This window comes from Effusibacillus consociatus, assembly GCF_042652925.1.
Classification (GTDB): Bacteria; Bacillota; Bacilli; order Tumebacillales; family Effusibacillaceae; genus Effusibacillus; species Effusibacillus consociatus.
In genome coordinates this window covers 283,747-340,177 of sequence record NZ_JBHSHC010000112.1, presented here as the reverse complement: position 1 = coordinate 340,177, position 56,431 = coordinate 283,747, and the positions used below count along the sequence as shown (strand labels likewise).

Here is a 56,431-nt window from a genome sequence, read left to right as displayed (position 1 = left end):
ACAATTTCACCGCCCAGTTCAGTCCATGTTTTCTTAAAGATGGCGGACCAGTCTTTTGCATACTGATGCGTTCCAGGAACCAGAGCGACCTTTTTGCCGAAGCGTTTCATCATTTCCTCCGAGAATGGTTTCGGATAGGTGTCATAACGGGGAGGAATTCGAACGGTCAATGGGTTTTTCGCTTCTGTAACTTTCGGTTCACTCGTATAGGCGGCAATCAAAAACTTTTCTTGTGCGTTAAACGTCTGCATGGCGAACACGCCACCGGAATGGGGTGTAAAGATAATGGTCGCTTTATGTTCGGTTTTTAAACGACGTGCGTTTGTTGCAGTTTCATTTGGCGCATATTTATCATCTAGGGGCACAAGTTTGAGAGTGACCTTATCTTTGCCGACCTGAATGCCTCCAGCGGCATTGATATCATCGACTGCCATCTGCAGCCCATCCAACGTATTCTTCCCGTAGAGAGCAGCCCCGCCGCTTTGCGGACCCGACCAGCCAATGTTGACAACTTTTGTTTGTCCTCCGCCTCCAGACGTCGGTTGATTGCCGCACGCTGTCAAAACCAAAAGAGAAGCAGCAGTTGACAGAGTGAGAAGAGATTTCATCATTCGTTTCATTTAACCCTCTCCTTTTCTGTATCATTTGTACCCCCTCGTTTTAAGCACCAATATACGCGCGTCTCACCTCCTCATTATCCCGTAATGTTTCACTTGTTCCTTCCAATACGAGATGACCGTTTTCGATAATATAGCCACGGTGGGCAATTTGCAGAGCGGCAAACGCATTTTGCTCTGCCAACAGAACGCCCGTGCCGTCGCGGTTGATTTTTTCAATCGTTAAAAACATCTGTTCAACGACAAGCGGGGCGAGTCCCACCGAAGGCTCATCCAGTAATAACAGTTTAGGTCTGGCCATGAGAGCGCGTGCTATCGCAACCATTTGCTGCTGGCCGCCGCTTAACGAGCCTGCCGGTTGTTCCTTTTTGTCATACAGAACGGGAAACAAATCAAAAACATGTTCCAAAGAACGGGCGATGGCCGATTTGTCCTTTCGGTGAATGTATCCGCCTAAAACAAGATTTTTGAGAACAGACATTTCGGGGAACAGCTTTCTTCCTTCCGGACACTGAGCTATTCCGGATTTGACAATCCGATTCGGAGACCATCCTCCGATCGATTGCCCCATGAACTGGACTTGCCCGTTCGTTGGCTTCAACAGGCCGCTGATTGTACGAAAAATGGTACTCTTCCCGGCACCGTTTGCCCCCAACAGCACAACAAGCTCGCCTGCATGAATTTCCAAATTGATGGAGTGGAGTGCCTTGAAGCTTCCATACTTGACTGAAACATCAATGAGCTTGAGCATGGTGAGCCCCTCCTAAGTAAGCCTCAATCACCGTTTCATTCTGACTGATTTCAGCCGGTGTTCCTTCGGCAATCTTCGTCCCTTGATTTAAGACCATAATCCGGTCGGCCAAATTCATAATCATTTGCATCTTGTGCTCGATGATGCAAACTGTGAGACCTGCTTGTTTCATTTTTTTAATCAGATCTGCCAGACCGCTCGTTTCATCGGCATTAATACCGGCTGCAGGTTCATCAAGCAGAACAAGCTTCGGATTTGTAGCTAAGGCAAGTGCAATGGCCACTCTTTTTTGGGCTTCCTGCGATATGCTTGCCACCGGTCGATAGGCCAGGTCAGAAGCGCCGACAAAATCAAGAACCTGTAAAGCTTTTTCGATGCAAGCGCTTTCATCCCGTTTATACCGTTTGCTCTGAATTACCGCTCCCATAAGCCCGCTTTTCGTTCTCAAACGATGTCCGACGATCAGATTATCAATCACTGTTGCCTCGGCGAATAGTTTTGTAGTTTGAAACGTTCGGGCGACCCCCATCTTCGCCATCCGGTAGGAAGGCTTCTTGGTGACATCCACACCTTCAAGCAGCAATCTGCCGGAGGTAGGCTGGTGAAAACCGCTGATCAGATTGAAAAAAGTCGTTTTTCCTGCCCCGTTTGGACCAATAATCGCCGTAATTTCACCTTTTCTTATATGGAAATCCACCTCGTTCACCGCTTTATTCCCGCCGAAACTTTTTGTTAATTTTTCAGCTTTAAGCATCGATTTCCCCTCCTGCCAGCCTGTGATCAGGTACCCCTCTCTGGAATGGAGCATTCTCATCCGGAGTGCTCAGCAAACGAGAGTCACGTTTCGTTTTTAGCCGGTTGAGAGCTCCCATAATGCCATACGGCAGGAACATCACGATCAATACAAGCAGCGGCCCGAAAAAAATCATGCGATACTCTTGCCAGGACTGCAGCAATTGCATCAAGATCATCACAAGCGTGGTTCCCACCAAAGGACCCCAAAGAGTGCTGATTCCGCCTACCAAAAGGTACAGCAACATGTCAAACGTATGCTCAACCGAGGCGATGTCGGGCCCTAGAAATCGAATATACCCGGCGTATAATGCACCGGCCAAACCGGCCAAAACGGTGGAGTGAACGAAGGCCAGTATTTTGTTCCGCATTACGTTAATTCCCAGTGCCTCTGCCAACTCTTCACTGTTTCGGATCGAAATAAAGGTTCTTCCCACTAACGATCGGACAATCCGTTGATTGACAAACATCGCCAGCACAAGGAAGAAAAGGATCAAGTAATACTGCGAGCTCATACTGGCAAATTCAAAAGAGCCGATTTTCGGAATGGGGATGCCGAGTAACCCGCGGATCCCTTCCGTCAACGATTCCCATTTTTCAATGACCAGGAGAATGATAACTCCCACACAGAGAGAGAAGATCGCAAAGTAGTGGCCCTTCAGGCGCAGAGAAATAATTCCTACAACTGCACCGATAATTCCTGTCAAAGCAACCGCGATGGCCAAGGAAGCAAGAAAAGACATCTCCGCCTTTGTCATCAACAGACCTAAGGAATAAGCGCCAATTCCGAAGAACCCCGCCTGGGCTAATGACAATTGCCCGGTATATCCGGCAATAATATTCATCCCGCTAACCGCAATTGTCCAGATAAACGCCATAATAAGCATATTCAGATAGTAGGTATTGGAAGTGAGCAAAGGAATCGCAATTGCAGTAACCAGCAGTAGGGCCGCAACCCATTTCGAGGGAAAGAAGGATTTCATATTATCTGGCCTCCTTCGCAAACAATCCGGTTGGTTTCACCGTTAAGATTAAAACAAGGAGGACAAACGCAGCCAAGTCTTTATATTCACTATTGATATAAGTGCCTGACATGCTTTCCGCCAGTCCAAGAATGTACCCCCCGAGCACGGCACCGGGAATACTTCCCATCCCGCCCAAAACAATAATCACAAACGCTTTCAAGTTCACCATCGCACCCATCGATGGATAGACAAGGTTAATGGGTGCCGCCAATGAAGCGGCTGCAGCTGCCAGTCCGGAGGCGATCGCAAATGTCAGAAGCGATACTTTGTTGGCGTTGATCCCGACCAGGAAAGCCCCTTCCCGATTTTGGGCCATCGCTTCAATCGTTGATCCGATCACCGTTCTCTTCAAAAACAGATTCAGCCCAACCATCAGAGCAATTGCTGACACAATCACAATTAACCGTTGTTCCGTGATGGTAAGTCCAAACAAATTGATTACACCGTCGTACGGGGAATCAAGCCGTTGATAATCAGATCCCCACATCTTTCGTGCAGTTGCTTCAATAAACAGCATAACGCCGACTGCAGCAATCATCATGTTGATATGGGGAGCATTCTGCAACGGGCGGAAGACGAGTCTCTCAAGCAGCATCCCAATCACCACAAGAGCCGCCACGGAGACCAGGATCGCCGGCCAATAACTGAACCCGTAAAGAGTCATCATCAAGAATGTCAAATACGCACCCAACATATACAGATGACCATGGGCGAAGTTCGGAAGATGCATAATTCCATAGATCAGAGTGATTCCAAGTGCTACCAGACTGTAAATGCTGCCCAGCACCAAGCCGTTAACGATCTGTTGAAAAAATAGATCCAACTCCAATCACCTCCAACATTTTTGCTCCATCCGTGAAACATTTTAAAGATTCGCACCAAATCCGTGCTGTCCCCACCTCACGCTTGTTTCTTCGCTTCCTCTGCCAAGACACGCCGCAGGATTTTTCCCACCGCGGTTTTAGGGAGCTCGTCCCTGAACTCGATCAGTCGGGGTACTTTGAACGCAGCGAGGTGATCCCGGCAAAATTTTTCAATTTCTTCCGCCGTGCCAGTTTGCCCAGGCTTGAGAACAAGAAAAGCTTTCACTGTTTCTCCCCTGTAATCGTCAGGTACTCCGACGACTACAGCTTCCAGCACGCTCGGGTGTGTATAGAGTACTTCTTCAATTTCACGGGGATACACATTATACCCGCTGGCGATGATCAGATCTTTCTTGCGGTCGACGATATAGAAGTATCCATCCTCGTCCATCCGTGCAATGTCTCCCGTATAGAGCCAACCGTCACGAATCGTATGGGCAGTCTCCTCCGCCAAGTTCCAATATCCTTTCATTACCTGTGGTCCTCGAATCACAAGCTCACCGACCTCCCCGATCGGAAGGGTCTTGCCGCCTGATGCGTGATCCACGATCCGCGCTTCCGTTCCCGGAAGCGGAATGCCGATGCTTCCCGGTTTTTTAATCCCTCGCCGGGGGGTGCTGTGTGTAGTGGGCGATGCCTCTGAGAGCCCGTACCCTTCAAGCATGTTGGCCCCGGTCTTCTTTTCGAATGAATGCATGAGTTCTACTGGCAGCGGCGCAGATCCGCTGTTGCAAATCCGGATTGCATCAATCCCATACTGCTCAGCACCCGGGTAAGAGTTTAGAGCGACATACATCGTAGGAACACCCGGAAAAAAAGTAGGTTTATGCTCTTTAATCGTCTGCAGCACTTCAAGTACATCAAATCGCGGCAGAAGAATCACGTTTGTGCCCGTTAGAACCCCAAGATTCATCGCACAGCTCATGCCGTATACATGAAACAGTGGGATGACGGTTAATATTTTGTCTCCTTCCGCTAATGGCTCCTCACACGTATGCTCATTGATTTGCTGAACATTGGCTGCCAGGTTCATGTGAGTTAACATGGCCCCCTTGGAACGACCCGTAGTTCCGCCTGTATATTGAAAAACAGCCACGTCCTCCTGCGGATCTACCGGTTCATCCGGCACCGGTGTAACTGAACGAAGAAATTCATCCCATAAAATCGCATTCTCAGCCAGTTCGACATTGGTGGGCACGAAAGAAACGACAATCACTTGTTTTAGATTTTCATAGCCGGCAATATTTCGCACTCTGGGATACAAGTCGGCATAAACAAACAGAACTTCCGCTCCGGAGTCCTGCAGCACATATTCAACTTCCCGCTCCGTATATAACGGATTTACCTGAACCACCACTGCACCCCGCCGCAAGACACCATAAAAGGCTCCAACATACTGAGGACAGTTTGGCAGCATGATCCCGACCCTGTCGCCTTTCCGGACACCAAATTCATATAACGCCGCTGCGACTTGTCGGGTGTATGCTTGCAATTGAGTGTAAGTCATCTGAAGTTGATAGAAAGTAATCCCGATTTTGTCTCCATGCTGAGCTGTTGTACGATCGAGCATTTCCGGGAGTGACATCGGTTCCACTACAAAGTTCTTACCTTTTGCATGACTCAAACCGTGAACCACTGATACATTTGGCATTCAGGCAGTCCCCCTTCACAGAAGATTCAGATCATTTTCCTCTCAAGAATTACAAGGGAGCAATCTATGAATCAATGAACCCATGGTCGAAGTAGATCCATACTTAGATTCCGCCACGCACGTAAATAACTTGACCGGTGATAAAACTGGACTCATCCGATACGAGGAAGAGAACTGTATTCGCAATATCGATCGGCTTCCCTGTACGCCCCAGAAGCGAACGTTCGGCAGCTGCCTGCTTCAGTGTTTCAAAATCGATCCCCATTCTTTCTGCGGTAGCTTTCGTCATATCGGTTTCAATGAACCCGGGTGCAATTGCATTTACGTTAATATTGAATTTTCCAAGTTCGATGGCCAGGGTCTTTGTAAACCCCTGCAAACCGGCTTTTGCTGTCGCATAATTCAACTGGCCCCGATTCCCTAATGCGGAGGTGGAGCTGAAATTGACAATCTTCCCGTACCGCTGAGGCACCATGTATTTTTGAGCGGCTTGCGTTGCGTAGAAAGAGCCTTTCAGGTGGACGTTCATCACAGTGTCCCAATCCTCATCGGTCATTTTGTGAACCAAATTATCGCGAATGACTCCTGCGTTATTCACAAGGATGTCCAGCCGACCAAATGTATCGACCGTTTTTTGTACCATTTCTTCAACAGACTGACGGCTGGTGACATCGCATGGTACCGCAATCGCTTCCCCGCCGGCTGCTCGGATTGCAGCGGCCGTCTCCTCACATTTGGCCGCGTTAACGTCTGTAACCGTCACCTTTGCCCCTTCTTCTGCCAACCGCATCGCCGCTGCGGCTCCAATCCCGCTTCCGGATCCGGTAATAATTGCTGCACGATCTTTGACTCTCATAATGATTCTCCTTCCGAATCAGGACGATTCGTCCCGCGTTATTATGTTTTCGGGTTAAATGATATATTCTGCTTGACCCGCTACCACTTTATCACCTTTTTGGTTGGCAGCCCAAACTTCACATCTTACGAATTGTCGATCTCCTTCGATTCGGGTCTCCAATACTTTACCCTCACAGGTAATAAGGTCTCCCGGCCGTACCATCCCGGTGAACCGGACCCCGAACTTCAGCAAATCCCCTTCGATTCCGATTGTTTCGGTTACTAATTGCCCCACAAATGCCATGGTTAACATTCCGTGTGCAATCACACCGCCAAGGCCGGCTTCCTGAGCAAATTCCTCGACAGTGTGAATCGGATTAAAGTCACCGGACGCACCGGAATACATCACCAGTTGGGTCTTCGTTACAGGGGGCTTTACAAGCGGACCAATCGTGTCACCTGCTTGAACTGGTTTGGCTGTCATGGTTTTTCCCTCCTAGCCTCTGTAGATCGCGCTCGAACGCGCAATGAACACCGTTTCGCCTGATTCATTAACCCCTTTTTGTTCATAGACCAAAAATGTCATTCGCCCGAGTTTGCCTTCTTTCTCATACACATCAGCCAGTTTGGTGGAACAGAATAAAACATCTCCGGCAAAAATCGGTTTGTAATATTCGAATTGCTGTTCCCCGTGGATTAACCCTTCTTTTTTAAAAGTCAGCCCTACTATCTCGCCATATTCAAATGTACGGCTAAAAGTAGGTGGGGCAACGATGCGGCCGAAGCGAGTTGTTTTCGCATATTCTTCATCCCGGTAGAGGGGATTCGGGTCTCCGATGGCATCTGCAAATTTGCGGATGGCGCCTTTTTCCACCTCATTTTTGACCGGATTCGATTCCACACCAATGAACGGTTTGAATAATTCCAGACTCATAGAAAAGCCCCCTATCGTTCAAACAGGACTGCGATTCCCTGTCCCCCACCGATGCAAGCGGTGACCATACCTCTTTTGAGACCGGTTCTTTTCATCTCATAAACGAGCTTTGTACAAAGGATGGCTCCCGTTGCGGCGATCGGATGCCCATGTGCGATGGCCCCGCCGTTGACGTTCACCTTACTCCTATCAAACTGCAATTCCCTGTCGCAAGCCAAAACTTGTGCGGCAAACGCTTCGTTAATTTCAATCAGATCGATATCTTCCAATTTCCAACCGGTCCGATCGAGCACCTTCCGAACAGCAGGAACAGGTCCAATCCCCATGATATTCGGATCTGCACCCGCGACCGCGTAAGCGGTTACTTTCGCGAGAATTTCAAGCCCCATGGATTCGGCTTTCGCTTTGGACATGACAACCAAAGCGGAGGCTCCGTCGTTTATGCCCGAGCTGTTGCCTGCTGTCACAGACCCTCCCTCTTTAAATGCAGGAGGCAGCTTCGCCAGTGCTTCCAAAGTGGTGCCCGGACGAGGATGCTCATCAGTGTCAAACACAAACTCATTTTTTCCTTCCCGTACGGTGATAAGAAGAATCTGGTCTTTAAACCGGCCTTCCTCGATGGCACGAGCCATTTTTCTTTGGCTCTCATATGCAAACTGATCTTGTTCATCACGTGAAATGCCATACTTGGTTACAAGGTTTTCAGCAGTGATCCCCATAGGAGGATCCCCGATTTCTTTCGGAGACAATTGCGGATTAATAAAACGCGGTGGTGTTCGATCATATGCTTTTGCCTGTTTTTCAAGTAAAAACGGGCGACGGGTCAAACTTTCTGTTCCCCCGGCTACAAATACATCCCCTCTCCCTGCCCAGACAGCTTCAGCAGCAAGTGCCACCGCATTCATGCCGGATCCGCATTGACGGTCAATTGTAAGACCGGGAATCTCGACTGGCAAGCCGGCCTCCAACAGGGACAAACGGGCTATATTTCCTCCGCCTGACATACAGTTTCCGAAGATTACATCATCCACCTCTGTCGGGTTGAGTCCAGCTCGAGACACAGCTTCACGAATCACTGCTCCACCATACTGGAAAGGAGCCATACTCTTCAGAGAGCCTCCTTCTTTTGCGATAGCCGTGCGAACCGCTGATACAATCACTGCTTCCATTAGCAAAACCTCCTTAGACGATTCAGAAACCAACCGGTTAGTAGGATCCAGGTAAAAAAAATATAACATTTTACATTTAACAAATATTCTTGTTTATGAATTGAACATAATTTATACTTTTATGCAAGTAGTAAATGCTTTCTGAAATAGAAAAAGGTGGTGCTTCTTTATGCCCTATTGCGAGGTAGATAGTGAATCCATTTATTATGAGCGGCACGGCAGTCGCGGTGCCCATACGCTGCTGTTTGTCCATGGAGCCGGCAGCACGGCAGAAACATGGAGACTCTGTGTCCCCGATTTACTTCAGTTTGACTGTATTCTGGTCGATCTTCCCGGACATTACAGATCCCACGGAACGGCCCGAGAAGGGATCACGGAATATGCCAACTTTCTCGAACGTTTTATCCGTCGACTGGACCCTCAGATTCATAATGTAAGTCTTGTCGGACATTCCATGGGTGGGGCTATCGGTCTTGAAATTGCCTGCCAAGCGAACACTTGGATTCAACGATTGATCGTCGTCACTTCCGGCTCCAAATTGAAAGTAAATGAGAATTTCCTGTCTCAACTTTCGGATGGGAAATATGACTTATCTTTTGTAGAGGCGGGTTTTGGCTCCGCAGCTGCAAAAGAACTCATTCAGCAAGTGATTGCACACCGTGCATTGGTCACAGTGGAAAGCAGTTTCAGGGATTTTATGGCGTGTAATCAGTTTGACAGGCGAGATGATATTTCCAACATCCAGATTCCGGTGTTACTTGTAGCGGGAGAAGAAGATCAGGTTACCCCACCGTTCTACTCCGTTTTTATGCACGAGCAGATTCCAAACTCGAAAATTGAATTTGCAAAAGCCGGCCATTATTTACCCTTGGAACAGCCGAATCTATTAGCGGCAGCCATTCATTCCTTCTTGCAAGAAACAGAGCTTGTATCCTAAACGGTTTATGGAGATTCAAGAGTGGGTCTGACCTGGAAGTAAGGTCAGACCTTTTGGATCTACTGGTAACTGTAAAAACCTTTTCCGGCTTTTCGTCCGAATTCCCCTTTTTCAAACTTCTGCTGAATAATCCGCGAAGGCTTCAGATTGGGGTCACCTGTTTCCTGATACTGTTGAAGCTGCATATAGTAATTTACGTCGATACCAGTCATATCCATCAAAGCAAATGGGCCAATCGGATGACCCAGGGCTTCTTTGGCTGCCAAGTCAATCTCTTCATGAGTCGCAATTCCTTGTTCCAGAAGGTGAAGGGCTTCCCGCACCATGGCACCAAGCAGCCTGTTTGCAACAAAACCCGATATCTCCTTGCGAAGCAAAATTGGAGTTTTACCTAGACGTTTTACCAGTTCAACTGCGATCTCGGCTGTTTCTTCCGATGTTTCCCCGCTGGTTACAACCTCAACGAGATCCATTTTTAGCGGGGGATTAAAGAAGTGAATGTTACAGACTTTATCCGGTCGTTTCGTGAAAGGGGCGATCATGGAGTTTACAATTGTCGAACTATTCGTTGCAAGAATCGCGTGCTTTGGAGCCAATTCGTCCAGTTTTGCAAACAGTTCACGTTTGTCATCCAGCTTTTCAACAATTGCTTCGATCACAAAATCTGCGGTTTTAACCGCCTCACTGAGATCTGTCATCATATGGAGACGGGCAAAAGCCATTTTAGATTCTGTTTCCGTTACCCGTTTCTTCTCCACTCTGCGGTTCAATTGAAACTGCAAACTTTCATGGGCCTTTTGCAAACTCGATTCAGAAATATCCTGCAGATAGGTTTTGTATCCGGCAAGCGCACAAAGCATTGCAATTTGAGCACCCATAGCTCCTGCTCCAATCACCGCTACCGTCCGAACATTCTCAATCCCCATGTCCTACTCCCCTTCCACCCTGATTGAAATTTATTTAAATTGCAGTAACACCACCATCAACAGCCAGTACCTGACCCGTGACGTAGGCCGATGCATCCGAGGCAAAGAACAGGGCTGCTCCTTTCAAATCGTTTTCCCCCCCATAACGTCCCATGGGAGTCCTTTCAAGGATATGATCGCCAAACTTCTGAAGCAGTCCGGAAGACATCTTGCTCGGGAAAAATCCTGGTGCTAAAGCGTTTACAGTAATTCCATGACGCGCCCATTTGATAGCCAAATCACGCGTGAAAGAAATCACAGCACCTTTACTTGCGTTATAACCAATGGCGTTCATATATCGGGGATCACTGCCAACCAGACCGGCTACAGATGCGATATTAACGATTTTGCCATATTTTTGAGCGACCATTTCACGCCCCACGGCTTGTGACATCAAAAACAAACCGGTTACATTCACATTCAAAATTTGATTGAACTTTTCCAACGGATATTCCTCGACCGGCGCTCCCCAAGAAATTCCGGAGTTATTGATTAAAATATCGATTTTTCCAAATTGATCTTTCGTTTGTTCAACGACTCGTGCAACATCTTCCGGAATGGTTACATCGCATGCCAGAGATAAACTTTTGCGTCCCGATTCTTGGATCCGTTCGGCTACTTCATCACAAGCTTCTTTTTTTCTTGAACATACCACTACATTCGCGCCGGCTTCTGCCAGCCCGATCGCAATCTGCTCACCGAGACCTCTCCCACCTCCTGTGACGATTGCTGCTTTTCCCTTTAGATTAAAAAGATCTTGAATAAGCATATGAGTCCTCCTACTCGTCCGATAATCAGTTTATCCTGAAACACCAAACATACTGTACGGTCAGTACGATCAAGTGTTCGTCGCTCTCATTTCTCTTATTACTATGAAAGTTAGACATTCTAGGACGAATTCCTCTTATTATTTTATTAAATATTTCGACATCTGCTTGTGACAGATTTCGACATAACAACTACAACGATTCCTTATTTAATTCAAGTTTTGCGATCGCGGCGCGATGCACTTCATCCGGGCCATCGGCCAACCGCAGCGTTCTTGATCGCGGGAAATCATCGCTTACTCCGGCAGCACCAAATGCTTGAATGGCTCGATCGAGCACCTTCAGGGCCACGTTTGGAGCGATCACTTTAATCATCGCAATTTCGCTTTTTGCAGCCTTATTTCCAACCGTATCCATCATATAGGCCGCTTTTAGAGTCAACAGGCGTGCTTGTTCAATTTCGATTCGGGAATCGGCGATCCATTGTCTGATCACCCCCTGTTCAGAAAGAGGCTTCCCAAACGCAACCCGATTTTTCACCCTCTCACACAGCAGTTCAAGAGCACGTTCCGCTACCCCAATCAATTCGAATGCGAATCGACAAGATCACCTGCCTTTACATGTTCTGTTAACGCTTGAACGAAGCCGAACCGTCATCCACGCAAAAAACGTGACCGTTCATAAAGGAGGCTTCGTCGCTCGCCAGAAAGGCTGCTACATTGGCAACTTCCTCCGGCGTACCTGCCTTCCCTCTCATCTGAGCCTTTTCAATTTGCTTCCAAACAGCTTCATTCTGTCTCCACTCACTCACAATGTTGGTTTCAATCAACCCGGGTGCTATTCCGACGACCCGAATGTTATATCGGGCTAACTCAAGAGCTGCCGATTTTGTCATCATGACCACAGCACCTTTACTGGCGTGGTAAGGAAACTGTTTGCGATCGGCAATAAATCCATAAATGGAAGCGGTATTGATGATCACGCCTCCAGTGTCTTTCATCGCGTTCCCTGCCGCCTTTATCCCATAAAAAACGCCGTGTTGATTGACGGCCACTGTGCGATGATATTGTTCAATCGGCATATCCAGAACAGTATATTGTCCGTTCCCTATTCCGGCATTGTTAAACATGATATCCAGTTTTCCGTATAATTCTACCGATTGTTGAACGAGAGATTGAACACTTTCGTAGGAAGAGACATCAACAGGAAAGTAAGCTGCTTCTCCTTTCTGTTCTTTAATTGCAGCTGCTGTTGCAGTTCCGGATTCGGAATTCAGATCCGCAACAACCACTTTGGCTCCTTCTCGAGCGAACTTTTCAGCGGCGGCACGGCCAATCCCGCTCCCGCCCCCGGTGACAATCGCTACTTTGTCCGCAAATCTCATTTTCATACCCCCGTTCGGCAATCAAGATGCCCTCTCGTTTACTAACCGGTTAGTATGTTCATTATATTACAATATTTCTGACGCTTGCAAATGTTTTCTATGAAAAAAAGAATGGATCCGAATGATCGGACCACTCTGAACACTTGGAAGCTGATTAAAGTTCGGATTTCATCCCATTTAGGAATATTTCGATATAGGTTTTGGTAAGTTCGTCATCTGAAGCAGGGCCGTTTGGATTGAACCAATGGTAACTCCAGTTACACATTCCTAAAATTGCAAATGTCACAAGATCGGCTCTTAAATCTTGCCTGAATTCTTTGTTTTGAATTCCTGTTTCGATCACTTTTTGTAAATTCAATCGGAATTGTTCTCTTTTTTGTTTGATCACCATTACGTGATCAGGGTGCAGGTTCCGCATTTCACGAAAGAAAATCTTTGCAATGCCGCCATGTGTTTTGATTTGTTTCAAGATTAGTTGAACATTTTCGAATACTTTCGTTTTGCAATCTTTTGATCGATGTACCAGAATTTGCTGCTGTTTTTTTAACAGTTCATCGATATACATCGTTTGAATATCCATTAACAGTTGCTCTTTTGAATCAAAATAATAATAAAATGTCCCTTTTGTTACCCCTAGTGAGTCTACCACATCTTGGATCGAAGTTTCACTAAATCCTTTGGTTTCAAATAATTCAATGCTCTGTTCCACAATTTTCTCTTTCACGATCATGCCCCTTCCTCTTGCTACAGTGCACGAGAATTCAGTTTGATTATAGGTAATTATAATGTAAACACCTGTTGATCAACAACAATTGCAAATTTCCACCTGATAACAAAGGGGATGTATCAATCACAAATGATACCCCCCTTTTTCCCTTTCGGCGCACCTATGGAATTAACACGACCTTGCCCGTTGTTTGACGTCCTTCCAACAATTCATGCGCTTTTTTCGCTTCTGTCAACGGCACTCTTTCCCCGATAATCAACTTTAATTTCCCCACACCCACATAATTCAACAGCTCCTTGACACTTTCTTTATATAGGGCAGGACGCTGCATAATCCGTGGCAACCAGAACCCTACAACACTCGTATTACGCTGCATTAGGATGGAAGGATCAAACTGAGTGGCTTCCACACCCGCTCGACCGTAAATGACAAGTCGCCCAAAGGTCGCCAAGCATTTTATACTTTTCTTGAAAATGTCCCCTCCTACCATCTCCAGAACGACATCTACACCTTTGCCGCCCGTCAGCTCCATCACTTGGTCGCTCCAATTTTCTTCCGTATAGTTGACCAAGGCATCGGCTCCCAATGAACGGGCAAGTTCCAACTTATCGGAACTGCTCGCCGTAGCAATCACTTTGCCTGCACCCATTAACTTCGCCAACTGGACAGCCAGCGTTCCAACCCCGCCTGCGGCGGCGTGAACCAATACCGTTTCACCTTGGGCCAATTGACCTGAGGTCTTTAAGCAATGATAGGCAGTAAGCCCCTGCAGAAGGATGGCAGCCGCCTGATCAAAATCTACACTATCCGGAATGGGCAGAATCTCATTTTCATGAAGTGCCACATACTCCGAATAGCACCCATTTTCCGTTAGGGCAACCACACGGTCCCCGAGCTTATACCTGGTTACCTCGGGTGAAACTTCTGTAATCACACCTGCTACTTCCGAACCTGGAATGTACGGTACAGGGGTTTTCACTAAATATTTATTCTGGCGACGCATCGTGTCGGCAAAGTTTACTCCTGCCGCCTTGACTTGTACCAACACACGACCGGGCTGTAATGTTGGCACCGGAAGATCGATAACTTCTAAAACATCAGGCGTTCCATACTCTCGAAATTGAACTGCTTTCATACGTTCATCTCCCCTTGATTTCAGTACGAACTTAAGTGATTAACCAGACCCTTTCAATCACCTTATTTGTGTTTGAATTTGGGGACACGTTTTTCGATAAACCCCTGTACACCTTCTTTCACATCTTCGGTCTCAAATACTTCCACAAATAGATCTGCTTCCCGTTCAACAGCTGATTCAAAAGCTAGTTCCGCCCCTTCATCTACGGCCCGCTTGATGCGTGATAGGGCTTGCAGGGAATAACCAGCGATTTTTTGAGCTAGCTTACGGGCTGCCTCCAATCCTTCACCGCTCGGAACCACTTGATTAACGAGTCCTATACGTGCCCCTTCTTCCGCTGAAATGGGTTCACCGGTAAACATTAGTTCTTTTGCTTTTGCTTTCCCAATCAATCGCGGTAAACGCTGTGTCCCGCCACCGCCCGGGAAAAGCCCAAGTTTTATTTCAGGCAAACCAATTTGCGCATGGGTTTCGGCTATGCGAAGGTCGCAGGTAAGAGCAAGCTCACAACCGCCGCCAAAGGTGATTCCGTTTAATACGGCAATCGTTGGTTTGGACAAGAAATCGATTTGATTTAAAACATGATGGGTTTTCATCACAGTCGCTTTCTTGTCCTGATTCTCAATTAATTGTGGAAACTCTTTAATATCGGCACCAGCCATAAAAGCTCTGTTCCCCGAACCGGTCAAAATCGTTACGATCACTTCCGGATCTTCTGCAATCGAGGTAAAAATCTCCCCCAATTCAGTCACAACTTGATTGCTTAGAACATTCATAGGAGGATTATCAATCGTTACAATCGCGATTCCATCCGCTTTTTCAAAATGAACCAATTTTCCCATTCGGCACTCTTCCTTTCTTACTTCTTACTTTGAATAGTCATACCAGCCTTTTCCGGTTTTTCGTCCAAGATGGCCTGCCTTAACTTTTTCTTCTATACATGCTGCCGGCTTATCTGCCGGATCACCAGTTTCTGCAAAACGCTGCTGCTGAACAAAATACCCGACATCAATCCCCGATAAATCCATATCTGAAATGGGCCCATCGGATGGTTGAGCGCCTTCCTGCATACGGTATCAGATTTTCATCAATATCCACCCCTTAAAACTGAATATCACGAACTTCTACTAACCGGTCGGTATGTATAATTATATTTCAATCCTTTTGATTATTCAAATGTTTTCTCCTGAATATTTGTTTCGTTTTTCGGCATAAAAATGATATGATTCTAGAGTAATAGTTAGAAAATTCACTACCTTGGAGGATCAGGAAATTGAATATCTATTTAATTCGCCATGGTGAAGCTGAGCATAATGTGGATCGTTTTCGGATGGCCCATACTCACGATTCGAAACACGATCTTACGGAACTGGGCAGAAAACAAGCTCAGGTCACTGCAGAATTTATAAAAAATCATGTCACAGGCAGTATTGTACTCTATTCATCCCCATATCTTCGAACTATGGAGACAGCGAAAGCGATTCACTCCCTGCTTCCCGAGGGGACCCCTTTCTATGAAAATCCTCTTCTGCGGGAATGGGAGTTAGGAAATCTGTACGATTTTAACAACCGGACCCCTGAAGCCAAAAAAGAATTTAAAGCGGCAGGGCAATTTTATTTTCGATATCCGAATGGAGAATCGCTTGCAGATGTCTATCTCCGTTCCAGCATGTTCATGCACACTGTTGTGCAACGACTTCTGCAGCAGCAGCGTTATGAAAACTTGATTGCAGTCACCCATGCTGCTTTTATTCAAATGCTCCTTGCCTTTTTAATGAACTGGCCTGTCGACAAATTAGAATCCTATGAACCTGTTGAAAATGCTGCGGTGATTACCCTTAAAGAAGCATATGGGGACTATCATCATGAAAAGATTTTTGTACCGAAGATAGACTAATGGAATTCCTCCAGTTGGAACAACTGCTTCCATTGCAAACAAGGCTTGGCGCTGCCTCTGCATAAAAAAGACCTTCAAATGAAGGTCGTTTACAGTTCCCGTGAACGATAATCCTCTCCAAGCATTTCATACTGGTCGGTTAACCACAACAAACGGGAGACCAGAGCTTCCGCCCGTCTGCTGGTCTCCCCTGAGGCACGGCTGACATAGCGCTCCGCAAGTTCAATTGCGGAAAAGTTTGATGTGATGATGACCGGCTTACGTTCCGGTTCCCGTCCATTGAGGATGGTGTATAATGCCCAAATCGACGATTCATTCACATTTTCATGTCCGAGTTCGTCAATAACCAACACATCGGCTGAAATGTATTTGTCCAGAATTTCGGAACGAGTGGGCAATCCATCCCGGTTTTCGCGAAAATAAAGATCGGACAATGCAGCAAAAGTTTTTTCGGCCTGCACATAAAGCACACGGATCTTCCGGGTGATCAAACGATTTAAGACTGCACACGCCAAATGCGTTTTTGCCGTTCCAAATCCCCCGTAAATGTAGAGGCCTTTCATGTCGGATCCGGGAACGTATTCATTGGCAAACTGAAATGCTTTTGTGCACAGCTCACGGTTTACTCTTTTCTGTTCATCCGGATAGTTCTCAAACGTCATCCGACGATGGCCTTCGCTTAAACCGGAAAAGGTCCACAGCCGCTTTTCCTGTTCCTTTGCCAAATGCTCCCGATAAAAATCACATTTGTTTACCTGTTGGATCAACCCTGTTTCTGTCAATCCGATCGAAAATTGATGGCCTTTTGCATCTTCTTCTTTCGGGCAGGAGGCGAACCCCTGACATCCTTCACATTTTTTTCGATCCAGGTAAATGTGCAGGAGCTGTAGTGACGTACTGCTGGTATAAAACTCATGCGGCAGATCTGCCGTTTGTAATTCAGGGAAGATTTTTTCCCAATAGTCTTTTGGCCGCTCAATCATGTCAGGGTCAAGCGAGCTGGATCGTTTATTTAGAAATGATGGTTTTCCCAACAATGAACCGATTGGTGTGAGCTTCTCCATCCGATTTCCTCCTACTTCAGCCCGGCTTTTCGAAGCTTATCCAAATACTCGCTTTTCACCTTTGAAAAGCCCTGTGTTTTGGAAGGCATCTGATTTTTTTCCTTTTTGTCCAAGGAATCGGTTGGTTTCATCGAATATCGCTTGTTCCATTCTTCCACTTCTTGTATCGCCGCTTCCCGCGTGCGGACCCCCCGTTCCAACCAGTCCTGCACCACAACTTCCACGTATTTTTTGGGAAAATCCGGCTTCCCTTTGGTTAGCGTAATCTGTGCTGCCACGTGATCAATCAGCACCTCAATGCATCCCGGTTCCAGTTGAAACGGCTCCTCCAACAATTGAAAAATCATATTGATCTGAACGGCAGACGGCTGTTTCCGAATCCGTTCGCGCAGATATTGAAGCAAGTAGGCTTCGGGTGCCTCCGCTTTGGCCGGATTTGCCACCTTTTTCATTTCTTCAACCCGCTTTTCAGCCTGCTTACGGGTCAAAATGCCGGAACTGGACCAAGAGGACGCGAGCATCCGAATATACTGCTGATCGAAAACCTGCTTATATTCCTTCACGTGTTCAACCAACACTTCAATTACCTGCGGCGGCAGTTCATATGGGTAGTTCTGGAGCGTAACGAGAAGTTCCTTCTCCTGCTCCGAAAGCCGGTCAAGCCCAAACGTCAGACGCGAGAATTCGAACAGGTAATCAGAATTCTTTGGGGAGAAAGACTCAGGTTTACTCTCTTCCCTTTCATCAACAAAGGTGATGGGTGAAACAGGGAGGATTGATAAGGAGACCCGATCCTTGTCATTCGCATCACGTGTTTTGTTAATATGAACTACCGGTTGTCCCTGGAACCGGAATCCGATCAATTCATCAATTCGCTTTTTGGCCAATTGGAATGAGATCCCCAGGGCGCGGGCCAAATCCGCAACCGAAATTTCGATTTTCCCGTTATCCTTCATAAACAAAGAGAGACAGATGAGCGTATGCAAATGCATCGGCGGAATTTCTGCCAAAAACCCGGAGTACAAAGCATTGTCATGGGTGATAAATTGAATGCGGGTCTCCCATTCATTGCGTATCGGATTGTACTCTTTCTCGATGCGAGTCGATATCATTGTCGAATCGTTCATCATACACCCGTCCTTTAGATCATGGATGATCTATCTCCACTCAGATCTAAGTATATCAAATCCTGTCGAAACTGGCATGAACCGATAGACCATTTTTTACGGATAGATACGATTCAACAAACGAGGGAACGGAATGGTTTCCCGCACATGATCCAATCCGCAAATCCAAGCGATCGTACGCTCCAATCCGATCCCAAACCCGGAATGCGGAACGGTTCCGTACTTTCTCAGATCCATGTACCAATTGTACGCATCGCCAAGTTCATGTTCCGCAAATCGCTCCTGCAGCAGTTCAGGATCGTGAATCCGCTGCGAACCGCCAATAATCTCTCCGTATCCTTCAGGAGCCAACAGATCAGCCCCCAGCACAACTTCGGGACGGTTCGGATCCGGCTGCATATAGAACGCTTTGATCTTCGCAGGGAATTTTTCAATAAAAACGGGACGTTCAAAGTGCTGAACGATTTCTGTCTCATCAGGCGCGCCAAAGTCCTCTCCCCATGGGAAATCATGTCCTTTTTCCTGTAAAAGCTTCACCGCATCGTCATATGTAATTCGCGGAAAAGGACCCGAAATCACATTTTCGAGCGGTTTTGTATCCCGTTCGATCATTTTTAATTCCAGCTTACAGTTTTCTAATACATGACGAACAATATGCTGCACCAAACCTTCTTGAATGACCATGTTTTCTTCGTGCGTACAGTATGCCATCTCCGGTTCAATCATCCAGAACTCGATCAGATGACGTCTCGTTTTTGATTTCTCCGCACGGAAGGTGGGGCCGAATGAATAAACCCGGCCGAGCGCCATGGCGGCAGCTTCCATATAAAGCTGTCCGGACTGGGTCAGATACGCATCTTCATCGAAATATTTGGTTTGAAACAGATTGGTCGTTCCCTCGCAAGATGATGGAGTTAAAATCGGCGAATCGACTTGAACAAAGCCGTTTCCGTCCAAATAGGACCGGATCGCTTTTATAATTTCTGCACGGATTTTGAGGATCGACCTCTGCCGTGGCGAACGAATCCATAAATGACGGTGATCCAGCAAGAAATCGACACCATGTTCTTTCGGTGTAATCGGATATTCGGTCGCCAGCGCAACAAGTTCGACATCCGTCACAGTCAATTCAAAACCGCTGGGAGCACGATGATCGGCACGCACTACTCCTTTGACCCGGACAGATGATTCTTGTGTCAGCCTATCAGATGTTTCAAATACTTCAGCAGGAACTTCCGCTTTCACCACAACCCCTTGAATAAAACCGGTTCCGTCCCGGAGCTGCAGAAATTGAATTTTGCCGCTGGAGCGTTTGTTCCACAGCCAGCCCTCAATAACTACTTCCTGACCAACAAACTGCCCCACATTCTGAATGGTCGTTTTCAACCAGAGTCCCCCCGTTTGATGTACAAATTCACATTCAAAGTACCACAAAGAGCAGCAAAAGGAAACTGTTACAAAAGTCAGAGTATGTATCAAAAAACCGATTCACGAGTGAATCACTCTTGAATCGGTTCCTGTTATACCACCACTGATTGGTTTCTCTGCTGCTTCATCCACTCGCGGAATCTTTCACCTGACATACTTTCCTCTTCAACAAGAGTTCTGGACAATTCATCGATTCCCTTGATGTACGGTTGAAGCAATTCGAAAGTTTGCTTTTCGATGTCTGCCAGAATGCGACGAATCTCTTCATCCAGGACCTTTTGCTGAAGGTTGTCAGCGTCCACGATACCCAGATTCGACAGTCCGCAAGAAACCAGTGTTCGAGCAAGATTTGAAGCCTGCATAAAGTCATTTGAGGCTCCAGTTGAACGGTTGCCAAAAATCAATTCCTCTGCAACGGCTCCCGCCAATGCAACCTTCATCTGACCCTCTAACTGATCCTTCGTATACAGATAAGAATCATGCTGAGGAACCTGGCGCACGAACCCAAGTGCATTGCCGCGCGGTGCGATTGTGATATGAGCAACGGACCCGGGGCGGACTGATTCGGAAGCAATCGCATGGCCAAGTTCGTGTACCGACACCCGAATAAGCTCTTCTGCCGAAGGGCGTTTTCCTGTTTTCTCTCCAAGCAGGACCTTATCAACCGCTTCGCGCAAATGGCGGGTCTCAATCTTCGATGCATCTTCACGCAGCGCCAGAATGGCCGCCTCATTTGTAAGGCTTTCCAATTGTGCTCCGGAGAATCCGTAAGTTTCTTTGGCGATCGCTGACAGATCCACATCTTCCGCTAACGGCTTGTTTGCCGTTTGGATCTTCAGAATATGCAGGCGGCCTTCTTTATCAGGCAAATCGACCTTAATTTGACGGTCAAACCGGCCCGGACGAAGCAGTGCGGGGTCTAACATATCAACGCGGTTTGTAGCAGCCACCACCAAAACAAGCGGATTGGACGTGGTCTGCATTCCGTCCATTTCGGTCAGCAGCTGATTCAGCGTCTGATCGAATTCCTGATGACCTTGCCCGCCGCCGCGTTTCCCGCCGACGACGTCAATTTCATCGATGAAGATAATCGCTGAATCCTTGCCTTCTTTCTTGGCCAAGGTTCTTGCCTTCTTGAACAATTCGCGCACTCGCGAAGCACCCACACCTACATACATCTCTACGAATTCAGAGCCGCTGGCCGAAACAAAAACGGAGTCTGTATAAGTTGCAGCCGCTTTCGCCATCAACGTCTTACCGGTACCGGGTGGGCCTGTCAGCAAAATTCCCTTGAGCGGCCGGATGCCAAGTTTTTTAATTTTATCCCGGTAACGAAGGAAATCCAACGCTTCCATCAATTCCCGCTTAGCGGCTTCCTGACCGCCGATATTATCAAATTCGACTTTATGGGAAGCTGCAATTTCCGCATGTCCGGTGGATACTGTCCCTCTTTTTTCCACCAGCACAGAAACTGCAAATATCAGGGTAATCAGAAGCAAAAAAGGAAGAATATTATAGCCCTGATAAGCAAAAAATACAGCTGCAGCAATTGAGATTCCAATTCCCGCTTCCCGAATCATATCGACTTCACCCCCTGTTGCTGACTGGGTTCACCAATACGATACGAAATCACTTCATACAGAAAATGATCGCCTTTTTCGAGTTGAATATACAGATTCTCACGATCCATAGTAACAGCGGCACGGCTTAAGCCGTCTTTCTGGCCGCGCGCTTGCAGCTTTTCAATCATTTCGGTGAATGATCCTTTTGCAAGACCTTCGTAGATCATCGGCTGATAGGATTGATACAGCGTTTCCAATTCAGGCGTCCGTTTATCCTTGAGTTCAATGGTTACTTCCTGATCAAGAATTTTACCCGCTTTCGTCTTGATCGATCGGTAAGCGGTCTGTAAATCGGCAACTTGATTCAATGAAACTTCGATTGTTTTCTGAGGTCCGCTCAGCTTTACGTCGACTGAATTGACTTGTTGCGTGCCGATCAACTCTTTTTGCAGAGGGCGGATCAGACCATAATCCCGGTACAGAATCCATCCTCCGAAAAACAGAAGCAACGATGCGGTCAAGAACAGTAACGTCGGCATTAATCGTATACGAGACATGGGTACACCCTCTTTCATTTATGGTTAAGCGTCCGCACAGTTTACATAATGAGGAACAGAATAAGTATACCATACCCTATCTGCCTTTTCAGCGGTAATGTTGACCAGTCGCTGGAAGGAAAAACGAGAAACAGGCCCCCCTTTTTGGGACGCCTGCCTGTTTACTTGGTCTGCTGCAAGGTATAGGACGAGAGTACGTTTCCATTGTAAAAGTCCAAGTACGTATATAGCTTTTGACCCTGGGCATTGATTCCATAGATCTCCCAAACGAATCTTCCGGATGCCTTGCCCGCAAATGAATTCTTGTCGTTGGGATCAATAATGCCAGGTGTTACCGTGTTAATTTCAGAATAGCCGGAAGCCTGCCTGGCTTTTTGCTCCGCATCGGCCGCCGATAGTCCCTTGTCAAGATACTCAGAGCCAAGCACCTTGTCTTTCGTGGCAAATACCATCATCGCCCGGCCAAGTTTGTCCTGACCCGTCAAGACGTAGCAAAAAGGTCCGCCCGTATAAGGTTGTGCCGAATCAATTCTTTGCAATGCGGAATTATTGACAGCAATTCGGGCAGCTGTTTTCAAATCAGGCATCTGAGCGGCAGTGAGTTCCCGAAGTAAAAATAAAGACCCGAAAATCAGAGTGACAACCACAAGCAAGCTTGTCCAAACAATCTTCTTCATCAGTTTCCCCTCTTTGGTGCTTCAGCTTCAATGGCTTGTTGTATGCTCCGTAGACTCGTAAATCGACATCCAAAGCGAACCGTCTTCTGCTTTGGAAAGTCCGAAAATAAGTTTGTACGGTTTAAGTGTTCTGTTTAAAAAGTCTACAATCTTGTAGAAATTGTCGGTTTCCACCTGTACTGTTGCCAAAACCTCCAACTCATGCGTATCCAGCTGATGTGCATCCAACGTTGATCACCTCTATTGTAGCATGTTGTGCGTCCTATTTGCTCCTGTCATGGTAAAATCCTTGTAACATACCGAAAAGCCCGCGAGAGATACTATAGGTACATCAGAAAAGGGGGGATCGACAGTGGAGATTTCTACCCCGATGCCACTCCCCGTACAACGAATCAGACAGATCGCCCATGAAAAATCAATTGAACTTGGATGCGAGGATCTTTTTCGTTGCGAAAGTTGGGCAAATCCCCATCTGTGGAGTGATCGCGAGCATTTTGATCTGAAGACTCGAAATCCGCACAGCTATCTATAACATTTCCCGACTGAACCTCTCTATTCAAGAAAGATAAGGAACAATCACCCTTTGCTGCAGGTGATTGTTCCTTCTTTCTACGAAAACAGTCGATTGCAAACCGTTTCCACTTCCCGGTAAATTTTCTCTTCGTCCATGGTCAACACTTTACGGTTCTCCACGACAAGCTTGCCATCGATGATTACATCCGTTACATCACCTGATTGGCCAGCATACACCAGATGGGCAATCAGGTTGTGACGCGGATAATAATAAGGACGATTGTAATCGATCAAAATCAGATCTGCAATCGCTCCCGCCTGAAGCGTGCCTAGCTTTTCTTCAAGGAAGACCGCTCTTGCTCCATCAACCGTGGCCATCTGAAGCGCCTTGAAAGCGGAAACGGCAATCGGATCCAATCCGACTCCTTTATGAATCATAGCCGCTTGACGCATCTCTTCGAACATGTCAAGATTGTTGTTCGAAGCGGCTCCATCCGTTCCCAGCCCAACTGTGACTCCTTTTTGCAGCATTTTCACGGCTGGTGCCACACCTGAGCCCAGTTTTAAGTTCGAATCGGGATTATGAGCGACACGAACGTCGTATCGTGCCATAATATCAATGTCTTCATCTGTCACGTGCACACAATGCGCAGCCAGTGTTGGCCGCTGAAACAGATCCACCCGTTCCATGAGTTGAATCGGAGTGCATCCGTGCTCAGCCATACAGCCTTCAACTTCTCCCGACGTTTCACTTAAATGAATCTGCAGCGGAACGTTCAATTCCTCAGACAGTTCAACGACCCGTTTCAAATAATCGGGAGGGCACGTATAAGGGGCGTGCGGGCCGAGTAATGTTCTAATTCGTCCGTTCGCCGCACCGTTCCACTTTTTCACGAACGCACGGCTTTCGGCAATCGCTTGCTCTCCTTTTTGTGGAAACCCGATCATACCGCGGGACAGTACGGCCCGGATACCGGTTTCTTCCACGGAACGGGCTACTGCGTCCATGTGAAAATACATGTCTGTAAAGCAAGTTGTACCTGTCTTTAGCATTTCGAGGATGGCCAATTGAGTTCCCCAATAGATATCTTCTTCCGTCATTTTGTCTTCAATCGGCCAACATTTCGTTTGCAGCCATTCCATCAGCGGAAGATCATCAGCGTAGCCGCGAAGCAGAACCATCGCTGCATGGCCATGTGTGTTCACCAATCCAGGCATTGCCACTTTGCCGGAAGCATCAATTTCTTTTTCCATCGGCTGGGTCCCTGTATAATCGCCGGAACCCACTTCTTGAATCCGATTGTCCTCCAGTACGATATACCCCTTATCCATCCATGATTCTTCAGTCATTGTAAGAATCGTCGCATTTTTGATGAGTGTGGCCACCCAGTTCCCCTCCTATTTCTGACCATAATGATCCCGATATGTTTCACGCAGGTATTCCACATCGTCATGCGATAAAAGAACCGGCGAGCCGATCATCTTGGCAATCGCATAGATCTGGGCCCCTTTTTCCACGATCGTGCACACGCGAAGTGCTTCCATGATATCGGGACCGACCCCTACCACTCCGTGGTTGGCAAGCAATACGGCTCCTTTTTTAGTAAGCGCTCTGACCGCGTTCGCCCCAAGCTCCGCTGTTCCGGGAAGGGCATATCGGGCAACGGAAACCGGTCCGCCCACCACCTGCGCCAGGTCTTCCACGATCGGCGGGATCTCCTTATGAGCGGCAGAACATGCAGAAGCGTAAATGCTGTGCGTGTGCATGACACCATTTACATCCGGTCTAGCTCGCAAAATCGCTAAGTGCATTTGCAGTTCAGACGTCGGCTTCAGTTTGCCTTCGACCACTTCCCCTGACTCCAAGTTGACCGCCACCAGATCTTCTGCCTGCATGATCCGGTAATCGACTCCGCTTGGAGTGACGACAACCAGCCCGGTATCAGGCACCCTTGCCGATACGTTGCCCCAGACAGAGGCGACCAGCCCTCTCTCGTACATCTCCTTGGCCGCCTCTACCACTTGTTCACGAATCTCTCCAACTCGTTCGTTCATTTATGTTTATCCTTTCTATTTCAGAATTGCCATTCGTTCCCGATTTGGTGATTCCACAACACCTTTTTCCGTAATGATGGCCGTAATGAATTCGTGCGGAGTGACATCGAATGCGGGGTGAAGAGCGGGTACTCCCGCCGGTACCATACGCTTTCCTCCGATTACAGCAACCTCTTCCGGTGACCGCTGCTCAATTTCGATTCGCTCGCCCGTTTCAAGCGAGAAGTCTAAAGTAGACGTCGGAGCCGCTACGTAAAACGGAATCCCATGGTGTTTCGCAAGAACCGCAAGCGAATAGGTCCCGATTTTATTCGCCGTGTCGCCGTTTGCCGTTATGCGGTCGGCACCCACAATGACCAGGTCCACTTGTTTTTCTTTCATCAGGTGACCCGCCATTGAATCGGTGATAACCGTTACCGGGATGTTATCCTGATGCAGCTCAAAAGCGGTGAGTCTTGCCCCTTGCAGATAAGGGCGTGTCTCGTCAGCATACACAGAAATGTTTTTGCCTGCTTCCTGTGCCGCCCGAATCACTCCAAGTGCAGTTCCATATCCGGCGGTGGCCAATGAGCCCGTATTGCAATGAGTCAAGATTCTCGCATTGTGAGGTATATAACGCAGCCCGTGTTGCCCGATCGCTTGATTCATTGCAACATCTTCCTTGGCAATGGTCTGGGCTTCCCTGGTGATCAGCTCCACTAACTCAGGAACCTCCAAGTCAGCGTTTTGATCAATCAGGTGATTCATCCGTCGAATTGCCCAGAACAGATTCACAGCCGTCGGGCGGGTCCGCGCGAGTCTCTCACCAACACCTTTTATGTATTGCAAAAAATCGCCCTTGTTCAAATTCGCACCTTGTTGCGCCCCAATGGCAATCCCAAAAGCTGCGGCAGCTCCAATCGCCGGTGCACCTCGAACTTTCATCGTCTCAATTGCTTCCGCCACATCTTCCACCGTTTTGCAATCCACCCACTCCATTTTCTCGGGGAGCTGCAGTTGATCCAATAGCAGTAATGACGTTCCATTCCATTTGATCGGTTCCAAACTCGAACCCTCCTTCCCGTTTTGACTCTACAAAGATCCCAACTCTGCCAACGCATGCGGACACCTGCAGGTTCTTTCGCCGGTTCCTTCTTGGATCACCCGGAAGAAGAGCTTCCGCACTTTCTCGATATTCGCTTTCATTTCGTCAACAACTTCCTGATGAGTTAAGACGGTGCTGGAAACTCCGGTACAGTAATTTGTGACAATCGCAACGGTCGCATAGCACATTTCCGCTTCTTTTGCCAAAACCACCTCCGGAACGGACGTCATGCCCACCACGTCTCCGCCCCATTGTGCGTACATCCGAATTTCGGCCGCAGTTTCAAACCGCGGACCTTCGGTGCAAACATAAGTTCCGCCTTGAATCAATTCGATTCCTTCCGATTTCGCCACCTGTTGGATGCAGTCCCGAACTCTTCCGCAATAAGGGTCGGTCATGTCAATATGGATAACCCCGTTTTCCCCTTCGTGAAATGCAGCATTGCGGGATTTCGTCATATCGATGAAATCATTGATGAGCACCAGACTGCCCGGGCGGAATTCCTTCTTGACGGAACCGACAGCCGCCGTCGCCAAAACCTGGGTTACGCCAATCTGTTTTAAAGCGTGTAAATTGGCCCGGTAATTCACTTTATGAGGCGGTACCGCATGTCCTTTTCCGTGACGCGGCATGAATGCCACTTTTTTGCCGGCATATTCACCAAGGGTGACGTGTGCATCGCCGTAGGGTGTTTGTATAACATGGGACACGGGATCCTGCAGAACGCCGGGATCATAGACACCAGTCCCTCCGATAATGGCAAAATCAGCCTTCATCTCCATCCTCCTGCCAAATCAAGTTCACGGTATCATTTAATCAGTGGGTTCCATGATTGTCAATACGTTCCTTTGAGAACAGAAGCATCACGGACGGTTGCGAATAAAATGCAAGATTTCCGTGATATCAATGCCCTCCTGCTCCATGGGCGCAAACAAATCCCCGACCTGTTTGACGCGATTTGGCATCGTATGAATCGTAAAATCCTCCGGAAGAGCTCCTTGAGCCAGCTCTTGCCATGTGACCGGAGCTGAAACTTTTGCATCGGGAACGGGACGGGCCGAATAGGCTCCGACAAGCGTTTTGTTCGGAGCGTGCTGCAAAAAATCAACATAGACCTGATCCCCCCTGTCTTTCACCAGGCGCTCCACGGTGGCCAGATCCGGATAAGTCTTGGCCATATAACGGCCTATAAATTCGGTTACGGTTCGAGTATGTTCAAAAGTAAAACCGGGACGGATGGGAATAAAAATTTGCAGGCCTGTTGCGCCTGACGTCTTCGGATAGCTGGACAGCCCGAGGTCATCCAGAACTTCTTTAATGCCGAAAGCCACTTTTCTCACTTTTTCAAATCCTGGTGCCGTCGGGTCCAGATCAATGGCAATGTTGGTCGGGGAATCGGGATTTTGAAACCTTGAATACCACGGGTGCAGCTCGATACAAGCCTGGTTTGCCAGCCAAATTAATGTTGCAGTATTATTCGCCAAAATATAATGAATATCACGCTTGCTTTCTCTGGAGTAAACAGCAAAAGTCTGCACCCAATCCGGTGTGTCTTTGGGAGCATTCTTCTGATAGAACGATTTCTCATAAATTCCGTTTGGAAAGCGGACCACTGTCAACGGTCTATCCTTCAGGTGGCGAATCAGATAGGGAGACATTTCAATCACATATTGAATGTAATCCGCTTTCGTAATCCCGGCTTCCGGCCAGAGCAGCTTCTCCAAATTGGTCACCCGTACAGGATATTCGGCTGTCAGGGTATCGTTCACATCCCCACCTCCTTACTGCGCTGCCTACCCACCCAAGGGACAAGCTCCTGGATGGACAGTGCGTCGGCTTGCGTCACTTTAATGGGCGGTACCTTAGCTTCCCCAAAGGATAGGAATGGTATAAATGGGTAGTACAAGCGTATACGCCCGTCACAGTTCACACATCTTATAAGATGAACGTCGGACACGTTGCCTGATTCATTTAGCCGCTCAGCATCGGTCATCGCTCATGCTTTACGGCATTTAACCGTGCATGGCCTTCGGGCTGGCCGCGTTCAGGTACTTACGAACGGCATTGAAACGTATGAGAAGCTGAAGCGACCCAGACCATTGACATCACCACCCCCTACTTTGTGCCCGATGCAGATATCATCATGGCGATAAAAACAGCCGTGGCGCGCGGTGTGCGCGTAAGATTGCTGTTGTCGATAAGACTAAACGAAAAAAAAGGATTTTGACAATGAGACCACTCATACCTTTTGAGCCTATCAGTACTGAAGATATACCGACGGGCCCTTCCTGGGTCGGGCAGGTAAAATGGGATGGCGTTCGAGTCTTAACCTATTTCGATGGCCGCGAACTCAAATTATTTAATCGTAAATCGAACGAGCGAACTTTTCATTATCCTGAACTAACCAACATCGCTGAGTATTGCACGGCAAAATCCGTAATATTGGATGGAGAGATGATTGCTCTAAAAGATGGAAAACCTTCTTTTTATGAGATAATGAAAAGGGATGGCATAACAAAAGTAACAAACGTAAACGTCCTTCGACATAGAATCTCCATTACCTACATGATTTTTGACGTGATTTATCTGAATGATGAATGGGTAACCTCTTACTGTCTCGCAGAAAGACAGAAAATGCTCGCAGATATAATCAAGCCAAACGATTATGTTCAATTAGTGGATAATTTCGATGATGCACAAGCTCTTTATGACGTTATTCAGGCAGAAGAAATGGAAGGAATCATAATCAAAGACCTTTCCAGTACATACTTAATTAACGGGAAAGATGAACGCTGGCGAAAGAAAAAAAATTATCGGGACTTACTAGCCGTGGTCGGAGGCGTTACCCTAAGAGATTCCATTGTGAATTCTCTACTTCTGGGTCTTTTCGATCAAGATGGCCGACTATGGTATATCGGTCACGCTGGAACAGGTACGCTCACCCAAAAAGACTGGCGGGAATTGACTGAAGGTATTAAACCATTTATACAATCCACTATGCCATTCGAAAACCAGCCACCGAGGCTAAAAGGAACCATTTGGCTGAAACCTGAACTTACCGTGAAAGTGAAGTTTGCCGAGTGGATAGATGGTCATACATTGAGGCAACCCAGCATTCAAGCTTTTGTTGATGTTCCTGCGAGTCAATGTCTTATAAAATGAGGACCTCCTAATATCACCATATTGTCGTACATTGAGACAATAAACGACATTAGGGGCACAAAAGTTACACCTTTCCTTGTTTCCGCATTTTATCGATTTCGGTTTGCAATAAAGTAATGTTTCTCATTTTGTCGTCGCGCAGTTGCATCAAAAACTGTCTGGTCGCCGAATCGGTAATTCTTACCGCATGCTCGTTATAGAACAATTGATGTGCGATCTCATCGTTTAAAATATCCTGTAATTTTTCGATCTGGTTCATTCATTTCCCTCCCAGTTATTGAATGCCCAATCCTTGGGATTTCTGTGTAAGTAAGTTGAGGTGATTGCGGGCGGTCTGTTCCAATGCCTGCAAATGTTTTTGAATGGCCGGATCCGTGATGGTTTTGGCCAACTCTTCATACTTCAATGCGATAGCCTGTTCATATTGTACAGCCGTCTTCAATGCCATGCTGATCATTTCTTGTTCGGAAACCCCATACATATTCCATCACCTTTCCAATATCCGAATTGTTATTTCGTTGCATAATACAATTCCCCAACGGCATCAATCACCGCCAAATAAACATCCTCCAATCTGCCGACCCCTTTCTTGCCCAACTCATCACGCAGTTTGTCCAAATCCCAGCCAATACCTTGCAGATTCTCTGTTTCTATCCGTCCGTCATTCACAAGCACAACGGGCATCATTGTTTTTGTGACCGGAATCTTCAAATCACTTGGTGTTACGGGTTGAGCGGAGCTTTTTTTGACTACGCTAAGTTGTCCATTTGTTTCCAAAGTAGCGTAAGCAACTTGATTCGGATTGGCGGCTCTCATATATCGAAGCTGGGACATCAACAATTCGAGATTAAACAGATTTTCCCTCATCTTTTCCTTTGAGATCCGCCCGTTTTCAATCAATATGGCGGGTCTTCCGACAAGCAGCCGGGCGAGCCGGCGGCTCTTCACCACCAGATAGGAATGAATATAATGCCACATATAGACGGTAACAACCGCTGCGAGCATGTTGCTGACAGCCACCTTCGAGGTAGCCAGGGGAGATACTACGAGCCCTCCCATCAACCAGAAAAAAGTAAAGTCATAAGCGGAATACTGGCCTCCCGCTCTTCGCGGAAGCAGTTTGCTCATGAAATAAATCAATAAGCCTATGATTAGTGTCCGTACCAAATAGCCCCAAACACTAAGCTTCTCGACCGGACCTAAGATATTTTCCACTCCTCATTCACCCGCACTTATGTATAATGTCCCGTCATCTTCCAGCATAGCCAAAAAAACGGATCGGGGATCCGAAATCCCTTTCTCAAGAAGCTTCTGGTTCAGCCAATGTATATCAAGTCCTAATTGTTCCAAATTCTTGTGTTGGACTTCCCCGTCGTAAATCAAATAGTGCGGGAGATATACGTTTGTTTCGGGCAACTTTATGGTTTTTCGCTGAATGGGTTGATATTCGAATTTCTTTGTGACACTGACTTTTCCGTTCGCCTCCAAGGTGGCATAAGCTACTTGTGAAGGATTATGCGCCCCTTGAATTCGTAACTGCCCCATTAATTCATCAATACTTACCAATGCGCGAAACAGGTTTTTCTTCAGGATTCGACCGTTTTCTATTAACACAATGGGCTTACGATCAATAAGTCCGGGAAATTTCATGTCGAGAAAAGATTGTAAGATGTTCATGCCACTATAGAACAGAAGAATAACAACAGCCTCGATCAAGCCATGTTCAGGATTGGTCATCCTGGAAGCGGAAATCGCAACAATGCCGGCTGCAACCAGGTAGTTGTGACCTGATAAAATCCCAATCTGCCTCTTTCCCATTAACCTTGTGATCAAGATCATGATCCAATACAGTACGGTGGCTCTGACAAAAAAACCCCAAAGTGGAAGTTCCTTTCCGCCCATCAGCAATACGTTCCAATCTGACACTGTTCGTTTGGCCTCCAAACTGGCAGATTCCATCTTTCCTTCAGGAATGACTCGAACCCACTGTCAATTATTCAAATGTATCATTTCCATATTTAGGTTCAACATTCAACGTTTGAATGTTTGGGCTTTGATGAGCTGGTGATATCGTGGGACATTCACAACAATGAATGTCTTTTTTTTAATTGGTGCAACATAAAAGACAAAATAAACCAACCTTACTAGACCTTACCTGTTAAGAGAATGAACTGAGCCGGAGGATGGGCAGAAGGTGGCGGGATGTCGCGAACCAAATCCTGGAGGAACGTGGCGAAGAGAAGATAAGCGGCAGCATTGAAGATAAATCATTTTTCTCGAAAACTTGTTAGGTGAAAATGATGACTTTGTCATACGTCGTTTTCATGTATTTGGCCAATATTCGGCCGTTATGTTTTATTTCTTGAATATGAGTGATCAATCCATTATCAACAGGGATATTTTAAAACCATTAATGTATTTGCCTCCTCATCTGGAAGGAGCCACAATTGAATACTCACAATTGAAACACGTAGTGTTCAACGAAACTCTTTATCACAGTAAAGGCCGGTTAGAAAGCCGCATCCCCTCGATTGTCGAAGCGGTTTTACGCGGGGACACCGTTATCGCGGTTGAAGGATTGGACGAGGCATTTCTGATCAGCACACGCAATGTGGAGAAGCGGTCAATTGACCAGCCGCAAACCGAACAGGTGTTGCGCGGGGCCCGGGAAGGATTTATTGAGTCTTTGCTGACAAATGTCTCCCTGCTGCGATACCGTTTGCCTACTCCAAACTTCCGTGTCAAGATGATGGAGATCGGCCGCTTAACGAAATCAAAAGTGGCAGTGTGCTATATCGAAGGCATTGCAAATCCTGCGCTTGTCCAGGAAGCGATAAACCGTCTTTCGGTGATCGATATCGATGGAGTGCTCGATGCGGGCTACCTCGAACAATTCATCGAGGATCATAATATGTCCCCGTTTCCACAAATCCAGAATACGGAACGTCCGGATAAAACGGTCGGCACGCTGTTAGAGGGCAGAGTGGCGATTCTCGTTGACGGTTCTCCTTTTGCCTTGATCGTGCCGGCCATATTTAGTCAATTTTATCAGACGTTGGATGACTACTCGGAAAGATTTCTTATGGGCAGCTTAGTGCGCTTTATCCGACTGATGGCCTTAATTTTTTCTCTCTTCTTCCCGGCGCTTTATGTAGCGGTCATCTCATTCAATCCGGAATTGATTCCGACGGAATTTGCAGTTGCGGTGGCGGGGGGACGAGCAGGTGTTCCCTTCCCGGCCGTTGTGGAAGTATTGATCATGGAAATATCAATGGAAGTTTTGCGGGAAGCAACGCTGCGCTTGCCCCAGCAAGTCGGGGGGGGGGGCGCTGTCGATCGTCGGCGTACTTGTCGTCGAACAAGCCGCGGTCTCTGCAGGGTTTGCCAGCCCTATTACCGTTGTTTTGATTGCATTGACAACAATAGGTTCATTTGCGACACCCGCTTACAATGCGGCAATCGCTTTGCGCATGTTGCGTTTCCCCATGGTAATACTTGCCGGAACCTTTGGACTTTATGGGATCATGGTGGGATTTATCCTGATAAACAACCATTCACTGTCCTTCGCACAATACACTTGATCCTCTAAAAGTCGGAAACAGAAGGTGGGGTGCATCGGAAGTGTGTTTATTATCATTTTTTTGCCGTGTTGACCTCGCTTGCTTCACGCGAATTCGGGGAAGTCGTCATTACTTCCGTTCTGCAGCGCACCCCTTTGGAAGTCACCGTGATCGTTATGCTGTTGCTCGCCGCCATCTCAACTCGCAATGAGATCACGACGTTTGCATACATTCATATGTTTTATCTCCCGTTTCTCCTGGCACCCGGTATATTGATCGTTGTGCTTTCGCTAAAAAATGCGACTATGATCAATCTGCTGCCAATCTTGGGGAACGAACCAAAGGGAATGCGCATGGGTATCCTGACGGTATCCGCGTTGTTTCAAGGCTCTTTTATCCTGACAATCGTGATTCCGGCGATGCGGCACCCCGAGAAGGCGATGAAGGCCAGTCTCTGGGGGATGTTGATTGCCGGAGGACTTTATCTGGCCGCCGTCGTGGCTACTGTTGCCGTATTTGGCGCAGAAGAGACTAAACTCCTGCTTTGGCCCACACTCGAACTGGCAAAGACGACATCATTGCCCGGCAACATTATGGAACGACTGGACGCAGCGTTCCTTGCAGTTTGGGTGACAGCTGTGTTCACCACTCTTCTCTCCAGTTATTATCTGACGGTTCACGCGATAAGCGAACTCTTCCGTTTGCGCGATCACAAGATGCTTTCGTTCTTCATCTTTACGTTCGTTTTTGTGATCGCGATGTTGCTGCAAAACGTCCTGCAAACGTACCAGATCATTAAGTCGGTCGGGCGAACTGGACTCTGGATCACGATTGCGTATCCGTCCTTGTTATTAATCACAGCCACGATTCGCAAGAAAAGGGGGGATCGACGTGGCGCGGGGCAACTGGGTGAAACAGGTTAAGCTGCTATGCGTGCTGCTGATCACATTTCCCCTGCTTACAGGATGTTGGGATCGCCTCGAAATCGAAGACCGTGCCGTTGTGTTGGGACTTGAGGTCGATGAAAGCGAGATAACAAGGGGGGAAGCGTCCCGGATGATCAACATAGGTTACATTCAGTACGTCGTAGTTTTATTTCTGGTTACAGGTTTCATGATCTGGCGGTTTGACGCAAAAGGTTACGATTTGAAGCAGATGGAAAAAGAGAAAAAAGCGGCTCGCTTTCTCGGAGGGCTTAATGTGTCGCTCGGTATCTTGACGTATGTGGCGAATTGGGTTTATCAGAGTTGGTTTTAAACATTAAAAAACCTTCCCGTGACGGGAAGGTTTACGACTAATCCACATAATAAGCGAGTGACTCCAGCTCAGTAGTCACATCCGCATTGCGAACGGGAATATCGAGTGGGACCTTAAGGATAACAGGAGCGAAATTCAGAATTCCCTTGATCCCCGCATCCACCATCTGATCAGCCACTTTTTGAGCTTCTGTGGCAGGGACGGTAATAATGCCCATTTTGATGTCCAATTCCTTGACCATCTTGGGTAATAACTCAATGGGCAAAACCTCAAGCGTCCCCACCTGGGTCCCGATTTTCTCTTCAAACGAGTCAAAAATGGCTACAATCTTGAGTTTCTCGTTTGTGTATCGGTTGTAGTTTGACAGCGCGGTACCCAGATTTCCCGCTCCGACGAGAGCCACATTGAGACGCCTGTCCAGTTTTAGGATTTGTTTGATCTTTTCAATCAGATATTGGACGTCATACCCTATGCCTTTTCTTCCAAATTCTCCGAAGTAAGCGAGGTCTTTCCGGATTTGCGCCGGGTTCATGTCCAGATTTTGTCCTAATTCGTGGGAAGAGACGGTTGTAATATTCAAATCACGCAGGTGTTGCAAATATCTTAAATAAACCGGTAATCTCCGGATCACCGCTTCCGATATTTTTGGAGTCTTCATCTTTTCCTCCAAATCATGACGATATTCTTTGCAGATTCCTGTTTACGGCGGCCGAATCCATTTTTCGCTTGATCCGGCAAAGGGCGTTATCAATTGCCTTTGTGGTCGAATTCATCATTTTTGCAATTTCTTTGTAACTGTGTCCCTCCGAATACAAGTTTAAAACCTGAAATTCAAATGGACTCAGGATTACACTCAGCTGATTTTGCAGTTCACGCAATTGTTCCTGTTTTATCACAACCTCATCCGGTTCAGATCCTTGAGGACACGGTAAGGTATCGATCAGGAAACGGCGCGATTCATCCTCACTCATCGAGCGGTGAAGCGACGTATAGTGGTTCAACGGTTGATGCTTGAGTCTCCTGGAGCTCTTGATGGCTGTAATCAGCTGCCGGTTGATGCAGATTTCGGCAAAGATTCGAAACGGAATCTCTTTGTCGAGCCGATAATCCCTGATTGCTTTAAATAAACCGATCATTCCCTCCTGGATGAGGTCTTCCTGTTCAGCCCCCGCAAGGAAAAACGAGCGAGCTCGAAAACGAACAAGTGATTGGAAGTGGGACAGAACCTGTTCGATTGCATAAGAGTCTCCCTGTTGGGCCAGCAGTACTTGGCTTTCTACATCGCTAGGTTCAAGATGCAGATGATTCATAGACGACCACCTCCCAATTTATGAGAGTCTTACTTTTCATCATAGAAGAAATAGAAAAGATTCGTCAATAAGAAAATTCGAACTATTTTTTTCTAAGGCCGGATGACCTCAAAAGATCGGTTCGAAAATAAAACCGTTATCGTTCCCTGCTGGTCGGTCCGATACACATCTATCCAACTCTCGTACAACTGTTCCACGATGCTTTCATCCGGGCTGGACGACCCCTTTTTGACTCCCGTTATCACCGCTACCTTCGGATTCACTTTTTGCAGGAAATCAGTATGGAAACTATTTTTCTTGGCGTGATTGGGAATTACCAGAATATCGCTTTCGATCGGCAAATCCAACAGCTTTTCCGTGACTTGTTCCGAAATATCACCGGTAAAAAGGATTGTAGTTCCTCGATAAGTCATTTGAAAAACCAGCGATTGCTCCCCCACGACCCCATAGACAGGCTCACGGGGATTGAACACCTTGATCGATAAATTTTCACCCAAAATATATGTTTGATCGGCTTTCAAGCGTATTCTGGGAATTGATTTCGCAGCCTCGTAAGCGTCCAAACCAAATTCAGCCGCCGATAGATGAGGATATGCAATTTTTCCGATTGGCACGGTTTGCGTCAAGATCCCAAATCCGCCCATATGTTCGGGTTTTGGAGTTGTCAGAAAGACAAAATCCAGCCGTTGTGCTTCAAGCATTGCCAGCTCTTTCAGGATCATCAGAGCCGACTGATCTTCTCCCCCATCGATCAAAATATGGTGTCCTTCTTCTGTCTGAAGGACAGCGGAAACCCCATTCCCCAAGTCAAGGAATCGGATTGCCGCTTTTCCTTTCAAGTCAACCTTTGTATTGATCGGCAATCTGTCAAAATAATGGGTAACGGGCAGGAGCGTTTCCATAGTCGCCCCTGCCACAATCAGGAATGGAACAAAAATCCAAAGAATAAAGTTTTGCTTGAACGCCATTCGCATGTCGTTCCCCTCGCTATCTGGGACATGTATATGCGTGACGCCCTTTTTATATTACCGCTTGAGCCAGTTATAGATCACTTTAAAGACTTCCTTTTCAGGCCCCTGGTACACCCATGGATCAGGCAGCGATTTGATGAAATGCCGACCGTAACGGGCATCCACAAGACGCCGGTCGTATACCACTATAGCGCCGACATCTTTTTTGGAGCGAATGAGCCGACCAAACCCCTGTTTGAAACGCACAATCGCCTGCGGTACGGAATAATCCATAAACGGATTGCGGCCTTCTCTCTCCAGCGCTTCCGTCCGCGCTTCAGCCACGGGGTGATTCGGCGGCCAAAACGGCAGGCGAACGATGACCAGGCACGAAAGATCCTCACCCGGGATATCGACCCCTTCCCAAAACGAGTTGGCGCCAAACAGAACCGCTCGTTCCTCTCTTTTAAATTCCTGAACAAGCCTGATTCGGGATGACGAATCGATTCCGTGAGCAAATACACGAATATTATGTTCCGCCAACCTCGGCTTTACTTTCGTATAGGAATCCCGCAGCATTTTATGCGAAGTAAACAATACGAGCATCCTGCCGTTGGAGATGCGGGCCAAAGTTGTGATTGATTCACACAGCGAATCCACAAATGCTTGTTCGGATACGCCTTTTACCGGCGTTACATCCGTAGGAACGCATAACAAAGCCTGGTTTTTGTAATCGAAGGGGGAGTCTACCTGCAAGGTGCGTAATCTTCCTTCTTCGTCCGCCTTTCTCAGCCCCAGCCGATCGATAATATAGGAGAATCCCTGGTTGATAGTGATAGTTGCTGACGTGAGGATAACCGACTCTTTCTTCTCAAACAGATTCTGGTTTAAAAGCGGACCGACTTTAATGGGAGCCATATAGAGGCTTACAGCGGGACGCCCTCCCTTTTCATCAGCCTCCAGCCAGAGAACCATCGACTGCGGATCCGTTTCCCTGAAAAACCGGGCCATGGTCATCAGTCGACGGTCCAATTCCTGCACCTGTCCTCCAATATCGGTGACCAAGCCGGCTGCCTGTTCATCGCCAAAATCGGAAGCTTCGGTCTCAAGTTTGGACATCAAGCTTCGCAGCGCAGCGGCTTCCGTCTGCAGATTCTCGAATGAAGAGAGAATCGCATTCCACCCGGGAAGTTGGAGGTGACTGTTGCCAAGCCGCAGAGTCGAACGACCTCCTTCACTTTTTTCCGACTGGTCAAGCGTAAAACGCTGCAGCAAACGGAATGTTTCATCTGCATGAGTCCTGACTTCCAGTATCTTGTCGACCATTTGATCCGCGATGCTCGCGGTTTTGGCAAACGCGGTTTGCAGTCCGATCATCGTTCGCAATTGAGTCAACAGTCCTTGGCGATTCTCTCTTGCCAATCGGTTCAGCGCCCCGACTATCTGAAAGTAATTGGCGTCTTCACCCAAATGCTTGGTCGCTTCATCTTCAATATGATGAGCTTCATCAATCACCAAATGGTTGTACGAGGGAAGTACCCGGTGATCCGCTTTTATATCGGTAAAGACCAGGGAGTGATTCGTGATGATCACATCCGCTTGTTCAGCGGCCGCCCTGTTCTTAAAGTAATAACAGTTGCGGAACCACGGACATTTTTTGCTTATGCAGGAATCGGAGTCACTTGCCACGCGGTTCCAAAAATCGGCGTGAGATCCCTGCAGATTGAGCTCCTCACGGTCACCGGCTTCGGTTTCGATCAGCCATGTAATCATTCGCACATAAAAAGAACGCTCACTCGGATCGGAAATGATCCCCTGTGTATTGACACCGCTTGCCACCTTCCGCATGCAAACGTAATTATTTCGTCCTTTCACGACTGCAGCTTCGAACGAAACATCCATAATTTCCTTCAATAAAGGGATATCCCGCTCTTTTATCTGTTCCTGCAGATTGATCGTATGAGTAGCGACTGCAACCCGTTCACCCGTGGCGTTGGCGTGGAGAATCGCCGGGATCAGATAGGCCAGTGATTTCCCTGTCCCCGTCCCTGCCTCGACAACGAGATGATCCCCCGTAGACAGTGCTTCCGCAACCGCTCTCACCATTTGCAATTGAGACGGCCTTTCTTCATACCCTATATATTTTGCCGCAAGGGGCCCCTCCTGAGACAACACAAAAGAGGCTGTATCCGAGTCATAAATGACAGGTTCCCGATCTTCAAGATTTCTCTCGGGTACCTGCACGGGCCGATGCATCAGCTGTTGAATGACCGTACACCCGTCAGGAATTTCGGTTTTCGATAACTTCAAAGGATCCTGCACCAAATCGGTGAAAAAATGCCGCAAGTGCCAATCGGACATCCCTGTCAATTGCTCGATCTGCTGCAGAACCAATAACGGCAAGTTCCTGGCTTTTTCATGCAGCTGCAAAAATAATTCAGCTGTTGCCAGCGCATCCGACAGCGCCCTGTGCGGACGCCCGTGAGCGATCTTCCTGTTCGCAGCCAGTGCTTCGAGCGAGTAGCTTGGTTCTCTCGGAAACAGGATCTGACATAACTCGAGCGTATCGACATACATCCCGGCATAAGGCAGATAGCCGCACTCTTCCAGCGCACGGTTTATAAAAGAAATATCAAAAGAAGCATTATGTGCTACCCAGTCCGCACCATCCGCAAAACGAAGGAAATCCGCGATGGCTTTATACAGCGGAGGAGCGTCAATCAGATCTTCATCAGAAATGCCGGTTAATTCCTTACAAAAGGGTGGCAGCGGTTTGTCTTGTGCCACAAATGTTTCAAAAGTATCCAGAATTTGACCGTTTTCGATCCGGATCGCTCCGATTTCGATAATCGAATCGTGTGTCGGGGAAAAACCGGTTGTTTCTAAATCAAAAACCACGTAAGGCAAAGCCATCAGAGTCACTCCACAAAAAGAGAATCTTATTTCTTTTCTCTGTCACCTCCCCATTTTCCTGCAAGAAAAAAACGGAATCAAGAGGATTCCCCTCTCGCTTCCGTTGTCACAGTCAACAGTTCGCGGCACCGGTTCCAACATTGCTGCGCTTGCTCCCTGTCACCAAGGCCCGAATGCGCCAATCCTTTATAAAACCATAATTCTTTGCTGTTCTCATCCAGTTTCAGTGCCTCTGCCGATTGTTCGAGCGCCATGTGATAATTGCCTTGTTCCAGCGCCACACGAGCCGCTCCAATCCTGGTATGAATCCAATCCGGTTCAAACTCCATCAACTTTTGAAAAATCTGATCTGCCTTTCCCGAATCCCCTTCAAGCAAGAGAGCCCAGCCAAAATTAAATTGAGCCTGTCGATCATTGGGCGCGAGAGTTAATTGTTTCTTAAAACAGGAGATCGCTTCCGGAGTATTTCCTTCCCTGACAGCCAGCCAACCCAGTCCGCCCAAAGGCTGTACTGCCGTAGGATAAAACCTCGAGGCTCTTTTGTACAAAGACCGGGCAAGGTCAAATTCCTGCTGCTGCAAACAGAGATCGGCAAATTCCATTAAAATGTCGTAGTCAGACGAATTGAGCCGGTAAGCTTGCTCGATATGTTGATACGCTTTTTCCGGGGAACCGATTTTCCGCCAAATCGATGAAACTATACGTTCCGCGTGCCAATCTTTAGGATCCTGATCGAGGGCCACCAAAAATGAGGCCAGCGCATCTCTATACAGCTTTTGATTATACTGACAAACTCCCAGGTTGTAATACGCATCCCGAAAGTCCTGCATATACTCTGCAGTTTGTTTGAATTCTTCCGCTGCTCTTGCATAGTCTTTTTTGGCGGCATAGATATGACCGAACGAATTATGAACCATTGCCAGAATAAAGGGTTCCTTCACACCGGCTGCCACCAAATTTAATTGTTGGGCAGCTTTGTCGTACTCTTCTTTGGCCAAATAGCCAAATGCCAAATACAGCCGCGCGACCGTAAACTGCCCGTCCAACGCAACAACCCGCTCCAATTCCCGAATCGCATCCGGAAACATGAGCAGATCAAAATAACCCACCCCTTTTTGAAAAGAACGGACAATCTGTTCTTCTTCCGCTGGAGGCGGCAGAGGAATCGCTTTGACATGTACGGGCTGCATAACCGGATTCGGTTTCACTGGTTTTTTCGGAAGTTCTTCCAAATCGATCTCCAACCCGAACAGTTCGGACAAATAGACAACTTTCTCCTCAAACGTCAACCATTTTTCAACGAAACGGTCACACACGGCACGGAGCGCAATGATTTCTTCCCGCAAAATTTCTTTCTCTTCATGGCTGGCTGTCGATAACTGCTGTTCGATACGATGCAACGCCCGGAACAATTGCTCAAACTGCCTGTCAAACATATCGAGCCCCCCGATCCCTGCATAGCGTGCTGTTTCATGCATTCGGGGTTAGTTTGTGGCAATCAACTGTTTCTATACGAAAAAAACCGCATTTACAATGCGGTTGTACTGTGCACTTCTGTTATCAAATCCTGGATTGAATTGTCGGGATTCATCAGAGCCACAATCGGTTGGTAGTTCTTTGCTTTCGAATCTTCCATCATCGCATAGGAAATGATGATCACGATGTCCCCTGGTTGAACCAACCGGGCTGCCGCACCGTTCAGGCAAATCACACCCGATCCACGAGGTCCCGGAATTACGTATGTTTCAAACCGTGCTCCGTTGTTATTGTTTACAATTTGGACTTTTTCATTTTCCAGGATATCAACCGCATCCATAATGTCCTGGTCGATTGTAATCGACCCGACATAGTTCAAATTCGCTTCCGTTACAGTAGCACGGTGTATTTTTGATTTCATCATAGTTCGAAACATGTCTGTCCCTCCTTATGGAACCAAAATGGTATTATCGATCAACCGGGTAGCGCCGAATCGAACGGCTACTGCCAGCAGGGCATCGCGATTGATTTGATCATTCAGATCCGAAAAGTTTTGCAGATCCACAATCTTAATATAATCAATTTCCGCCAGTGGTTCGACTGCAATAATGGATTGTACCCGTTCCCTAATGAAACTTGCGGAACGATGTCCTGCGTCAAACAGCTTTTGGGCTTCCTGTATGGATCGATAAACCGACAGCGCCTGTTTTCTTTCTTCCGGGGACAGATACACATTCCGCGAGCTCATTGCCAGACCATCCGGTTCCCGAACAATCGGACAGGGAATGATTTCGACCGGCATATTGAGATCTTGTGCCAGCTGCTGAATTACACGGACCTGCTGGGCGTCTTTTTGTCCAAAATACGCTTTATCCGGAAGCACAATATTGAACAGTTTGGTTACCACGGTGGCCACGCCCCGGAAATGCCCCGGGCGTGAAGTCCCGCACAAATTCTCTGTAACCAGCTCGACATCAACGTAAGTAAGCTGCTGCTGCGGGTACATCTCATTCACCGATGGTGCAAAGATGACGTCTACTCCCGCACTGTCCGCAAGTTGGGCGTCTGCTTCAAGATTTCGCGGATACCGGTCGAAATCTTCGCTTGGACCAAACTGCAGAGGATTTACAAAAATACTCATCACAACCGTTTGATTCTCCGTTTTCGCATGCCTTGCCAATGACAAATGTCCTTCATGCAGGGAACCCATTGTCGGTACGAAACCGATGGTGTTTCCAAGTGATCGCTGCTCTTTCACATAGTGCCTGATTTCTGAAATCGTATGAATGATTTTCATTGAATCGAGAGCTCCTTTTTCAGGGCGGCGACTACTTCATCCTTCATTCCGAACTCATGTGCGGAGCCGGGGAACACGCCGTCACGCACTTCTTGATTGTAGCTTTTTACCGCATCTACCATAGTTTCGTAAAGGTTCCCATACTTCTTAACAAACCGCGGCATGTAGTCATTTGTAATGCCAAGCAGATCGTGAATGACCAGTACTTGACCGTCACATCCGGCTCCGGCTCCAATCCCTATCGTCGGGATTGTCAAATGCTCCGATATCATAGTGGCAAGAGGTGTAGGCACCAACTCCAGAACAATCGCAAAACATCCGGCTTCTTGCAAAAACAGAGCATCTTCGAAAATTCGCTTGGCGCTCTCCACATCTTTTCCCTGCAGTTTAAAGCCTCCCAGTTGATTCACCGCCTGCGGCGTCAGTCCCAAATGCCCCATCACCGGAATGTTCGCTTTCATCAAGGCACGGATTTCATCGATCATTTCCCGGCCGCCTTCCAGCTTCACCGCATCGGCACCGGCTTCCTGGATGATTCTCCCGGCATTGCGAACCGTTTCCGGGATTGAGATGTTGGCAGACAGAAACGGCATGTCGGTTACCACAAACGTATTCTTGGCCCCTCTTTTGACCGCTCTGGTATGATGAATCATATCATCCAATGTGACAGGAAGCGTTGTCTCATGCCCCAACACGACCATCCCAAGTGAATCTCCTACAAGAATCACATCCGCACCTGAGTCTTCAACGGCCCTTGCCGTAGGGTAGTCGTATGCAGTTACCATTGAGATACGCCTGTTTGTGCTTTTCATTTCCTTGAGTTTTACGGTCGTCAGCTTTTCCTTTTGTCCATTTCCCGTCATTCTCAAATCCCCCTTTGGCCCGCGCCGTAACGTGCCAGCGGAATACAGGAACAAAAAAACCTTTTCGGCCGTGGGGGCGCGAAAAGGTTTACGAATGGTTCACGTAAGATCCTCTGTCTCGGTCCGCTGACGGCTCAGAGCAGATTCAAACATGGATAAGTTTGAATTGACTGATCATTGCGGAGTACAGCTCCGATGGATACCGCCTCCAATTTGAAGTATAACTGGAAAACGGTTTCTTGTATAGTGTCAGCGATTACAATTTTTAGATTGTTAGGACACCTGAATATCAGCCGAGTAGACTTTTTGTTGACCTTGTTCGGTTTCTACCACCAAAGCTCCCATCTCATCAATGTCAACCGCCACTCCGGTTATGATTCCCCGTGAAGTCGCTGCGGATACATGACGTCCCAATGTGATGCTTTGTTTTTTCCACTGATCGCGAATACATGCGAAGCTGCCGTTTTCAACGTATTGGTCGTATAACGTCTCAAACTTTTCCAGGATTCTCTGAACGACAGACGCTCTCGGAATCGGATGGCCGGTAATTTCACGAAGAGACGTGGCAATCCCCTGAATCTCTTCCGGAAAATCGGACCGGACTTGATTGACGTTAATTCCGATTCCCAAAATGACGGAAGTGATTTCTTCCGATTCCATATTCATCTCGGTTAAAATCCCACAGCATTTCCGATCATCGAATAAGATATCGTTCGGCCATTTGATACCCGCCTGACTACCGGTCACTTCCGTCAGAGCTTGACTTACTGCCACTGCCGCGACCAAAGTCAGCTGCGGAGCGTGCGCCATTGGAAGCTGGGGGCGTAGAACAAGACTCATCCAAATTCCGGTTCCCGGAGGAGAAAACCAGGGTCTGCCCCTCCGTCCTTTCCCGCCGGTTTGTTGATCGGATATGACCAGCGTTCCCTCGGGTTCCCCTTCATCCGCCAACTTTGCCGCTACTACGTTTGTGGAATCCACCACTTTCAAATGAACGATGTGCTGACCCATTCGTTTCGTCTGAAGCCCTTCAAGTATCTCGGCGGCAGTCACAAGATCAGGTATGGAGACCAGACGATACCCCTTGTTGCGAACCGCATCAATCTGATATCCCTCTTCTTGAAGGTCCTTGATATGTTTCCAGATTGCTGTTCGGGACACATCAAACCGCCGGCAGATTTCCTCCCCGGATATGTAATTGTCGGGATTGGCTCGCAGAAGCTTTAAAATCTGTTCTTTCATGTGAAGTTATACCTTCTTCGCTATGTCTTTAAAGGTTTTCATACATCTCCCTCGCTGCGGCGAGGAGGGATTGGCGTGTATTGCAAAGCGGATTTTCCAGAACAAGTTCGGTTAACCGTTCGAGAATATGACCGATCACGGGATCTGGAGGAATGTTTAATTCTGCAATCAGGTCCTGTCCGGTAACGGTCAAATCTTTGACTGACCAAATCGGCTGTTTCTGAATCGATTCATACAGTTTGTTTAAGATCAGGTTCTGTTTCTCGACCCGGATATATCCCACAATCAAGAAAGCATCCAACGCGATGTCTTTCCCATGGCAATACAAGTATCTCCGCCATGCCGCATCTGTCCATGTCAACGGATCAACATCCGGGATAGCGCGCAGAATTGAAATCACAGAACGAATCAAAGCGTTTGGCTGACGCAATTCACGCAGGATTTTCTGTACAGCCGTTTCGCCAACCGATAATTGTCGGAAAAGTGCCGCCTGACGCAATGCAATTTTTTCAGGCAATCGTTTTGCAAACTCTGCAGCCTGCATTAATTTTCTCGGTGATTGCAGCGGAACATCAGGGAACACCACGTCAAACAAACCAGCCTTGTTTAAAAGTTGAATTCCCACTTGAATATCGGAAAGAATGATTTTATTCCATTCATCGCGAATACGTTCGCGGGAGATACGGGACAAATTTCCGGCGTTTTCGGTGATTGCCAACCATGTCCGTTCTTCAATCGAAAAATGAAGCACGACGGCAAAACGGATCGCCCTCAGCATTCGCAAAGCATCTTCCTGAAAGCGCTTCTCCGGTTCCCCTACAGCTCGAATCGTTTTCTTTTGCAAATCTGCTCTGCCTTCAAAAGGGTCAATAATCCTTCCATGGCGGTCCATCGCCATCGCGTTGATCGTAAAATCACGCCGGGACAAATCGACTTCCAATGTGGAGACATATTTCACACTGGCAGGTCTGCGGGAATCGGCATATTCTCCTTCAGTCCGAAACGTCGTTACCTCAATTCTTTCGTCTCCCATCAGTACAGTGACGGTTCCATGTCGAATTCCCGTAGGAACAGTTCGGGGAAATAGTTCCTGAACCTCCGATGGCAGAGCATTTGTCGCTACATCATAATCATCAGGCGAATTTCCAAGCAGCATGTCCCGCACACAACCGCCGACCAAATAAGCCTGAAATCCGGCCTGTTCCAACTGGTACAAAACCGACCAAGCGGCATCCAAACGGCTTACATTCACTGGGAATTGATCGTCTCTCTCCACGCGAAATCTCCACGTTCCAAGGCCTTCACCAGAATTTCGGCAGTCGCCATATTCGTCGCTACCGGAATATTGTGCACATCACATAAACGAAGCAGCGCAATAATATCAGGTTCGTGCGGTTGAGCCATCAACGGATCCCGAAAGAACAGCACCAGATCCATGCGGTTCTCGGCAATTAAAGCGCCAATCTGTTGGTCTCCGCCGAGCGGTCCGGACTGAAACCTGTGAACATCCAACCCGGTAGCCTCATGGATACGGAGACCTGTGGTACCGGTTCCGTAAAGATTTGCCTTGGCAAAAATGTGACGATAGGCGACCACGAAATTCACCAACGTGTCTTTTTTACGATCATGGGCGATCAACGCAATGTTCATAGGTAACTCCTCCCCGGTCCCATCAGTCGATTAAGTTTTCCAGTCCGTATACGAGACCTTTGATTGCCATCACTTTTTTGGCAGCCATAGCGACACCCGGCATGAAAGATTCCCTGTGAATCGAATCATGGCGAATGGTTAAGGTTTGTCCCAGCCCGCCAAATATCACTTCTTGGTGAGCCACGTAACCGGGCAGCCGCACCGAATGAATTCTCATTCCTTCAAAATCAGCCCCGCGTGCACCAATGAGCTTTTCTTCCTCTTGCGGATGTCCCTGCTCCATACGCTGCCTTTCCTTTGCAATCATTTCGGCTGTCTTTATAGCGGTACCGGAAGGGGCATCAAGCTTTTGATCGTGGTGCATTTCGATAATTTCAACATGCGGCAGGTATTTTGCCGCTTGTGCAGCAAACTTCATCATGAGAACCGCTCCAATCGCAAAGTTGGGAGCCACTACACCGCCAATTTCTTTTTCCCGAAGAATGCCATCCCATGCCTGAAGATCTTCCTGCGGGATTCCGGTAGTTCCGACCACCGGACGCACTCCATAATCAAGCGCCGTATATACATTATCCCGAATTACGTTTGGATTGGTAAAATCAATCATCACATCGGGATTCGATCGTACAAAAGTCTCACCCAAGTTGGTGGAGAATAAAACTCCCGTCTCACCGTATCCTGTAACGATCCCGACATCAACCTGATCGAGTGACCGGTCAACAGCCCCTACTAACTCAAGAAGAGGGTCGTTTAAAACCGTTTTTGCAACTTCTCTTCCCATGCGCCCATTTGCGCCAACCACTACCACACGAATTTTTGAATCAGTCATACCTGCACTCTCCTCAAAGGTTTATCTTCCATCAATCTTCTTTACGTGTCCATCGATTCGCATCCCGCGTATAAAACTTGTGCATGACTGAGCGGTGAGTTTCTTCCAAATCGATATGTAAAGAGTTGGCAAGACAAGTAAGACAATATAAAACGTCACCGATTTCTTCCGCGATGCTTCCGTCCGCTTCGCCAGCCTTTTTCTTTTTCTCTCCGTACCGGTGATTTACCTCCCGTGCCAGTTCCCCCAGCTCTTCGGTTAATCTGACAATCAGACTCATTGGCGGAAAATATCCCTCTTTAAACTGGGAAATATGCTTGTCCACCTCTTGCTGCATTTCAAATAAAGTCAGTCTTTCCATCTTGTACTGCCTCCTATGGCTTTATCAACATTCCACCACAAGAATGAAGAATAAACAAGCCCGACACGAATATGAATTTACGGATAGGGTAGTCCTGCGTCGATGAATCAGAAAAGGAGTGTCATTTATGCCCGGTTCACCCAAACGTTCTACGACAACATTTTTGGCAATTGTCGTCATATTTCTGACTCTCTCGCTTGTGTTCTATCCGAGGGAAGGATTTGAAGCCGGTATAACAGGATTGAATTTATTCTGGGAGGTCGTATTTCCATCTCTGTTACCGTTCTTTATTCTTTCCGAGCTGATGCTTGGCGTTGGTGTCGTACACGCACTGGGTGTTCTGCTTGAACCACTGATGCGTCCACTGTTTAGTGTTCCTGGAGTCGGCGCCTTCGCAATGTCAATGGGACTTGCGGCCGGCTATCCAATGGATGCAGTAATTACAGCCAAGTTCAGGAAGAGCAAATTGTGCAGCCGCGTGGAAGGGGAACGGCTGTTGGCGTTTACAAACACGGCCGATCCACTCTTCATGTTCAGTGCAGTTGCGGTAGGCATGTTCCGAAACGCAGGAATCGGAATGCTTCTGGCAATAGCTCACTACATCGGCGCATTTTTGGTAGGGATCCTCTTCAAGCTCTATGGTCGGGGCCAAGACATAGAAGAAACCACCAGACAATCTGTACGAGGCAATTTGTTCAGGCGGGCCTATCAGGAAATGTTACGTGCCCGTGAGGAAGACGGACGTTCCTTCGGAAAACTGTTGGGAGATGCCGTAAATGATTCCATCAAGACGCTGTTGATGATCTGCGGATTTATCATCTTCTTCGCCGTTGTGATCAAGGTTTTGACCTTATCGGGAATCATACCGCTGCTGTCACTTCCCATTATCGGTTTATTCAAATTGATCGGTCTGGATCTCTCGCTGGTAACCCCATTCATGTCCGGGATTTTCGAAATCGATATCGGTTCTGCCCAGGCTGCGGCCACAAAAGCCCCGCTCGTCGAGCAATTGGCAATTGTATCGTTTATCATCGCATGGAGCGGTTTATCCGTGCATGCACAGATTGCCTCTGTGTTAACAGGCACCGACATCCGTTTTGCCCCCTATATAATTGCCCGAATTATCCACGGGGTCTTGGCTGCCGTGTTCACCGTGATTCTGTTCAACTGGGGAGTAGGGCAAACAGAAACGAGTGTGTTCGCTCCTTTCACTCCATCAACCGTGGCGGTCGCCACAGCGGAACCTTCTGCCTCCGCAAGATGGTTCGCTTCATTAGGAGCATTAAAAAACTGGGTGTTGGTAACGGGTGGACTCACCCTATTCTCGATCTCGCTTTATTTGGCCAGACGGATGCGAATTGTGTTCTTCCGAGCACGGGTAAGCGATAAATGAACAAACCCTTTTCCATGAATAAAAAACGCCATTTTGGGCGTTTTTTATTCATCGCAGAACAAAGAACCAGAACAAACCCGCCACAAGGAATCGATAATAAGCAAAAGGTGTCAGCTCCACTTTCTCAAGAAGTCTCAGAAAAGAAACAACAGCCAGCAAGGCGACAATAAACGATACAACAAAACCTATGGCAAAGAAACCAATGTCATCTGCAGACAGGTCGTTGTAGCTTTTCAGTATGTCATAACCGCTGGCCGCAACCATCATGGGAATTGCAATCAGAAATGAGAAATCAGCCGCCGCTTTGTGATTTGTTCCGACAAGCAATCCTCCGGCAATCGTAGCGCCGGAACGGGAGAAACCCGGCCAAAGGGCAAGACATTGTGCAAGCCCAATCCCAAATGCTTGCTTGTAACTCAAATCATCCAGATCATGGGCACGAACTTCCCGCTGGCGTTTTTCGGCCCAAATCATAAAGATTCCGCCGGCTGCAAGTCCCAGCAGGACGGTCTGGGGAGAAAACAGATACAGCTTGATGCTTTTATGGAAAATCAATCCCAACACCAGCGCGGGCATAATGGCCAATACAATATGAATCAGGTTTAACTGCGATTTAGGCTCAGACCGATCACGTTTCCACCCCAGTAATTGAAGGACGCGTTTCCAATAAAGAATCGCAACAGCCAAAATCGCTCCGAGCTGAATCACTACTTCAAACGTTTTCGCCTTATCGCCGGTAAAATGGAGCAGTTCCCCTGTAAGGATCAAATGTCCTGTCGAGGAAACAGGCAAAAATTCCGTAAGCCCTTCAACGATTCCTTGAATTACAGCTATTAAGTATTCATTCATAAACGAAACAGTCCTCCTACCATTTACCGGTGAACTGGAGAAACAGAATAATAGCCCCCAGCACCCATACATAAATTGAAAATCCCTTTAACGAACCGCGCTGCAAAATGTTTAACATCCACTTCACCGCTATATATCCCGCAACCGCCGAAGCGAGGGTACCTGCAATTAACGGGAACACGGAGATTGTTTCCGCAACTTCACCATCGATCAGTTTCTTGCTTTGGAGCACCACAGCTCCCAAAATGGCCGGCAATGAAAGAAGAAACGAGAAGCGGGCAGCCGCCTGTTTATCAATCCCACGGAACAAGGCTCCTGCAATTGTCAGCCCCGAACGTGAAATCGCGGGAAGGATGGCCGCTCCCTGCAGAGCCCCTACAAGCAGTGCGTCTGTATAAGAGATTTGGTCGATCTTTTTGGATCCGTTTTTCATATTATCCGCCCACCAAAGGATGATTCCGGTTAGAAGGAACTCCCACCCTACGGTTACCCCGGTTTTTGAAATGGCTTCAAAGTAATCTTCAAATGCCAGTCCGATTGCAGCTGTAGGAATCGTTCCTGCCAGAATCAATAAAGTCAACCGGCTGAACGGGTTTCGTACCATAAAAAGAACATCCCGCCAAAATATAGCCACTACTGCCAACAAAGTCCCCAGATGAAGCATCGTATCCAGGAATAAACCCGCTTCTTCCAGTCCCAGCAGTTTCCGTCCAATCAACAAATGTCCGGTGCTGCTGATCGGCAGAAATTCGGTTAGACCTTGCACAATTCCCAAGACAATTGCTTTCAGAAACTCTTCCATTACTCCCCTCCGCTATGTACAAAGAATACTTCACTATTATACATGGACTTTTTCGTAAAAGACATGCTTTTTGCCCGGGCGACATATCTTGAAATCGTAAGGGGTGGACAACATGAATCAAAAACAGATCCAACAAGCATTCCAAATTGGTTTTACCTACATTGGAACTGTCGTCGGAGCAGGGTTCGCTTCCGGTCAGGAAATACTGAAATTTTTCAGTGTATATGGGGATTGGGCTTATTTTGGCATACCTGTCAGCACGATTCTGTTCGCTTGGGTAGGCACCAAGATGCTGTTAATGGGAGCCCGTCTAAACGCTAGTTCTTATCGGCAGCTGACCGCGTACCTGTTCGGTGACAGATTAGCCGCCATGATTGACCTTTTTATGATGGTGATGCTGTTTGGAGTTACCGTGGCCATGCTGGCCGGTGTCGGAGCCTTGTTTCATGAGAATCTGAAAATTCCTTTTCAATTGGGAGTTTTGTTGACCATGGGATTAACTTATTTCACGATTCGACGGGGCATGAGCGGAATCTTGACGGCAAACTCGATTATTGTTCCGATCATGATTTCTCTTATCTGCTTTATTTTTGTAAAATCCGTGTCGCACACACCTGTGCCTGCTGCTTCACCGCCAATTGAACACAGTTCGTGGACTTGGTTTGCATCATCGGTTGCTTACGCAGCCTTTAATCTGGGCTTGGCCGTATCTGTCCTGGTACCATTGGGAAACGAGATTCAAGACCGTAAATGCCTGGTTGCAGGAGGATGCATTGGAGCGATCGGGTTGGGCGGCATGCTGCTCGGCGCTCATTTTGCCTTGTCTTTAAGGCTGCCGGACATACTGGTTTATGAAGTGCCAATGGCACACATCACATCAACATATGGCATTGTTGTTCAAGTTCTATTTATAGTTGTGCTCTGGGGAGAAATCTTCAGCACACTGATAGCGAATGTATATGGCTTGGGAAGTCAACTCGCACCGCCCCGTTACCCGGTAAACGGTTCACTTGTAACCGTACTGATCCTGACAGCCGCTTTCTTTGTAAGTCAAGTCGGTTTTTCAAATATCGTTACCTACTTGTACCCCGTATTCGGGTATCTGAGTTTTCTGCTTCTGATTCTGCTCATCTGGCCCCGTAATCCGCCATTAGAATGAAGAATACTGTATCTGTTGTCCAAGGCTATGCAATTGTGGTAAATTAGTACCGAATCATCTGCACTGGTCTCCGGTGCTCTTTTTATATTGACTTAAGAGGAGGGCTCGCCAATCGAACAAACAGTGTTCAATCTGATCGCGAGTTATGGCTATTTCGCCCTGTTCTTAAGCCTGGTATTGGGGATTGTGGGGCTTCCGATCCCTGATGAAGTGATTATGACATATGTCGGTTTTCTCGTATCGAAAGGGAAAATGGATTTCTCCACAGCTCTGCTTGTTTCATTCTTGGGCTCCGTTGTGGGAATGTCCATTTCCTATTCGCTGGGACGTTATTTTGGTCTTCCGTTGATGCGAAAGTACGGGAAGCGCTTCGGCATCAAGGAGTCGCACTGGAAGCGTGTACAAGCTTGGTACGCCAAGTTTGGAGCGTTCGTTCTGATAATCGGCTATTTTCTTCCCGGAATCCGTCATCTGACCGCTTTTTCAGCCGGTGCAAGCCGCATGCCGATTCCCTCATTCGCTCTGTACGCATATACCGGCGGTTTTATCTGGTCATTAACCTTTATCTCGCTGGGACGAATCTTGGGGGAGCATTGGACTTTACTGTTCGTGTTTCTTCACCGGTATGGATTTTGGATACTCGCCGGCCTTCTTCTGTGTGCTGGACTTATTTTGTTCTTTCGGTATAAAAAAAAATTTTCCTGACACCGTCGAGAAAGGAATTCAGCATGCGTGAATTGAAAAATTGGCTTGGAATCATAGTGGGAGCCTTCATCCTGTCATTCGGAATCAACAACTTTATTATTCAAAATCAATTGGCGGAAGGCGGTTTCTTTGGAATTTCCCTTCTCCTTCTGTATTTCTTCGACTTAAAATTCGGCTATTCATTCCTCCTCTTAAATGTCCCGTTGTTTTATATCGGTTATCGAATGTTCGGGCGCGGGTTTTTAGTTAAAACATTTGCGGGAGTGGCTCTCGTATCGTTATTCTCATTGCTGGTTCCAGGCAACATAACCCCTCCGTTACCTAACGACAAACTGTTAGCCGCACTTTACGGCGGAGTGGTCAACGGAATCGGACTTGGGCTGATTTTACGTTTCGGCGCCACAACCGGGGGTTCCGATATCATCGCCCGTATCGCGAATGTAAGATGGGGCTATTCGATGGGTCAAACCCTGTTTTTCATCGACATTGTGGTGATTTCCATCGTGGCCATTTTGCAAGGAATGATGATTGCGATGTACTCACTCGTAGCCTTATTCATTGCAGCAAGAGTAATTGATGTGGTCATTGAAGGGGTGTCGACAAGCAAATCGGCAATGATCATCTCCGATCAGACCCAAGCAATCGCAAACGCCATTCAGGATAAACTTGAACGAGGCACAACTCTTCTGAAAGGACGGGGCGGTTATACGGGACAAGAAAAAGATGTTCTGTATTGTGTGGTATCCCGTGAAGAAATACTAAAAGTACAGCATATCGTCCATGATATCGATCCATATGCATTCGTGGTTGTTGCAGACGTGCATGATGTACTGGGCGAGGGCTTTTCCCCTTTAACCAGAAAAACACACTAGGCAATCCTAGTGTGTTTTTCTGCCTCAACGCCTTCTTTCCTGAGCCAATAAGTTAAAAAGATCGTGAACAAGCTGAGGGCTATGGTAAACAACGCAACCAGTGTCAGAAACCGGTCGTCTTGAAGATAAGGATGAACACCGAAAACATAATCAAAAAAATCATTCACTGCCAACCATAAAGCTCCCACCCAAATATGTTTAGTCCCGAATCGGTAGGCAAAATTATAGAGCAGGACTTCAACAGCCATCCCGGCATGGGAGAAAATCAGCATCAGATTGGCCGGTGAAATGGATCCGTCATCAATACCGTACATCACCAGCACGACTACACACCAAACCCCGTATTTAAAAGAGGTCATGACAGCCATCATTTCAATAAGCGGTGACGATTTTCCATACAACCACAACAACACGGTAATGGTAAAAAACAAGGATGCTGTCGGTGAATCCGGAACAAATGGCAGCAATACCGAAGGACTTTCCAACAGCTGATTTTTATACCAATAGTACCCGTAAATCGTTCCTAACAGATTCACCCAGAACAAGATCCGGAGAACACTTCTTTGTACCAAGAAAAATCTCAGTTTCTGCAGATCAAACAATATTGTCCCTCCTCGCATTTACCGCCCCCACAATACTAGCACAAACAAGAAAACTGGCCAATCGGCCAGTTTTGTCATTACTTCTGCTTTTGTTTTGAGAGCCATTCAGCGACTTTCTTCGCGTCTTCACCCTGTAAAAAACCGGCAGGCATTGCAGGCGGCTTACCATTTTTGATGATTTCTTGAATTTGCTCCGGAGTATACTTGTTACCAACCCCAAGCAATGCCGGACCAACTTGACCTTTCAAGTCGACTCCGTGACAGCTTGCACAAGTTTGACCAAAAGTTTTCGCTGCCGGATCCGATTGATCGACAATAGCGGTATCTTTCGGAAGTTCCACTTTTTTCTTCGGCGGGTTTTTCGCCAGTGCGGCTTCGTGTTGGGCTTCCGCTTCATATGTAAGCCAAGCCATAAAGAACAACGCAATCATCATCGACCAGGTAGCGATTGGACGCTTGAATGGAGCACGCGTTTTACGGCGATCCAGCCAGGGAGCCAAGAGCAAGAGCGTCGTGGCAATCCCCGGGATCACCACGGTTCCCAACCACACGTAATTCCCAGGAACATACTTCAAGAGCTGATACAGGAACAGGAAGTACCAGTCAGGCACAGGGATAAAAGAAGTGTCGGATGGGTCCGCAACGGACGACAATTCAACAGGGTTAAACACTACCCATACAATAAAAGCAACAAGCACAACCGATCCTACGATCCATTCTTTTAACAAAAAGTTAGGAAAAAACGGTTCCGTACCATCATTTGGCAAATCTTTTGGGCGACGGTAACGAGGAACGCCCGGAATTCGTTCTTTATCATGACCAGCCATTCAACAGCATCCTCCTTTTCATTTGTCTGGGGAAATCTTATAGCGGACCCGAAATCCCTTGCTTTCGGATCATAAAGAAGTGCAATCCCAATAAGACGAGGAGGGCTGCAGGCAAGAAAAACACATGAATTGCAAAGAATCTTGTCAATGTAATGGCACCGAGATCCGGTCCCCCAACCAGCAGGGTTTTGATGTACGGTCCCAAGAAGGGGACGGTTTCAGCAATTTGAGCACCTACCGCAGTTGCCCAGTAAGCTTTTTGGTCCCAAGGCAGAAGGTATCCGGTAAAACCGAAGCCCATAACAACCAGGAAAATCAGAACACCCACTACCCAGTTCAATTCGCGTGGAGCTTTGTAAGAACCGGTGAAGAACACGCGGAGCATATGCAAGAACATCATAATGATGACCAGACTCGCACCCCAGAAGTGCATCCCCCGCACAATATTTCCTAACATCACTTCATCCGTTATGTACTTCACGGACTTATAAGCGTTAATAATATCGGGTACGTAGTACATTGCCAGGAACATCCCGGAAATGATTTGAGTAGTAATGATTAAGAACGTTAAACCACCAAAACAATAGATAAATGCGGACATCTTATTTGCCGGATTGACGTGCGCCGGGACCTCATGATCTGCAATGTCACGCCAAATCGGGGTCACGCCCAATCGTTCATCGATCCAATCATATGTCTTTTTTAACATCTACCAGACCCCTCCTGTTCCTATGCTTTTCTTTGACTCTTCGGCCCAAGGAATACTTTCCCGTCCCGGATATCCACCTTGAACTCATCTAACGGACGAGTTGCAGGTACGCCCGGTTTCGGAACACCGTACTTGTCAAACAGAGAGTCGTGGCACGGACATTTGAAGAACCACTCGCCATCTTTGGAAGGCACGGACTTTCCGGAAGCATCAGTCGAACCGTTCACCTGACATCCCAAATGGGTACAGATTGAAGACATCGCAAGCCAGCCGCCGTTCTCTTTCTTGATAATCCACGCGCTAAGTTTTACTTTAGATTCATACCAGCCATCTTTTTTCTCAACCTCAAATTCAACCTTCTTGGGAAGATCGGTTGAGAAATCCGATTCTTTGCCGACCTCGACAAAACTTGCCGCTCCCGCTTTTCTCAACGGGTCAGCAGTAAATGGAATCAACGGAGCTCCAATGGCTGCCGCCATGAATGCACCTGTGCCGCCTAATGCATATGTCAAAAATTGGCGGCGGGAAAGGCCGTCTTTGTCTTTTCTCTCATCACTCATTCCTGCAAACCTCCCTGCCTTTGGACAAAAAAAATCGATCATTTGAGTTTCGAGTCGTTTCGACACCCCGAAATGTACGTATCCATCTTACAGCCTGCCCTATAGCGTGTCAAGCCAACTTGTGCTAATTTTCCCAAGGGCATTGCCTACCCTAACTCATTGTTACTTGAAGTATACCCAATTTTTGAAAACGCCGTCATAATAAACCGTATTTGTTCACAAAAATGTTATTTTTACGAGTTCCAAAGCTGTATAATTTGTCGAACCGAATCGTCAAGATCAGATTCCTCTAAATTTGCCCGAATCACCGATACTTTAAACCCTTCTTGTGTCAATTTGCACGAAGCTTCAGCTAGCGGCTGACCTGGTGTACCCGCCGCGTGCAGGAGAACCGCCTTATCAAATCCAATTTCCTTGAATGGCAGGAGCAGGTGAAAAAGGTAATCCGCCAAAATCTGTTCGGGCATATTCGCAGGTTCACCACTCAGGTTTGTATGTACAGCCTCCGGAAGCAAGAACACTCTTCCGGATAGTTGATTATCGATTCGAGAGGCAATTTGTCGGA

Annotated in this window: 62 protein-coding genes and 4 pseudogenes (2 of these 66 running past the window's edge); 12 read left to right on the top strand and 54 right to left on the bottom strand. The window is 47.4% G+C overall.

The features are described 5' to 3' along the window. The 10 genes from ACFO8Q_RS16740 to ACFO8Q_RS16695 all read right to left on the bottom strand — a co-directional run. Positions 1–620, bottom strand: partial view of an ABC transporter substrate-binding protein gene (locus ACFO8Q_RS16740; protein WP_380027008.1) — the 5' portion only. The gene continues 574 nt to the left of window position 1, outside the view; only the first 620 of its 1,194 coding nucleotides appear in the window; the start codon lies at positions 618–620; its stop codon lies off the left edge, out of view. Positions 621–660: 40 nt separating this feature from the next. Then, on the bottom strand, positions 661–1,368 hold the full coding sequence (locus tag ACFO8Q_RS16735) for an ABC transporter ATP-binding protein (protein WP_380027006.1): 708 nt from the start codon (positions 1,366–1,368) through the stop codon (positions 661–663). Beyond that, on the bottom strand, positions 1,352–2,122 hold the full coding sequence (locus tag ACFO8Q_RS16730; RefSeq protein ID WP_380027004.1) for an ABC transporter ATP-binding protein: 771 nt from the start codon (positions 2,120–2,122) through the stop codon (positions 1,352–1,354). The genes ACFO8Q_RS16735 and ACFO8Q_RS16730 overlap by 17 nt, the downstream gene beginning before the upstream one ends. Then, positions 2,115–3,143: a branched-chain amino acid ABC transporter permease gene (locus ACFO8Q_RS16725; protein ID WP_380027002.1), complete on the bottom strand. Its 1,029-nt coding sequence runs from the start codon at positions 3,141–3,143 to the stop codon at positions 2,115–2,117. The genes ACFO8Q_RS16730 and ACFO8Q_RS16725 overlap by 8 nt, the downstream gene beginning before the upstream one ends. A 1-nt stretch (position 3,144) precedes the next feature. Then, on the bottom strand, positions 3,145–4,008 hold the full coding sequence (locus ACFO8Q_RS16720) for a branched-chain amino acid ABC transporter permease (protein ID WP_380027000.1): 864 nt from the start codon (positions 4,006–4,008) through the stop codon (positions 3,145–3,147). Positions 4,009–4,085: 77 nt separating this feature from the next. Further along, entirely contained in the window at positions 4,086–5,699 is a 1,614-nt protein-coding gene (locus ACFO8Q_RS16715; RefSeq protein ID WP_380026998.1) for a long-chain-fatty-acid--CoA ligase, read from the bottom strand. 103 nt (positions 5,700–5,802) lie between these two features. After that, positions 5,803–6,555, bottom strand: a complete 753-nt coding sequence (locus ACFO8Q_RS16710) for an SDR family NAD(P)-dependent oxidoreductase (RefSeq protein WP_380026995.1) — start codon at positions 6,553–6,555, stop codon at positions 5,803–5,805. Between the two features lie 54 nt (positions 6,556–6,609). Then, positions 6,610–7,020, bottom strand: a complete 411-nt coding sequence (locus ACFO8Q_RS16705; protein WP_380026993.1) for a MaoC/PaaZ C-terminal domain-containing protein — start codon at positions 7,018–7,020, stop codon at positions 6,610–6,612. 12 nt (positions 7,021–7,032) lie between these two features. After that, positions 7,033–7,470, bottom strand: coding sequence for a MaoC family dehydratase N-terminal domain-containing protein (locus ACFO8Q_RS16700; protein WP_380026991.1), 438 nt, complete (start codon positions 7,468–7,470; stop codon positions 7,033–7,035). Between the two features lie 11 nt (positions 7,471–7,481). Next, on the bottom strand, positions 7,482–8,645 hold the full coding sequence (locus tag ACFO8Q_RS16695) for a thiolase family protein (RefSeq protein ID WP_380026989.1): 1,164 nt from the start codon (positions 8,643–8,645) through the stop codon (positions 7,482–7,484). A 163-nt stretch (positions 8,646–8,808) separates the two neighbouring features. On the opposite strand from ACFO8Q_RS16695, the gene ACFO8Q_RS16690 reads away from it, so the two are divergent. Continuing rightward, a complete protein-coding gene (locus ACFO8Q_RS16690) occupies positions 8,809–9,576 on the top strand; it encodes an alpha/beta fold hydrolase (RefSeq protein ID WP_380026987.1) in 768 nt (255 codons plus the stop codon). Between the two features lie 59 nt (positions 9,577–9,635). Here the strand turns inward: ACFO8Q_RS16690 and ACFO8Q_RS16685 are convergent, their stop codons facing one another. The 8 genes and pseudogenes from ACFO8Q_RS16685 to ACFO8Q_RS16650 form a co-directional block, all read right to left on the bottom strand. Then, positions 9,636–10,502 (bottom strand): 3-hydroxyacyl-CoA dehydrogenase family protein, encoded by an 867-nt coding sequence (locus tag ACFO8Q_RS16685; RefSeq protein ID WP_380026985.1) that lies wholly within the window; start codon positions 10,500–10,502, stop codon positions 9,636–9,638. A gap of 34 nt (positions 10,503–10,536) precedes the next feature. Next, positions 10,537–11,310: an SDR family oxidoreductase gene (locus ACFO8Q_RS16680; protein WP_380026983.1), complete on the bottom strand. Its 774-nt coding sequence runs from the start codon at positions 11,308–11,310 to the stop codon at positions 10,537–10,539. 190 nt (positions 11,311–11,500) lie between these two features. After that, positions 11,501–11,893 (bottom strand): annotated as a pseudogene (locus tag ACFO8Q_RS16675) (acyl-CoA dehydrogenase family protein); the annotation flags it as partial. Positions 11,894–11,936: 43 nt separating this feature from the next. Further along, positions 11,937–12,692, bottom strand: coding sequence for an SDR family NAD(P)-dependent oxidoreductase (locus ACFO8Q_RS16670; protein ID WP_380026981.1), 756 nt, complete (start codon positions 12,690–12,692; stop codon positions 11,937–11,939). A gap of 154 nt (positions 12,693–12,846) precedes the next feature. Beyond that, positions 12,847–13,416, bottom strand: a complete 570-nt coding sequence (locus ACFO8Q_RS16665; protein ID WP_380026979.1) for a TetR/AcrR family transcriptional regulator — start codon at positions 13,414–13,416, stop codon at positions 12,847–12,849. A 163-nt stretch (positions 13,417–13,579) separates the two neighbouring features. Further along, a complete protein-coding gene (locus tag ACFO8Q_RS16660) occupies positions 13,580–14,554 on the bottom strand; it encodes a quinone oxidoreductase family protein (RefSeq protein ID WP_380026977.1) in 975 nt (324 codons plus the stop codon). 62 nt (positions 14,555–14,616) lie between these two features. Continuing rightward, entirely contained in the window at positions 14,617–15,396 is a 780-nt protein-coding gene (locus tag ACFO8Q_RS16655) for an enoyl-CoA hydratase (protein ID WP_380026975.1), read from the bottom strand. A gap of 24 nt (positions 15,397–15,420) precedes the next feature. Further along, a pseudogene (locus tag ACFO8Q_RS16650) lies at positions 15,421–15,632 on the bottom strand (3-hydroxyacyl-CoA dehydrogenase family protein); the annotation flags it as partial. 195 nt (positions 15,633–15,827) lie between these two features. On the opposite strand from ACFO8Q_RS16650, the gene ACFO8Q_RS16645 reads away from it, so the two are divergent. Next, positions 15,828–16,451, top strand: a complete 624-nt coding sequence (locus tag ACFO8Q_RS16645; RefSeq protein WP_380026973.1) for a histidine phosphatase family protein — start codon at positions 15,828–15,830, stop codon at positions 16,449–16,451. A gap of 89 nt (positions 16,452–16,540) precedes the next feature. On the opposite strand, the gene ACFO8Q_RS16640 is transcribed toward ACFO8Q_RS16645, so the two are convergent. The 7 genes from ACFO8Q_RS16640 to ACFO8Q_RS16610 form a co-directional block, all read right to left on the bottom strand. Further along, positions 16,541–17,515, bottom strand: coding sequence for an ATP-binding protein (locus ACFO8Q_RS16640; RefSeq protein WP_380026971.1), 975 nt, complete (start codon positions 17,513–17,515; stop codon positions 16,541–16,543). A gap of 11 nt (positions 17,516–17,526) precedes the next feature. After that, complete coding sequence (locus ACFO8Q_RS16635) at positions 17,527–18,642, bottom strand: DnaD domain protein (RefSeq protein WP_380026969.1); 1,116 nt, start codon at positions 18,640–18,642, stop codon at positions 17,527–17,529. Between the two features lie 96 nt (positions 18,643–18,738). Next, on the bottom strand, positions 18,739–20,028 hold the full coding sequence (gene asnS / locus ACFO8Q_RS16630; RefSeq protein ID WP_380026967.1) for an asparagine--tRNA ligase: 1,290 nt from the start codon (positions 20,026–20,028) through the stop codon (positions 18,739–18,741). Between the two features lie 134 nt (positions 20,029–20,162). Further along, positions 20,163–21,650: an AAA family ATPase gene (locus tag ACFO8Q_RS16625; RefSeq protein WP_380026965.1), complete on the bottom strand. Its 1,488-nt coding sequence runs from the start codon at positions 21,648–21,650 to the stop codon at positions 20,163–20,165. Beyond that, positions 21,647–22,189, bottom strand: a complete 543-nt coding sequence (locus tag ACFO8Q_RS16620; RefSeq protein ID WP_380026963.1) for a hypothetical protein — start codon at positions 22,187–22,189, stop codon at positions 21,647–21,649. The genes ACFO8Q_RS16625 and ACFO8Q_RS16620 overlap by 4 nt, the downstream gene beginning before the upstream one ends. A 161-nt stretch (positions 22,190–22,350) precedes the next feature. Continuing rightward, entirely contained in the window at positions 22,351–22,866 is a 516-nt protein-coding gene (locus ACFO8Q_RS16615; protein WP_380026961.1) for a hypothetical protein, read from the bottom strand. 27 nt (positions 22,867–22,893) lie between these two features. Further along, positions 22,894–23,094: a YpmA family protein gene (locus tag ACFO8Q_RS16610; protein ID WP_380026959.1), complete on the bottom strand. Its 201-nt coding sequence runs from the start codon at positions 23,092–23,094 to the stop codon at positions 22,894–22,896. A gap of 124 nt (positions 23,095–23,218) precedes the next feature. On the opposite strand from ACFO8Q_RS16610, the gene ACFO8Q_RS16605 reads away from it, so the two are divergent. Continuing rightward, positions 23,219–23,398: a hypothetical protein gene (locus tag ACFO8Q_RS16605; RefSeq protein ID WP_380026957.1), complete on the top strand. Its 180-nt coding sequence runs from the start codon at positions 23,219–23,221 to the stop codon at positions 23,396–23,398. 77 nt (positions 23,399–23,475) lie between these two features. Here ACFO8Q_RS16605 and ACFO8Q_RS16600 read toward each other — a convergent pair whose 3' ends face one another. The 5 genes from ACFO8Q_RS16600 to ligD all read right to left on the bottom strand — a co-directional run bounded on the left by ACFO8Q_RS16600 (position 23,476) and on the right by ligD (position 28,287). Beyond that, a complete protein-coding gene (locus tag ACFO8Q_RS16600; RefSeq protein WP_380026955.1) occupies positions 23,476–24,765 on the bottom strand; it encodes an amidohydrolase in 1,290 nt (429 codons plus the stop codon). A 12-nt stretch (positions 24,766–24,777) separates the two neighbouring features. Then, the gene (locus tag ACFO8Q_RS16595) at positions 24,778–25,434 is read right to left on the bottom strand and encodes a class II aldolase/adducin family protein (protein ID WP_380026953.1); all 657 of its coding nucleotides are present in this window, start codon (positions 25,432–25,434) and stop codon (positions 24,778–24,780) included. Between the two features lie 15 nt (positions 25,435–25,449). Further along, positions 25,450–26,478 (bottom strand): S-methyl-5-thioribose-1-phosphate isomerase, encoded by a 1,029-nt coding sequence (gene mtnA, locus ACFO8Q_RS16590; RefSeq protein WP_380026951.1) that lies wholly within the window; start codon positions 26,476–26,478, stop codon positions 25,450–25,452. Positions 26,479–26,505: 27 nt separating this feature from the next. Then, positions 26,506–27,294: an S-methyl-5'-thioadenosine phosphorylase gene (gene mtnP, locus ACFO8Q_RS16585; protein WP_380026948.1), complete on the bottom strand. Its 789-nt coding sequence runs from the start codon at positions 27,292–27,294 to the stop codon at positions 26,506–26,508. An 87-nt stretch (positions 27,295–27,381) separates the two neighbouring features. Next, positions 27,382–28,287, bottom strand: coding sequence for a non-homologous end-joining DNA ligase (gene ligD / locus ACFO8Q_RS16580; protein WP_380026946.1), 906 nt, complete (start codon positions 28,285–28,287; stop codon positions 27,382–27,384). A 314-nt stretch (positions 28,288–28,601) separates the two neighbouring features. On the opposite strand from ligD, the pseudogene ACFO8Q_RS16575 reads away from it, so the two are divergent. Next, positions 28,602–28,733 (top strand): annotated as a pseudogene (locus tag ACFO8Q_RS16575) (phospholipase D-like domain-containing protein); the annotation flags it as partial. A gap of 14 nt (positions 28,734–28,747) precedes the next feature. After that, on the top strand, positions 28,748–29,680 hold the full coding sequence (locus ACFO8Q_RS16570) for an ATP-dependent DNA ligase (RefSeq protein WP_380026944.1): 933 nt from the start codon (positions 28,748–28,750) through the stop codon (positions 29,678–29,680). A 64-nt stretch (positions 29,681–29,744) separates the two neighbouring features. On the opposite strand, the gene ACFO8Q_RS16565 is transcribed toward ACFO8Q_RS16570, so the two are convergent. Genes ACFO8Q_RS16565 through ACFO8Q_RS16550 form a run of 4 tightly spaced genes read right to left on the bottom strand, consistent with a single transcriptional unit; the run spans position 29,745 to position 31,606 of the window. Continuing rightward, positions 29,745–29,939 (bottom strand): hypothetical protein, encoded by a 195-nt coding sequence (locus ACFO8Q_RS16565; protein WP_380026942.1) that lies wholly within the window; start codon positions 29,937–29,939, stop codon positions 29,745–29,747. A 15-nt stretch (positions 29,940–29,954) separates the two neighbouring features. After that, positions 29,955–30,161: a ferritin family protein gene (locus ACFO8Q_RS16560; RefSeq protein WP_380026940.1), complete on the bottom strand. Its 207-nt coding sequence runs from the start codon at positions 30,159–30,161 to the stop codon at positions 29,955–29,957. A gap of 29 nt (positions 30,162–30,190) precedes the next feature. Further along, on the bottom strand, positions 30,191–30,895 hold the full coding sequence (locus tag ACFO8Q_RS16555; protein WP_380026938.1) for a YetF domain-containing protein: 705 nt from the start codon (positions 30,893–30,895) through the stop codon (positions 30,191–30,193). A 3-nt stretch (positions 30,896–30,898) separates the two neighbouring features. Beyond that, entirely contained in the window at positions 30,899–31,606 is a 708-nt protein-coding gene (locus ACFO8Q_RS16550) for a YetF domain-containing protein (RefSeq protein ID WP_380026936.1), read from the bottom strand. Positions 31,607–31,863: 257 nt separating this feature from the next. On the opposite strand from ACFO8Q_RS16550, the pseudogene ACFO8Q_RS16545 reads away from it, so the two are divergent. The 3 genes and pseudogenes from ACFO8Q_RS16545 to ACFO8Q_RS16535 all read left to right on the top strand — a co-directional run. After that, a pseudogene (locus ACFO8Q_RS16545) lies at positions 31,864–33,255 on the top strand (spore germination protein); the annotation flags it as partial. 35 nt (positions 33,256–33,290) lie between these two features. Next, on the top strand, positions 33,291–34,163 hold the full coding sequence (locus ACFO8Q_RS16540; protein ID WP_380026933.1) for a GerAB/ArcD/ProY family transporter: 873 nt from the start codon (positions 33,291–33,293) through the stop codon (positions 34,161–34,163). Continuing rightward, entirely contained in the window at positions 34,132–34,497 is a 366-nt protein-coding gene (locus ACFO8Q_RS16535) for a CLC_0170 family protein (RefSeq protein WP_380026931.1), read from the top strand. Before ACFO8Q_RS16540 ends, ACFO8Q_RS16535 begins: the two co-directional genes overlap by 32 nt. A gap of 37 nt (positions 34,498–34,534) precedes the next feature. On the opposite strand, the gene ACFO8Q_RS16530 is transcribed toward ACFO8Q_RS16535, so the two are convergent. From ACFO8Q_RS16530 to ACFO8Q_RS16470, 13 genes are all read right to left on the bottom strand, one after another. Next, the gene (locus tag ACFO8Q_RS16530; protein ID WP_380026929.1) at positions 34,535–35,155 is read right to left on the bottom strand and encodes a redox-sensing transcriptional repressor Rex; all 621 of its coding nucleotides are present in this window, start codon (positions 35,153–35,155) and stop codon (positions 34,535–34,537) included. A gap of 13 nt (positions 35,156–35,168) precedes the next feature. Then, positions 35,169–35,807, bottom strand: coding sequence for an RNA polymerase factor sigma-70 (locus tag ACFO8Q_RS16525; RefSeq protein WP_380026927.1), 639 nt, complete (start codon positions 35,805–35,807; stop codon positions 35,169–35,171). 92 nt (positions 35,808–35,899) lie between these two features. Beyond that, positions 35,900–36,775, bottom strand: coding sequence for a ComEC/Rec2 family competence protein (locus ACFO8Q_RS16520; RefSeq protein ID WP_380026925.1), 876 nt, complete (start codon positions 36,773–36,775; stop codon positions 35,900–35,902). 57 nt (positions 36,776–36,832) lie between these two features. Then, the gene (gene dinG / locus ACFO8Q_RS16515; RefSeq protein ID WP_380026923.1) at positions 36,833–39,670 is read right to left on the bottom strand and encodes an ATP-dependent DNA helicase DinG; all 2,838 of its coding nucleotides are present in this window, start codon (positions 39,668–39,670) and stop codon (positions 36,833–36,835) included. Between the two features lie 77 nt (positions 39,671–39,747). Next, entirely contained in the window at positions 39,748–41,106 is a 1,359-nt protein-coding gene (locus tag ACFO8Q_RS16510) for a tetratricopeptide repeat protein (protein WP_380026921.1), read from the bottom strand. A 92-nt stretch (positions 41,107–41,198) separates the two neighbouring features. After that, a complete protein-coding gene (gene panD / locus ACFO8Q_RS16505) occupies positions 41,199–41,582 on the bottom strand; it encodes an aspartate 1-decarboxylase (protein WP_380026920.1) in 384 nt (127 codons plus the stop codon). A 12-nt stretch (positions 41,583–41,594) separates the two neighbouring features. Then, positions 41,595–42,443, bottom strand: a complete 849-nt coding sequence (gene panC / locus ACFO8Q_RS16500; RefSeq protein ID WP_380026919.1) for a pantoate--beta-alanine ligase — start codon at positions 42,441–42,443, stop codon at positions 41,595–41,597. Beyond that, positions 42,440–43,306, bottom strand: a complete 867-nt coding sequence (gene panB, locus ACFO8Q_RS16495; protein ID WP_380026918.1) for a 3-methyl-2-oxobutanoate hydroxymethyltransferase — start codon at positions 43,304–43,306, stop codon at positions 42,440–42,442. The genes panC and panB overlap by 4 nt, the downstream gene beginning before the upstream one ends. Positions 43,307–43,579: 273 nt before the next feature. Then, positions 43,580–44,548, bottom strand: a complete 969-nt coding sequence (locus ACFO8Q_RS16490; protein WP_380026917.1) for a biotin--[acetyl-CoA-carboxylase] ligase — start codon at positions 44,546–44,548, stop codon at positions 43,580–43,582. 28 nt (positions 44,549–44,576) lie between these two features. Then, positions 44,577–45,824: a CCA tRNA nucleotidyltransferase gene (locus tag ACFO8Q_RS16485; protein ID WP_380026916.1), complete on the bottom strand. Its 1,248-nt coding sequence runs from the start codon at positions 45,822–45,824 to the stop codon at positions 44,577–44,579. Continuing rightward, a complete protein-coding gene (gene mgsA, locus ACFO8Q_RS16480; RefSeq protein ID WP_380026915.1) occupies positions 45,797–46,198 on the bottom strand; it encodes a methylglyoxal synthase in 402 nt (133 codons plus the stop codon). The genes ACFO8Q_RS16485 and mgsA overlap by 28 nt, the downstream gene beginning before the upstream one ends. A gap of 22 nt (positions 46,199–46,220) precedes the next feature. Continuing rightward, a complete protein-coding gene (dapB, locus tag ACFO8Q_RS16475) occupies positions 46,221–47,027 on the bottom strand; it encodes a 4-hydroxy-tetrahydrodipicolinate reductase (RefSeq protein WP_380026914.1) in 807 nt (268 codons plus the stop codon). A 31-nt stretch (positions 47,028–47,058) separates the two neighbouring features. After that, positions 47,059–47,388 (bottom strand): nucleotide pyrophosphohydrolase, encoded by a 330-nt coding sequence (locus ACFO8Q_RS16470; RefSeq protein WP_380026913.1) that lies wholly within the window; start codon positions 47,386–47,388, stop codon positions 47,059–47,061. Between the two features lie 127 nt (positions 47,389–47,515). Here ACFO8Q_RS16470 and ylbJ point away from each other — a divergent pair, with 127 nt between their 5' ends. After that, a complete protein-coding gene (ylbJ, locus tag ACFO8Q_RS16465; RefSeq protein ID WP_380026912.1) occupies positions 47,516–48,781 on the top strand; it encodes a sporulation integral membrane protein YlbJ in 1,266 nt (421 codons plus the stop codon). 48 nt (positions 48,782–48,829) lie between these two features. On the opposite strand, the gene bacA is transcribed toward ylbJ, so the two are convergent. Further along, the gene (bacA, locus tag ACFO8Q_RS16460) at positions 48,830–49,630 is read right to left on the bottom strand and encodes an undecaprenyl-diphosphate phosphatase (protein ID WP_380026911.1); all 801 of its coding nucleotides are present in this window, start codon (positions 49,628–49,630) and stop codon (positions 48,830–48,832) included. A 16-nt stretch (positions 49,631–49,646) separates the two neighbouring features. Then, complete coding sequence (locus tag ACFO8Q_RS16455; protein ID WP_380026910.1) at positions 49,647–50,432, bottom strand: undecaprenyl-diphosphate phosphatase; 786 nt, start codon at positions 50,430–50,432, stop codon at positions 49,647–49,649. Positions 50,433–50,544: 112 nt separating this feature from the next. Between ACFO8Q_RS16455 and ACFO8Q_RS16450 the strand changes: the two genes are divergently transcribed. The 3 genes from ACFO8Q_RS16450 to ACFO8Q_RS16440 all read left to right on the top strand — a co-directional run bounded on the left by ACFO8Q_RS16450 (position 50,545) and on the right by ACFO8Q_RS16440 (position 53,168). Next, positions 50,545–51,591: a YkvI family membrane protein gene (locus ACFO8Q_RS16450; protein WP_380026909.1), complete on the top strand. Its 1,047-nt coding sequence runs from the start codon at positions 50,545–50,547 to the stop codon at positions 51,589–51,591. 123 nt (positions 51,592–51,714) lie between these two features. After that, positions 51,715–52,296: a DedA family protein gene (locus ACFO8Q_RS16445; protein WP_380026908.1), complete on the top strand. Its 582-nt coding sequence runs from the start codon at positions 51,715–51,717 to the stop codon at positions 52,294–52,296. Between the two features lie 23 nt (positions 52,297–52,319). Next, positions 52,320–53,168 carry a YitT family protein gene (locus tag ACFO8Q_RS16440; RefSeq protein ID WP_380026907.1) on the top strand — a complete coding sequence of 283 codons (849 nt, stop codon included), beginning with the start codon at positions 52,320–52,322 and terminating at the stop codon, positions 53,166–53,168. On the opposite strand, the gene ACFO8Q_RS16435 is transcribed toward ACFO8Q_RS16440, so the two are convergent. From ACFO8Q_RS16435 to ACFO8Q_RS16415, 5 genes are all read right to left on the bottom strand, one after another. After that, positions 53,165–53,770 carry a DUF1405 domain-containing protein gene (locus ACFO8Q_RS16435; protein WP_380026906.1) on the bottom strand — a complete coding sequence of 202 codons (606 nt, stop codon included), beginning with the start codon at positions 53,768–53,770 and terminating at the stop codon, positions 53,165–53,167. The genes ACFO8Q_RS16440 and ACFO8Q_RS16435 overlap by 4 nt on opposite strands. Positions 53,771–53,847: 77 nt before the next feature. Next, a complete protein-coding gene (locus ACFO8Q_RS16430) occupies positions 53,848–54,597 on the bottom strand; it encodes a c-type cytochrome (protein WP_380026905.1) in 750 nt (249 codons plus the stop codon). A 37-nt stretch (positions 54,598–54,634) separates the two neighbouring features. After that, positions 54,635–55,306: a menaquinol-cytochrome c reductase cytochrome b subunit gene (gene qcrB, locus ACFO8Q_RS16425; RefSeq protein ID WP_380026904.1), complete on the bottom strand. Its 672-nt coding sequence runs from the start codon at positions 55,304–55,306 to the stop codon at positions 54,635–54,637. Between the two features lie 20 nt (positions 55,307–55,326). Further along, positions 55,327–55,866, bottom strand: a complete 540-nt coding sequence (locus tag ACFO8Q_RS16420) for a ubiquinol-cytochrome c reductase iron-sulfur subunit (protein WP_380026903.1) — start codon at positions 55,864–55,866, stop codon at positions 55,327–55,329. 233 nt (positions 55,867–56,099) lie between these two features. Continuing rightward, positions 56,100–56,431 carry the 3' portion of a DUF2487 family protein gene (locus ACFO8Q_RS16415; protein ID WP_380026902.1) on the bottom strand. It continues 130 nt past the right edge of the window, so 332 of the gene's 462 nt are visible here — the last part of the coding sequence; its start codon lies off the right edge, out of view; it ends in the stop codon at positions 56,100–56,102.

Coding starts and splice junctions, on each gene's coding strand:
- ACFO8Q_RS16735 (WP_380027006.1), bottom strand. CDS start 1,368: ATGCTCAAGCTCATTGATGTTTCAGTCAAGTATGGAAGCTTCAAGGCA.
- ACFO8Q_RS16730 (WP_380027004.1), bottom strand. CDS start 2,122: ATGCTTAAAGCTGAAAAATTAACAAAAAGTTTCGGCGGGAATAAAGCG.
- ACFO8Q_RS16725 (WP_380027002.1), bottom strand. CDS start 3,143: ATGAAATCCTTCTTTCCCTCGAAATGGGTTGCGGCCCTACTGCTGGTT.
- ACFO8Q_RS16715 (WP_380026998.1), bottom strand. CDS start 5,699: ATGCCAAATGTATCAGTGGTTCACGGTTTGAGTCATGCAAAAGGTAAG.
- ACFO8Q_RS16710 (WP_380026995.1), bottom strand. CDS start 6,555: ATGAGAGTCAAAGATCGTGCAGCAATTATTACCGGATCCGGAAGCGGG.
- ACFO8Q_RS16705 (WP_380026993.1), bottom strand. CDS start 7,020: ATGACAGCCAAACCAGTTCAAGCAGGTGACACGATTGGTCCGCTTGTA.
- ACFO8Q_RS16700 (WP_380026991.1), bottom strand. CDS start 7,470: ATGAGTCTGGAATTATTCAAACCGTTCATTGGTGTGGAATCGAATCCG.
- ACFO8Q_RS16690 (WP_380026987.1), top strand. CDS start 8,809: ATGCCCTATTGCGAGGTAGATAGTGAATCCATTTATTATGAGCGGCAC.
- ACFO8Q_RS16685 (WP_380026985.1), bottom strand. CDS start 10,502: ATGGGGATTGAGAATGTTCGGACGGTAGCGGTGATTGGAGCAGGAGCT.
- ACFO8Q_RS16680 (WP_380026983.1), bottom strand. CDS start 11,310: ATGCTTATTCAAGATCTTTTTAATCTAAAGGGAAAAGCAGCAATCGTC.
- ACFO8Q_RS16670 (WP_380026981.1), bottom strand. CDS start 12,692: ATGAGATTTGCGGACAAAGTAGCGATTGTCACCGGGGGCGGGAGCGGG.
- ACFO8Q_RS16660 (WP_380026977.1), bottom strand. CDS start 14,554: ATGAAAGCAGTTCAATTTCGAGAGTATGGAACGCCTGATGTTTTAGAA.
- ACFO8Q_RS16655 (WP_380026975.1), bottom strand. CDS start 15,396: ATGGGAAAATTGGTTCATTTTGAAAAAGCGGATGGAATCGCGATTGTA.
- ACFO8Q_RS16640 (WP_380026971.1), bottom strand. CDS start 17,515: ATGGAGAAGCTCACACCAATCGGTTCATTGTTGGGAAAACCATCATTT.
- ACFO8Q_RS16635 (WP_380026969.1), bottom strand. CDS start 18,642: ATGAACGATTCGACAATGATATCGACTCGCATCGAGAAAGAGTACAAT.
- ACFO8Q_RS16625 (WP_380026965.1), bottom strand. CDS start 21,650: ATGATTCGGGAAGCGGGAATTGGAATCTCAATTGCTGCAGCTGTATTT.
- ACFO8Q_RS16620 (WP_380026963.1), bottom strand. CDS start 22,189: ATGTCTCGTATACGATTAATGCCGACGTTACTGTTCTTGACCGCATCG.
- ACFO8Q_RS16615 (WP_380026961.1), bottom strand. CDS start 22,866: ATGAAGAAGATTGTTTGGACAAGCTTGCTTGTGGTTGTCACTCTGATT.
- ACFO8Q_RS16595 (WP_380026953.1), bottom strand. CDS start 25,434: ATGAACGAACGAGTTGGAGAGATTCGTGAACAAGTGGTAGAGGCGGCC.
- mtnP (WP_380026948.1), bottom strand. CDS start 27,294: ATGAAGGCTGATTTTGCCATTATCGGAGGGACTGGTGTCTATGATCCC.
- ACFO8Q_RS16570 (WP_380026944.1), top strand. CDS start 28,748: ATGAGACCACTCATACCTTTTGAGCCTATCAGTACTGAAGATATACCG.
- ACFO8Q_RS16565 (WP_380026942.1), bottom strand. CDS start 29,939: ATGAACCAGATCGAAAAATTACAGGATATTTTAAACGATGAGATCGCA.
- ACFO8Q_RS16560 (WP_380026940.1), bottom strand. CDS start 30,161: ATGTATGGGGTTTCCGAACAAGAAATGATCAGCATGGCATTGAAGACG.
- ACFO8Q_RS16530 (WP_380026929.1), bottom strand. CDS start 35,155: ATGAAGACTCCAAAAATATCGGAAGCGGTGATCCGGAGATTACCGGTT.
- ACFO8Q_RS16525 (WP_380026927.1), bottom strand. CDS start 35,807: ATGAATCATCTGCATCTTGAACCTAGCGATGTAGAAAGCCAAGTACTG.
- ACFO8Q_RS16520 (WP_380026925.1), bottom strand. CDS start 36,775: ATGGCGTTCAAGCAAAACTTTATTCTTTGGATTTTTGTTCCATTCCTG.
- dinG (WP_380026923.1), bottom strand. CDS start 39,670: ATGGCTTTGCCTTACGTGGTTTTTGATTTAGAAACAACCGGTTTTTCC.
- ACFO8Q_RS16510 (WP_380026921.1), bottom strand. CDS start 41,106: ATGTTTGACAGGCAGTTTGAGCAATTGTTCCGGGCGTTGCATCGTATC.
- panD (WP_380026920.1), bottom strand. CDS start 41,582: ATGTTTCGAACTATGATGAAATCAAAAATACACCGTGCTACTGTAACG.
- panC (WP_380026919.1), bottom strand. CDS start 42,443: ATGAAAATCATTCATACGATTTCAGAAATCAGGCACTATGTGAAAGAG.
- panB (WP_380026918.1), bottom strand. CDS start 43,306: ATGACGGGAAATGGACAAAAGGAAAAGCTGACGACCGTAAAACTCAAG.
- ACFO8Q_RS16490 (WP_380026917.1), bottom strand. CDS start 44,548: ATGAAAGAACAGATTTTAAAGCTTCTGCGAGCCAATCCCGACAATTAC.
- mgsA (WP_380026915.1), bottom strand. CDS start 46,198: ATGAACATTGCGTTGATCGCCCATGATCGTAAAAAAGACACGTTGGTG.
- dapB (WP_380026914.1), bottom strand. CDS start 47,027: ATGACTGATTCAAAAATTCGTGTGGTAGTGGTTGGCGCAAATGGGCGC.
- ACFO8Q_RS16470 (WP_380026913.1), bottom strand. CDS start 47,388: ATGGAAAGACTGACTTTATTTGAAATGCAGCAAGAGGTGGACAAGCAT.
- ylbJ (WP_380026912.1), top strand. CDS start 47,516: ATGCCCGGTTCACCCAAACGTTCTACGACAACATTTTTGGCAATTGTC.
- bacA (WP_380026911.1), bottom strand. CDS start 49,630: ATGAATGAATACTTAATAGCTGTAATTCAAGGAATCGTTGAAGGGCTT.
- ACFO8Q_RS16455 (WP_380026910.1), bottom strand. CDS start 50,432: ATGGAAGAGTTTCTGAAAGCAATTGTCTTGGGAATTGTGCAAGGTCTA.
- ACFO8Q_RS16450 (WP_380026909.1), top strand. CDS start 50,545: ATGAATCAAAAACAGATCCAACAAGCATTCCAAATTGGTTTTACCTAC.
- ACFO8Q_RS16440 (WP_380026907.1), top strand. CDS start 52,320: ATGCGTGAATTGAAAAATTGGCTTGGAATCATAGTGGGAGCCTTCATC.
- ACFO8Q_RS16430 (WP_380026905.1), bottom strand. CDS start 54,597: ATGGCTGGTCATGATAAAGAACGAATTCCGGGCGTTCCTCGTTACCGT.
- qcrB (WP_380026904.1), bottom strand. CDS start 55,306: ATGTTAAAAAAGACATATGATTGGATCGATGAACGATTGGGCGTGACC.
- ACFO8Q_RS16420 (WP_380026903.1), bottom strand. CDS start 55,866: ATGAGTGATGAGAGAAAAGACAAAGACGGCCTTTCCCGCCGCCAATTT.